Source organism: Acinetobacter brisouisimilis, from assembly GCF_000368265.1.
Lineage (GTDB): Bacteria > Pseudomonadota > Gammaproteobacteria > Pseudomonadales > Moraxellaceae > Acinetobacter.
On sequence record NZ_KB851219.1, the window covers coordinates 2,036,155 to 2,091,494 of the forward strand.

Sequence of the window (55,340 nt, forward strand, 5' to 3'; positions counted from 1 at the left end):
GCTCCCACGGCTGACCTTTGTTTTTCAGTTCTGTTTGCAAATCACGTAAAGTTAAATCCAAACCTAAAGTCACCGCACCAATCGCTTCAAGGGCTTTTACTGGATCAGTTTCCGCCTTTAAAGTCTGATCTATACGCAGAGTCAACTCACACTCATGATGACAACTACCAAGCGCCTCATTCCATGAAACTCCATCGTCCAAACCAATCAAACTACTGGCAGGTTTAATAAACAGTACTGGGCGATCTGGAACGGCATTACCCAATTCTTTAGCATGATCTGCGTAACTACGGCCGACACAAACGATTTTATTTGGACGATAACTCATACGACTTCCTTTGCTCTCTTAGTTCGTTTATTTTTTAAAGCTATGTTCAAAAAGACGCTGTTCATCAGATTGGGCAAAAGCACGTTTTGGTACAATCACCACATTACGGGTTTTAAGTTCCAGCATATACGTTAGTTTACCTTGAGCAAAATTTTGAACTTCACTATACGGATACTGCTGCTTACGCCCACCCGAATATAATTCAAAATAATGCTGATATAGATCAATACCCTGCTCACTTCTGGCAGCCTGATATTTGACGAACTGACGTTTAAACAAGGTTGGCAACAACCAATAACGCATCGCAATTTGTAAAACTAAAAAGAAAACACCCAGACCGACATAATAACGACCTACACCAGAAAAACCGATGTAAAAGCCATAGACAATAATTCCCAAACTAATGAGTGGTGTAAGAAAACGGGTAATTTGTTTTTTACCAAAAGTTGCAAGCCCAAAACCATCTTGTGATTCTTCTAAATTTAGGGCATAACGCAAAGATAAGGCAGGTTTCTGATCTGTCATAACATGCTGCAAATACTCAAGAAAGTATCACTATTAGACCACAATCCCCTCCGCTTTTAAAATCAATCTCTGTGCTATTTTGCAACAGCCTCCCGATCATTGCATAAATAGAACATTCAATTGTAAATATGTTATTTAACCATAAATGTAAAACTATACAATAAATCTCAAGCACCGCATATTTTAGGAATAACCGAATGTCTTTCTTTGCTAAACTTTTTGGTTTAAACAATAAACCTGTCGAATCTTCAACTGAAATCGCAGCTTTATCTTTTTTAGAAATCATGGAAAAACGCCGCTCAATTTATGCGATTGGTCGTAACCTTAACCAATCTCCTGCCGAAATTGAGCAGCTCATCCAGAATGCCATCAAAGCCAGCCCATCATCATTTAACTCACAGTCTTCACGTGCTGTGATTTTATTTGGTCAATCCCATGAAAATTTTTGGTCAATCGTATTGGAAACATTGCGTAAACTTGTGCCAAATGAGGCTTTTGCTGCCACTCAACAAAAAATTCAAAGCTTTTCTGCAGGCGCAGGCACTGTTTTATTTTATGAAGATCAAAATGTAGTGAAAGGCTTACAGGAACAATTTACCGCTTATGCTGATAATTTTCCTATTTGGTCAGAGCATTCAACTGCCATTGCCCAATTTGCAGTATGGTCAGCCCTAGCTGAACAAAATATTGGCGCATCATTACAACACTACAATCCAATTATTGATCAGGAAGTGGCACAAACATTTGCTGTACCTGAACACTGGAAATTACGTGCGCAATTGGTGTTTGGTTCAATTGAAGCTGAAGCAGGTGAAAAAGCATTTATGGATGATGCTGATCGTTTTAAAACATTTGCATAAACCACAAATAGCAGGCACAAAAAAACCGCAATCAATGCGGTTTTTTCAGTTTTTATCAAGTTGGTGCGCTCAGAGAGATTCGAACTCCCGACCCCTTAGTTCGTAGCCAAGTGCTCTATCCAGCTGAGCTATGAGCGCATTGTCTTGATGGATGGGCATTATACGCACTTTTTGCAAAAAACCTAGTCTTTTTTGACAGATTAATGATAAGTGCATAGTTATTAAGCAAAACGAGTGATTACTGGCTAAAAATACAACTCAATTAAAAACTTCCCACCACTGATAATTTTTTATCAGCCAGTGCCAACAGCATGGTCATTTGGACTATCTACATAAGCACAAACCAGATCAAAATCATTCAGACAATATTGCTGCTGCACTCGTCGGGCTTTTTCAGCATAACCACAATCGCCTTGTTGCAATTCGCCTAATACCCAGCCTGAACTTCGAGTGGGTACAGATCAGGCCTATCCCGACTACTGGCACCACTGCTGTAAATACACATCTAAAGAAGATCATCCACGACTACCTGATCACCTTGTTGTTGATGCAATGCGATTTGTTGCTGGACATGTAGCAAATTGGGTAAAACTGTTTGAAAAAATTGCTGTTCCTGCTGTTCTAGGCTCTAGTTTGTCGATTGGGTAATTTTTATAGGTAACTTATTTTTTATAAATTTCAGGCATAAAAAAACCGCTTTTAAAGCGGTAATTTATCAAGTTGGTGCGCTCAGAGAGATTCGAACTCCCGACCCCTTAGTTCGTAGCCAAGTGCTCTATCCAGCTGAGCTATGAGCGCGTAAGTAAATGGCGGTGAGAGAGGGATTCGAACCCTCGATACAGTTACCCGTATGCGTCCTTAGCAGGGACGTGGTTTCAGCCACTCACCCATCTCACCGTAACAGGACGCAATAATACAAACTAAAGCGCAGCTGTTCAAGTCAAGATTACTATTTTTTCTATTTTTTTAACTCAATCACCTATTTTTTAAGCGATTTCAAACAACACGCTGATTTTTTAGGCGACTTTCTTGTTAAAATTGTTTGTACTTAGCTCTGCACGCATAAAAACTGACATTTCAACACATTCTTGCAATGATTTACGTGCAGTCTATTTCTGCATGACTTATGCTAAACCTATCTGCTGATAAGAAGCTATATAATATGATGAAAAACTGGGTCGATCCTGAAGCCAAAGCGGAAGCGGAACGTTACGACAATCCGATTCCTAGCCGTACTTTAATTTTAACCAGCCTTGAACAATTACAAACAGCACAATCACATGCTGAACTGGTTGATCATTTTAATCTGCAAGATGAGAAAAGTATCGAAGCACTGAGTCACCGTTTAAGTGCAATGGTACGTGATGGTCAACTGGGCAAGGACGGCTTAAAGTTCCAACTGCTTAAAGATCAACCGAGTTACGAAGCCACCGTTTATATTAATAGTAAAGGTTTAGGCTCAGCCCATATTGACGGTCAAGATGACCTGCTTCTGCCTGAACGTGAGTTACGTTTGGTTTTTAATGGTGACCGTGTCAAGGTACGCCAAACCTCCGTAGATCGTAAAGGTAAAGCATGGGGGCATATTACTGAGGTTGTACAGCATCGGGTCAAACAGCTGATTGGTAAAGTTGCCGAGCACGAGGGGGAATATTTCATTCAACCTAACACGCCAAATAACCATCAACCGATTACTTTGGAAAAGCAACTCATCGAACATGCTCAAGCCAAAGTCGGTGATAGCTTACGTGTCGCAATCGACACTTATCCAACCCGCGAAGAATTTGCCACAGGGCATATTGTACAGTCGATGGCGGACAAAGCAGATACCGAAATTATTATTCCACAAACTATTCTAGAGTTTGGATTGCCATACGAATTCCCTGAAGATGTTCTTCAAGAAGCTGCGAGCTTTAAAGAACCTTCAGCCAAAGATGTTCAAGGGCGTGTTGATGTCCGCGATTTGGCTTTAGTGACAATTGACGGCGAAGACGCACGTGACTTCGATGATGCAGTCTATGCAGAAAAACGCCCAGGTGGTGGTTATCGTGTGGTGGTCGCGATTGCAGATGTCAGCCATTATGTGCGTTTAGAAAAACCTCTGGATCATGAAGCGCAGGAACGTGGCACATCCGTGTATTTCCCGCATTTTGTCTTGCCAATGCTGCCAGAAGCACTTTCCAATGGTTTATGTTCACTGAACCCACATGTTGACCGTTTATGTATGGTCTGTGACCTGAAACTTTCTCGTACAGGGCGCGTGACAGGTTATGAGTTCTACCCGGCAGTAATGCATTCTAAAGCGCGTTTAACCTACAACCAAGTCAACCAGTATTTAGAAGGTGATTCACAAGCGATTCCTGAAAGCCGTGAAATTCACAAATCAATTAATACTTTGTTTCAGCTTTATCAAATTTTAAAAGACTTGCGTGCAGATCGCCATGCGATGGAATTTGAAACTGTTGAAACTTATATGACTTTTGATGAGCTAGGTGGCATTAAAGAAATTTTGCCGCGTAGCCGTAATGACGCACATAAGTTAATCGAAGAATGTATGTTGCTTGCCAATGTCGCAGCAGCCGAGTATGCCTTGGAACATGACATTCCAATGTTGTACCGTGTACATGAAGCACCTGAATTCTCACGTATCAAAAAAGTTCGTGACTTTGTGAAATTGCTAAATTTAGGTATTCATTTCCCTGAACAGCCAACTCAAGCGGATTATCAGAAAGTCATTGAAGCGACCAAAGACCGCATTGATGCACCCAGCATTCATGCCGTGTTATTACGCTCGATGATGCAAGCCTTCTACGGCGCAAAAAATGCAGGACACTATGGTCTGGCATATGAAGCCTATACTCATTTTACTTCGCCAATTCGTCGCTACCCTGACTTGTTATTACACCGTGCGATCAAAGCACATTTGCATCAGAAAAAGTATGCCTTGTCTGGTGCTGCCCTTGATGATGCAGGTGAACATTTCTCACAAACTGAACGCCGTGCCGATGAAGCATCGCGTAGCGTCACTACATGGCTGAAATGTCATTATATGCAACAGCATCTAGGTGAAGAGTTTGTTGGCATCATCAGCGCAGTCACTGAGTTTGGTTTGTTTGTCACGCTTAAAGATCTATATGTCGATGGCATGATTCACATTAGCCAACTCGGTGATGATTTCTTTATTTATGACCCTGCTAGCCAAACTTTAATTGGACAAAACCGTGGTCAAATTTTTGGTTTAGGTGATGAACTCAATATTAAAGTTGCTGGCGTGAATCTTGCAGAACGTAAGATTGACTTTGAATTACTCAAGCAAATTAGTCACGCAGGCCGTGCCATTCGCAGCCGCGCGCCACGTGCCACAAAACCTGTTGTTCGAGAGGTACAGGAGCAAGTCTTTAATAATCAGGTGACTGCAATTACAACAGAGCAGCAAGATGGTGAGCAGCCTGTTCGTAAGAAAAAGGAAAAAAATAAACCGAGTTCTTACAACAAAAAATCGGACAAGAAATCCTCTGGTAAAGCTGAGACTAAAAGCAAAGACAAAACCAAGAAAAAAGATAAAGTGAAGAAGAAAAAAGCTAACGCTAAATCTCGGCAGGATTAACCCATCTAAGTAAAAGAGCTTCGGCTCTTTTACTTTTTTCACACTTCAACACTAAAAAGAACAAGCGATTTTGATGAAGAAGTAGATTTAAAAAATTCTATTTATTTTAGCGTTACTGTATTAAAGACAGCATTGCGTAATATTCAGATGAAGTAAATTCACATTATGGTGAAATCTGCTTCAAACAGATCTTGATTCAACTCAAATAAACTAAATTTATGGATATAAGTTCAGAACAGACAAAGTTTCCCTTGATTTCCTCTGCCCTAAACCTTAAATCTAGCAATATAGTTTATATTTTTTATGGCTCAGACAATGACATTACAACAAGCAACCCTTCCCGTTCCCCAGTTCGACAAAATCCACCTCGATACATTAAAAACACAGATTCAACAGCATATCCAAGATGGGTTAAAGTTTCTTGTTGAGCTAACTCAAGCCCCTGATGATTTTAATACCCAAACTCAAGTACTCCAGCAAATGGACTCGCTTGAAAATAATCTGAATGAATCATGGGGCATTTTGTCACATTTAAATGCAGTGATGAACAATGCGACAACTCGGGAAGTCTATCAATCACTCTTGCCTGCATTAAGCGAATACTATACACAGCTCGGTCAACACACAGCGCTATACCAAACTTATCAGCATTTAAATGACCGCAGCGAATTTTCTAGCTTAAGTGCCGCACAGCAAAGTGCCATTAAACTTGGCTTACGCGATTTCAAACTGTCAGGTGTTGCACTTGAAGGTGCCGCGAAACAGCGCTATGCAGAAATTTCAGCACGTTTGTCACAGCTTGCATCAGACTTTTCTAACCATGTATTAGATGCAACCCAAGCCTATTTTAAACCTCTAACCGAAGCACAACTTAAAGGCTTACCAGACAGCAGCATTGCCCTGCTTAAACAATACGGTCAGCAGCATGAACTCGACCAGCCTGTCGCTACGCTGGATTTTCCATCGTACTTGGCAATCATGACGTATGCTCAAGATCGTGCTTTACGCGAAGAGTTATATAAAGCCTACACTACACGTGCCTCTGAGCAATCTGAACATACCGAATTTGACAACTCTGAAATCATGCAAGAGATCTTGAGTCTACGTCAGGAAATGGCTCAACTGCTCGGATTTGAAAATTATGCAGCATATTCCCTTGCCAGCAAAATGGCGCCAAATGTTCAGATGGTTTTTGACTTCTTAAATGAGCTGGCTGAACATGCGCGCGCACCTGCCTTGCAAGAAATTGCGGAACTCAAAGCGATAGCCCAACAAGATGGGATTGAAGAACTGCAACCTTGGGACAGCAGTTTTTATTCAGAAAAACTTAAACAGCAGCAATTCAACCTATCCCAAGAAGCCTTAAAGTCTTATTTCCCTGCACCAAAAATCGTACAAGGCTTATTTGAAATCGTACAGCGCTTATATGGTATTCAGATTCAGGAGCGCGCTGCGCCAGTCTGGCAATCTGATGTGCGTTATTTTGAAATCGAAGACAAAGGGCAAGTCATAGGAGGTTTTTATTTAGACCTCTATGCACGCAGTGGTAAGCGTGGTGGTGCATGGATGAGCGATTTCCGTTCCCGCATGCAAACTGCAGCTGCATTACAAAAACCGATTTGCTATATGGTCTGCAACTTTACGCCACCTGTCGGCGAGCAGCCTGCATTACTCACTCATGATGAAGTCACCACGCTATTCCATGAGTTTGGGCATGGTTTACATCATCTGCTGACCGAAGTGGATAATATTTCTGTTGCTGGAACACATGGCGTAGCATGGGATGCCGTAGAATTGCCAAGCCAGTTTATGGAGTTTTGGACATGGGACAAAGCCAGTCTGGATCTGATCAGTGAACATGTTGAAACGAAACAAACGCTACCGCAGGATTTATTAAATGCATTGCTTGATGCGCGCTTCTTCCAATCAGGCATGCAAACTTTACGTCAACTTGAGTTTGCCCTGTTTGATTTAGAAATTCATCAACATACTCCTGCATTAAGCACACCGCAAATCCAAGAGACACTCAACCACATTCGCCAACGTGTTGCGGTTTTACCAACAACACCTTATAACCGTTTCCAGCATAGTTTTAGCCATATTTTTGCAGGTGGCTACGCTGCTGGCTACTATTCTTATAAATGGGCAGAGGTTTTAGCCAGTGATGCTTTTGACCGCTTTGAAAATGAAGGTATTTTTAATACCTCTACAGGAAATGATTTCCGCAAGGCCATTTTAGCTGTGGGTGGTCAAGATACAGCTTTGGATGCCTTCGTGCATTTTCGTGGTCGTGAGCCTAAAATTGATGCGTTATTACGCCATCAGGGTTGGACGAAAGCGCCTAAAAACGCTTAAACTATGCACTCAAAATTCATGACTCATGGTTTAAGGTAGCATTTTATGAAAAAACGATTCATTGCAGGTGCGAAATGTCCTAAATGTGAAGCGTTAGACCGCGTTGTCATGCTGACCGAAAATGAACATGAATGGATTGAATGCATCGAATGTGGTTACAGTGAAAATCGACCAACCCATATCGATCAACCAGAAACTCCAGCTGTCGCTGATGACGTGGGCGTAATTCAATTTCGCCCACGCCAATCCAACCCGTCAAATCATTAATTGACCTGATTATGAAAACAAATAAATCAAATTCTTTATTGCTTTGGATTCTTATTGGCGTCCTTTTTGCCATTTGTGCGGGTATATTTGTTTGGCAATCATGGTTTGTAAATCATCCCGCTCCACCAACCCAACAAGCAACCGTACACCCAAAAACTCAGGCACCACCTATGGCCCGACCTGTTTCAGAATCAGCGGTAACACCTGAAGTACAACAGCCAACACATACTGAACAACCTAAATCACTTGTGAATGATGCGACACTTAAACAGCCGATACCGAAAAACCCTGCTTTGGCTAAAGAAGAGGTCTCCAAACTTGAAGATATTCAACAACAGTTAAAAGAGCAAGAAGCAACGCTCAAAGCTCAACATACCGATGCTGATCGCATCATCGAACTCAAACAACAACAAATCAAACTACTTGAGCAGCAAATTGCAGGACAGCAAAAATCATCAAAATAAAAATTTATCTACATTCAGGCTCAGTCTGCCATTATAGGCGCACTAGCTCGATGCAGTTTTGCTAAAATTTTTAGTTGCTTCCATTTCTGTAAAGTCAGTTGATCCCTCCAAACAATACAAGGCTGTGGCTCTTCCTGCCAATACAACACAATATAAATCTCATGATCCAGTAATTTTTTTAAACTCAGATGGTCAATCTGAGATGTTCTTGTGTATTTAGCTGTCCATTCATTTTCTTTTAATTGTGCAAATGCAACGACCTGTCGTTGTTTCATAAAGACATACCATGCCAGTAATGCCAACAAACCAACGAGCACTACAAGATACCAAGCCAATGTCAAATAACAGAGCAACATGAGCAAGCTATATAGCCCAAATTGAAAAAACCAAGCAATTTTGCTTGGCTTTAACTGAAAACTTAAATTACTGGTGAACATAATGCTTAAGCTTGATAATTAATTCTTTTAATTCGGCACGTGGCGGTTCGCCAACGTCCATAAACCAGTCCAGCAAATCTGGATCTTCCTGATCAATCAACTCTGCAAATAAAGCTTTTTCTTCAGGGCTCGCATGCAAATAATATTGTCGAACATACGGGTCAAAATAAACATCAATTTCTTTCAATCCACGACGTGCACGGTAGATCACTTTGCGTTCTTCTAAACTGATATCGTCTGACATAATTATTTCCAGTCCCATTGTTATGCCAAGTAGTGTAACAAGAATTTGAAAAAACTAAATAGCCAGCATCATGATTTTATTTAGCGACCAAATTTTAATTTTTTATCCCGAAAACCTGCATATTTTAGTACCAGTTTATCTAGTAAATAATTATGTGAGATTCTCCATGGTAACCGTCGCCCCTGTTTCGGCATATGCTCAGCGGCGCGTTGCAAATAACCCGCAGAAAGCGCTCCCATAACCGTCCCAGACAGACGCTGAGTTACATCAGTTATAGGCATTACTTCTCGATAAGCATGCTTGTGCATATAGTTCAGTAGTCGGCAAATATAATCTGCTGCAATATCTACTTTAAGTGTCCACGATGCATTGCTATAACCAATCATCAAAGCAAAATTAGGCACATCACTTAACAAAGTCTCCTGATACAACATTTTTTCAGCAAGATCGACAGGTTGATGATCAACCGTTAACTTTAAACCTCCAAGCAACTGTATTTGTAAGCCTGTTGCTGCAACAATTAGATCAGCTTCCAAATGTTGCCCAGACTTTAATCGAATTCCTGAGGCAGTAAAATAATCAATCTGATCGGTACAAATTTGAGCCTGACCATTTCGCAACACCCGAAACAGATCACCATCAGGGACAGCACACAGACGTTGATCCCAAGGTGCATAACTTGGAGTGAAATGGCGCATATCCACCTGACCTTGCAGCTCCTGTGCAACTGCTTTTAACAATAATCGTTTGGTCAATTGTGGTGCTCGACGTGCAATAGAGTAAACTGCTCTTTGCAATACAATATTGCGTCCACGCACCCAGCGATATGCCCATTTAACAGGCAGGTGCTGACGTAAATACTGATAAGTTTTGTCGTATGCAGAGACTCTCGCCACATAGCTAGGAGAGCGTTGCAACATCGTCACCTGTTTTGCCCCGCCTTTTACCAAAGCAGGAACCAATGTTACGGCAGTTGCTCCACTGCCAATCACAATAATATTTTTACCTTGATATTCAGTGTCTGATGACCATTGTTGTGGATGGACAATAGAGCCCTGAAAGTCTTGTTGTTTGGGAAATTGGGGAAGATAACCTTGGTCATAATTATAATAACCAGTGCAACTGATAATAAATCGAGCTTTCCATACTTCACTCTGCTGCTGTGCATTTTGAGTTTTAAGCTGCCAGCATTTTTGTTGTGTGCTGTAATTTGCAGCAACGACTTGCTGCCCAAAAGAAATTTTATCGAGTAATTTATAATGTTCTACGACATCATATAAATATTTTTGAATAGACTGTCCGTCTGCTAACGTCTGATCTTTAAGCCAAGGATAAAACTGATAACTCAACGTAGACATATCAGAATCGGAACGAATCCCAGGATATCGAAATAAATCCCAAGTCCCCCCAATATTTTGTCGGCGTTCCAATATCTTAAAACTCAGTTGTGGGCAATGTTGTTGCAAATGTACTGCCGCACCTATCCCCGAAATTCCAGCTCCAATTATCAGTACATCAACTTCATATGTCATAAGCATCAGTTTTTTTGAAATTTAATTAATTATAGACCCAATTTTGCATAAAAAAAGGTCGGTAAAAACCGACCTTTTTCTGAACAACTACGTTCTTGTTGCGAAATTATTTAACTTCGCGATCTACAAGCTCAACGTAAGCCATCGGTGCAGCATCACCTGCACGGAAGCCCGCTTTAAGAACACGTAGATAACCGCCATTACGTTCTTTGTAACGAGGGCCAAGAACGGTAAATAATTTACCAACAGTTGCTGCATTACGAGTACGAGCAAACGCTAAACGGCGGTTTGCTACTGTATCGTTTTTAGCTAAAGTGATTAAAGGCTCAGCAACGCGGCGAAGTTCTTTCGCTTTAGGCAAAGTTGTTTTAATTAACTCGTGCTCAACTAAAGCATTCGTTAAATTTTGGAACAACGCCTTACGATGGCTGCTTGTACGGCCTAATTTCACACCACTATTACGATGACGCATGGTGATAGTCCTACTTAATTAACGGCTACGATAGGCGAAACGATCGTCCATACGCAAACTAGCTGGTGGCCAGTTTTCTAAGCGCATGCCGAGCTGCAAGCCTTTCGAAGCTAAAACATCTTTAATCTCAGTCAACGATTTTTTACCTAAGTTAGGAGTTTTTAACAACTCAACTTCAGTGCGTTGTACAAGATCACCAATGTAGTAAATATTTTCTGCTTTCAAACAGTTAGCAGAACGAACAGTAAGCTCGAGATCATCTACTGGACGAAGCAAAATTGGATCGACTTCTTCGCGAGGTTCTTGAGCAACAGGAGCTTGATCTTTCTGAAGATCAACAAAAATTGCAATTTGTTGTTGCAAGATTGTTGCCGCTTTGCGGATAGCTTCTTCAGGATCAACTGTACCGTTGGTTTCAAGATCAATGACCAGCTTATCAAGGTCTGTACGTTGTTCTACACGCGCATTTTCAACGGTATAAGACACACGCTTGATTGGGCTATAAGAAGCATCTAACTGCAAACGACCTACCGGACGTGTTTCACCTTCAGGGAAACGCGAGTCAGATGTTTCATAACCGCGACCTTGAGACACTTTCAAACGCATTTTTAATGCGCCTGTAGCACTTAACGTGCCGATCAAATGCTCAGGATTCACCAATTCAACATTATGAGGTAAACGAAGGTCAGCAGCTGTTACATCTCCTGGACCTTGTTTTTCTAATGTTAGGTAAGCTTCGTTTTGATCGAACAGCTTAATAGACAATCCTTTAAGGTTCAGCAAGAGCTCGACGATGTCCTGCTGCAAGCCTTCTAAAGTACTGTACTCGTGCTCGACACCTTCTATCTCTACTTCAACCACAGCAGCGCCAGGTAAAGAAGACAATAGAATGCGACGTAAAGCATTACCAAGAGTATGACCAAAGCCACGCTCTAAAGGTTCCAGAATCACTTTTGCCGAGGTCCCGCTTGCCGCTTCGACCTTGATCGCTTGCGGAGTTAGAAACTCGTTTGCAGTACGCGTCATTTATTGCTACCTCAAGGATTATTTAGAATACAATTCTACAATCAAGCTTTCATTGATTTCAGCAGGTAGATCTGAACGATCTGGTGCAGCTTTGAACGTACCTTCAAACTTAGAGTGATCAACTTCAATCCAAGCAGGAATACCACGTTGAGTCGCTAACTCAATTGCATTTTTAATACGCAATTGTTGTTTAGCACCTTCATGAACAGCAATTACATCACCCGCTTTAACTTGAATAGACGCGATGTTAACGCGACGACCATTCAATGTAATAGAACGGTGACTTACAAGCTGACGAGCTTCTGCACGTGTAGAACCGAAACCCATGCGATAAACTACGTTATCAAGGCGGCTTTCAAGCAGTTTCAACAAGTTTTCACCTGTTGCACCTCTAACACGAGCTGCTTCTTTATAGTAGTTACTAAATTGACGCTCTAACACGCCGTACATACGACGGACTTTTTGTTTTTCACGTAATTGTAGTGAATACTCAGATTGCTTTCCGCGAGCTTGGCCATGTTGACCAGGCGCTTTTGCATGCTTTTTAGTTTTGACGTCAAATGGTTTAACGCCAGATTTAAGTTGCAGGTCTGTCCCTTCGCGGCGAGAGAGTTTGCATTTTGGACCAATATAACGAGCCATGAATGTTTCTCCTTACACGCGACGTTTTTTAGGTGGACGGCAACCGTTGTGAGGGATAGGCGTCACATCGGTAATGCTGTTAATTTTATAACCCACTGCACCTAATGCACGAACCGCAGACTCACGACCAGGACCAGGACCTTTTACAAGGACGTCCAGATTTTTCAAACCGTAATCCAAAGCTGCTTTACCAGCAACTTCAGCAGCTACCTGAGCAGCAAACGGAGTTGATTTACGTGAACCACGGAAGCCTTGTCCACCAGAGGTAGCCCAAGCCAATGCATTACCTTGACGATCGGTAATCGTTACAATGGTGTTATTAAAAGACGCGTGAATGTGTGCAACACCTTCAGAGACGGTACGAGTGACCTTCTTGCGTGTGCGAGTATCTTTAGCCATCTTTTAGCTTCCAGAAATCTTACTTTTTAATCGGTTTGCGCGGACCTTTACGGGTACGTGCGTTAGTTTTGGTGCGTTGACCGCGGACAGGCAAGCTACGACGATGACGAAGACCACGATAGCAGCCTAAATCCATTAAACGTTTAATGTTCATGGAAATTTCGCGACGCAAGTCACCTTCGGTAGGAACCTTAGCAACTTCTGCACGAATCGCATCAAGCTGAGCATCATCCAATTCACGAACTTTAGTTGTTGTCGCAATACCAACAGCAGCCAAGATATTCTTAGCAGTGTGGCGACCAACACCAAAAATGTACGTGAGGGAGATAACAGCATGCTTGTTATCCGGAATGTTTACACCGGCAATACGAGCCATTCACTTTCTCCAAAAAGGCAGGTTGAGATAATCAACCGCCCCACAAAAATCTTGAGGGGCGGATAGTAACCCAATTCGCCTACTGAAATCAACAGGTCTTAATTACAAATTAACCTTGACGCTGCTTATGACGGGGTTCAGCGCTACAAATCACGCGAACTACCCCATTACGACGGATAACTTTACAGCTACCACAAATTTTCTTTACAGAAGCCTGTACTTTCATGATGAAACCTCTAAGTGCGCTTATCCCTTCGGATGAGCAGTCGTTTTTCTCATGAGCGTCTGATTATCATATTGGTGTGAAGTCAAATGGGCTTGTAACTGCGCCATAAAATCCATCACAACAACAACAACAATTAACAGCGATGTACCACCAATATTTACAGTCATACCAAAGGCACTTTGTAAAATCATTGGCATCAAACAGATCACCGTAATATATATTGCCCCAATAAAGGTCAAACGATTGAGAATATAATCTAAATAACGAGCAGTTTGCTCACCTGGGCGAATACCAGGCACATAAGCTCCGCTGCGTTTTAAGTTTTCCGCTACTTCTTTTGGACTAAATACAAGTGCCGTATAAAAATAACAGAAAAAGATAATTAACGCACCAAAGAGCACCAAATACAAAGTATGTCCAGGCGACAAAACAAGTGCCAAATCTTGCAGTGTACGCTTTATTACACCAGCATTCGGATCAGCGCTTCCAACCCATTGTCCCAAACTTGCTGGAAACAATAACAATGAGCTTGCAAAAATTGCAGGAATCACCCCTGCCATATTAATTTTTAATGGCAAATGTGTTTGCTGAGCCGTAAAAATACGACGACCTTGCTGTTTTTGTGCATAGTTTACCGAAATACGACGTTGTGCCTTTTCGATAAATACGATTGCAGCCAAGACAGCAAGCGCAATCAAAGCAAAAACAACCACGCCAATCATGCTTGTCTGACTATCAGCTGAGAAAAATTGCAAAACCATATTTGGTAAATTGGCAACAATTCCAGCAAAAATAATCATTGAGATACCATTACCAATTCCACGCTCGGTAATCTGCTCTCCAAGCCACATCAAGAACATTGTGCCTGCAACAAGCGAACTCACTGCAGGTACATAAAATGCCAGACCATTCGTCAAGGTAATCCCTTGACTAATCAGACCAGCACACATCCCCGTTGCTTGTACAACTGCAAGTAATAATGTGCCTTGACGTGTATACTGGTTAATTTTGCGCTTACCTTGCTCACCTTCTTTTTTCAAAGCTTCGAGCGAAGGAATCACTGTAGACATTAACTGCACAATAATTGATGCAGAGATGTATGGCATGATCCCTAGGGCAAGAATAGACATTCGTTGTAATGCACCACCTGAAAACATGTTAAACAAACCAAGGATAGTCCCTTGGTTTGCATTAAAAAGTCGTTCAAGTGCAGCATTATTAATGCCTGGTACTGGAATATGCGATCCTAGCCGAAAGACCAACAAGGCACAGATAAGAAAAACCATCCGCCGAATAATTTCACGATATTTCACGTGAAATGGTTGACCTTTCATCATGTTAACATGACCTGAGGAACTAGGAGACATAGACACTAGTGATTACTCCTCGACTTTACCGCCAGCAGCTTCAATTGCAGCCTGTGCGCCTTTAGTCAATGCAACACCTTTAACAGTAAATGCACGAGTTACTTCACCAGAAAGTACAATGCGAGCGCGAATTTGATCACGACGCACCACGTTTGCAGCTTTTAAAGTTTCAAGGCTAACAATGTCGCCTTCAACTTTAGTAAGTTCAGATAGACGTACTTCAGCAGTTTTTAAAGCGATTTGGCTAGTGAAACCAAATTTAGGTAAACGACGATAAATCGCTGTTTGACCACCTTCAAAACCTGGACGTACACCACCGCTCTTACGTGATTTCTGACCTTTAACACCACGACCACCAGTCTTACCAACACCTGAACCGATACCACGGCCAAGACGACGATGTTCGCGTTTAGCACCTTCTGCAGGCGCAAGTTCGTTTAAACGCAGAGTCATGGCTTATTCCTCTACACTAACCATATAGTAGACTTTATTGATCATACCACGGTTAGAAGGAGTGTCTTGCACTTCTACAGTATGACCGATGCGACGCAGACCTAGACCTTGAAGGCAAAGTTTATGATTTTTTAAACGATGCGAGCTAGATTTAGTCTGGGTAACTTTAATCGTTTTCATGATCGATTACCCTTGAATTTGTTCTACTGATTTACCACGTTTCGCAGCGACTTTCTCAGGAGAAGTCATGTCACGCAAACCTTTAAAAGTTGCGTTTACTACGTTTGCAGCATTGGTAGAACCATAACATTTAGCAAGTACGTTATGTACACCTGCAGCTTCAAGAACAGCACGCATAGCGCCACCAGCAATTACGCCAGTACCTTCTGAAGCAGGTTGCATATATACACGGCTTGCACCATGACGAGCATTCACAGGATGTTGTAGAGTCGTACCCGCAAGGTCAACTGTAATCATGTTACGACGAGCAGCTTCAAGTGCTTTAGAAATAGCAGCTGGAACTTCACGTGCTTTACCACGACCAAAACCTACACGACCATTACCATCACCAACCACAGTCAATGCTGTGAAAGAGAAGATACGACCACCTTTAACAACCTTGGCTACACGATCAACGGCAACCAGCTTCTCAACGAGACCTTCGTTTTGTTCAACTTTCGCCATGATTAGAACTCCAAGCCGCCTTCACGAGCAGCATCAGCCAAGGCTTTAATACGACCATGATATTTAAAACCAGAACGGTCAAATGCAACTTTAGTTACACCAGCTGCTTTCGCACGTTCTGCGATTAATGCACCAACTTTAGTCGCTGCTTCAATGTTACCAGTTGCACCAGCACGTAAAGATGCATCCAAAGTAGAAGCTTGCGCTAAAACTTTGCCACCATCTGCTGAGATAACTTGAGCATAGATGTGACGCGGAGTGCGGTTTACACACAAACGAGTCGCACCCAATGCACGAATGTGCAAGCGTGTGCTTTTCGCACGACGCAAACGGGATTGTTTCTTTTCGTTCATAAGAACCTCGCGCCTTATTTCTTCTTAGCTTCTTTACGAAGAACAACTTCATCCGAGTAACGAACACCTTTACCTTTATATGGCTCTGGTGAACGGTAAGAACGGATATTTGCAGCCACTTGACCCAACAATTGCTTATTCGCTGATTTCAAAACGATTTCAGTTGCTGTTGGAGTTTCTGCAGTTACACCTTCAGGCAATACGTAGTCGATTGGATGCGAGAAACCTAGGTTTAAATTAACCACATTTCCTTTGATCGCAGCTTTGTAACCGACACCGATAAGTTGCAACTTACGTTCAAAACCTTCGTTAACACCCTTAACAAGGTTGTTCAATACAGCGCGAGCAGTACCAGCTTGCATCCAAGCGTCTTTTGACTCTTTAACTGGAGCAATTTGAAGTTTACCTTCTTCCTGTTCTAGCTCGACCAGCGCATGCAGGTTGAAAGACAATGTACCTTTAGTGCCTTTCACTTCGACCTGCCGGCCGTTCTGAGTAACTGTTACACCGTTAGGTACAGTTACTGGGGCTTTAGCCACACGAGACATGAGGAATCACCTATTAAGAAACAAAAGCAATAACTTCACCACCAACACCTGCAGCACGTGCAGCGCGATCAGTCATGATGCCTTTGCTTGTAGAAACAATTGCAATACCCAAACCTTGCTTAACGCTAGGAAGTTTATCTTTACCGCGATATTGGCGAAGACCTGGACGGCTTACGCGTTTCACAGTTTCAATAACTGGCTTGCCTTCAAAATATTTTAAAGTAATAGTCAAAGTAGCTTTGCCTTCGTTGTCAGCAACGTCTACATTTGAAATATAACCTTCTTGCTCTAATACGTTTGCAATAGCAACTTTCAATTTAGAGCTTGGCATAGAAACAGTTGATTTCTTAGCCATTTGTGCGTTACGAACACGTGTTAGCATGTCGGCAACGGTATCTTGCATACTCATTTAGTCGCTCCTTACCAGCTTGCCTTAACAACGCCTGGCACATCACCTTGCATCACAGTATCACGTAATTTGTTACGGCTTAGACCGAACTTACGGAAATAACCATGAGGACGACCAGTTAAACCACAACGGTTGCGAAGACGTACAGGAGATGCATTACGTGGCAATGCTTGTAACTTCATCATCGCTTCAAAACGCTCTTCGTCGCTTGCATTTACATTTGCAATCGTAGCTTTTAATTCAGCACGTTTGGCAGCAAATTTAGCAACAGTTTTTTCGCGTTTTAATTCGCGATTAATCATACCTTTCTTAGCCATATCGACCTCTTATTTGAACGGGAAGCCGAATGCACGCATAAGCGCACGGCCTTCGTCATCGGTGCGAGCAGTAGTAGTGATAGTAATATCCATACCACGAATACGATCAATCTTGTCAAAATCGATTTCAGGGAAAACGATTTGCTCTTTCAAACCCATCGAGTAGTTACCACGACCGTCGAAAGATTTCGCTGAGAAACCACGGAAGTCACGGATACGAGGGATTGCGATTGCGATCAAACGGTCCAAGAATTCGTACATACGTTCGCCACGTAAAGTCACTTTACAACCGATTGGCCAACCATCACGGATTTTGAAACCAGCGATAGATTTACGTGCAAGTGTAAGCACTGGCTTTTGACCAGCAATTGCTTGCATGTCAGAAAGTGCGCCATCTAATAATTTTTTATCAGCTGATGCAGCACCCACACCCATGTTAAGAGTGATTTTTGTAATGCGAGGAATTTCCATCACATTCTTAACGCCCAATTGCTCTTGCAATTGAGCTTTAAGTTCTTCATTGTAACGTGTTTTAAGTCTGGCCATTGCCGTTTCAACCTATTACTTCGCTACCGCCACTGGTTCACCATTTGATTTATAAACGCGAGTTTTCACGCCTTCAATCACTTGGTAACCAATACGGTCAGCCTTTTGGGTTGTAGCATTTAAAATTGCCACGTTTGAGATATGAAGCGAAGCTTCCTGAGTAACAATACCGCCTTCAGCGCCAGTTACACGGTTCGGCTTTTGATGCTTCTTCACTAAGTTAAGGCCTTCAACCTTAACACGGTCTTCAGAAACAGACAAAACAGTACCCTGTTTGCCTTTTTCTTTACCTGCGATCACGAGAACCTGATCGCCTTTTTTAATCTTAGCCATGATCGCCTCTTATAGAACTTCAGGAGCCAATGAAATGATTTTCATGAACTGTTCAGTACGAAGTTCACGAGTCACTGGTCCGAAGATACGAGTTGCAATCGGAGCTTTGTTGTTGTTCAAAATAACAGCCGCGTTATCATCAAAACGGATAACAGAACCATCTGGACGACGGATGCCGAATTTTGTACGTACAACTACAGCATTCATCACGTCACCTTTTTTAACACGGCCACGTGGAATTGCTTCTTTTACAGTAACTTTAATAATGTCGCCAACAGATGCATAACGACGATGTGAACCACCAAGTACTTTGATACATTGTACGCGGCGAGCACCACTGTTGTCTGCTACGTCGAGCATACTTTCGGTTTGAATCATTGCCCTACTCCAAAACCGAGCATCACCGGTCACAATTTCGAAAGACGCATAGCGTACTCGAAATTAACCGATGATGCAACAAGAACGTCTAATTACTCAGCAGCTGCTTCAACTACTTCCACTAAAGTCCAAGCTTTAGTTTTAGAAATTGGGCGGCTTTCTTTGATGGTTACGATATCGCCAGTTTTAGCAGTATTGTTCTCATCATGAGCGTGTAATTTTGTTGAACGGCGGATTGATTTGCCATACAACGGGTGTTGAACTCGGCGTTCAATAAGAACAACAATAGACTTGTCCATTTTGTCGCTTACAACTTTGCCGGTTAACGTGCGGACTGTTTTTTCATTCATTGTCCGTTCCCCTGTTTTTCGGTAAGGAGTGTCTTAATACGAGCAATCGCTTTGCGAGCAACTTGTACTTCATGAGATTTACCCAATTGACCAGTTGCCTTTGCCATACGAAGACGGAATTGGTTAAGCTGTTGCTCATCAAGCAAAGCTTTCAACTCTTCTACCGATTTTTCACGTAGATCTTTAGTTTTCATTACATTACCGTCCGAGTCACGATAGTGGTTTTAAACGGAAGTTTCGCAGCAGCCAAAGCAAATGCTTCACGCGCTAATTCTTCGTTCACACCTTCAATTTCGTACAGGATCTTACCTGGTTTGATCTCGCAAACCCAGTATTCCACATTACCTTTACCGTTACCCATACGTACTTCTAATGGTTTTTCGGTAATTGGTTTGTCTGGAAATACGCGGATGAAGATTTTACCACCACGTTTAATACGACGGCTAATGGTACGACGCGCAGCTTCGATCTGACGAGCAGTCATACGACCACGTTCAGTAGCTTTAATCGCAATCGAACCAAATGATACTGTACTACCACGATGTGCTAGACCAGTGTTACGGCCTTTTTGCACTTTACGGAATTTGGTACGTTTTGGTTGCAACATGGATTATTCTCCCTTGTCTGCAGCACGGTCTGAACGACGACCACGACGCTCTTGACCTTCACCACGACCACGACCGCGCTTAGCTGGACGTTCCTCAGCTGGTGCTGGGTTCATGACTTGTTTCATGCCGCCCAAGATTTCACCACGGAAAATCCAAACTTTAACACCAATCGTACCGTAAGTAGTTTCTGCACGCATAGTCGCGTAGTCAATGTCAGCACGAAGTGTATGCAAAGGTACACGACCTTCACGATACCATTCAGTACGTGCGATTTCCGCACCACCTAAACGACCAGAAACTTCAACTTTGATACCTTTAGCACCAGCACGCATCGTATTTTGAACCGCACGCTTCATAGCACGACGGAACATTACACGTTTTTCCAATTGAGAAGCGATAGCTTCAGCAACTAGACGAGCGTCCAAGTCAGGGCGATCAATTTCGTTGATGCTTACTTGCGCTGGAACACCCATAATATTGGTAAGTTCACGCTGTAATTTTTCAATGTCTTCGCCTTTTTTACCGATTACGATACCAGGACGCGCAGTGCTAATTGTTACTTTAGCCGCGCCTGTAGGGCGTTCGATAAGAATATTGCTGATCATTGCATTCTTAAGTTTTTTAGTTAAAAACTCACGAACTTGCAAATCTTTAAGCAAGTATTCAGCGTATTGTTTCGGACTCGCATACCAGTTAGCGTTATGACGTTTCACAACACCTAGGCGGATACCGATTGGATGAACCTTCTGACCCATATCAAACCCCTACCTTAACGGTGATGTGACAAGTACGCTTAGTAATACGATCTGCACGGCCTTTAGCACGTGGCATAATACGTTTAAGGCTGATGCCTTCATCAACGTAGATCGTAGAAACTTTAAGATCGTCAACATCTAAACTGTTATTGTGTTCAGCGTTTGCAATTGCAGATTCCAACGCTTTTTTCACCAAAACTGCAGCTTTTTTGTTGCTGAAGTTTAAGATGTTTAAAGCGTGAGCAACAGATTTGCCACGAATTAGATCTGCAACCAAACGAGCTTTCTGTGCCGAGATAGCGGCACCGCGTAATTTAGCAGTTACTTCCATCATAGCACCTATTAACGTTTAGATTTCTTATCAACACCGTGACCACGATAGGTACGAGTTGGCGCGAATTCACCGAGTTTATGACCAACCATATGCTCAGAAATAATTACTGGAACATGGTTACGACCATTGTGAACAGAAATTGTTAGACCAACAAAATCTGGAAGGATCATCGAACGACGAGACCAAGTCTTGATCGGCTTACGGTTATTAGCCGCAACAGCCGCTTCAACCTTAGCGAACAAGTGCGCATCGACGAATGGACCTTTTTTCAGAGAACGAGGCATTAGTCAGATTCCTTTACTTGACGCGACGGTCGCGAATAATCATCTTAGTCGTACGCTTATTGGTACGTGTCTTGTACCCTTTAGCTTTTTGACCCCATGGGCTCACAGGTTGAATACCTTTGTTACGCCCTTCACCACCACCATGTGGGTGATCAACTGGGTTCATTGCCATACCACGTACGGTAGGACGAACACCACGCCAGCGCGCAGCACCAGCTTTACCCAATGAGCGAAGGTTGTTTTCTTGGTTAGAAACTTCACCAATTACAGCGCGACATTCAACATGAATTTTACGCATTTCGCCTGAACGTAGACGAACAATTGCGTAAGAACCATCACGACCTAACAATTGAACTGAAGTACCAGCAGAACGTGCTAACTGAGCACCTTTACCGATTTTAAGTTCAACGTTGTGTAGTGTAGAACCGATTGGCATGTTACGAAGTGGTAAGCAGTTACCTGGACGAATTGGAGCATCGTTACCAGATTGTACTTTATCACCAGCACGCAAGCCTTTAGGCGCAATGATATAGCGACGTTCACCGTCAGCATACAAAACTAATGCAATGTGTGCAGTACGGTTAGGATCGTATTCAATACGTTCTACAGTAGCAGGAATACCATCTTTGTTGCGTTTAAAGTCAACAAGACGATAATGCTGTTTATGACCACCACCTACATGGCGAGTCGTAATGTGACCATTGTTATTACGGCCACCAGTGCGTTTCTTAGCTTCAACCAACGGAGCATAAGGTGCGCCTTTGTGAAGATGGTTATGAACCACTTTTTCAACAAAGCGACGTCCTGGAGACGTTGGCTTACATTTTTGAATCGGCATAATTTTCGTCCTTATTCCGCTGCGCTTTCAGCGGTATCGCCCAAGTCAGCCATTTCAACATCTTGGCCAGCTTTCAGGGTGACGTATGCTTTTTTAACATCAGAACGACGTCCTAATGTTTTACCAAAGCGCTTAGTCTTACCTTTAGTGATTGTTGTGTTTACTTTCACAACTTGAACACCAAATAGTTGTTCAACTGCTTTTTTGATTTCAAGTTTGTTTGCATCAAGTGCAACTTTAAATACTTGAACACCAGCAGTTTCACCTAAAACTTGTGCTTTTTCTGAGAATACTGGTCCTTTTAGGACTTGATAGATACGTTCGTTGTTCATCCGAGTTCTACCTCAATTTTCTTAGCAGCAGCCACAGACATAACAACTTTATCGAACGCGATCAAGCTAACTGGATCGATTGCAGCTGCATCAACCACATCAACGTGTGGAAGGTTACGTGCTGCAAGATATAAATTCTCTTCTACAGCTTCTGTAACGATCAATGCACGAGGAGCGTTCAAGTCGTTAAGCTTTGCAAGTAATTCTTTAGTTTTTGGAGCTGCAACAGCAATCTCTTCAACTAATACAAGACGATCTTGGCGAACAAGTTCAGCTAAGATACATTGCATTGCACCGCGGTACATTTTACGGTTAACTTTTTGAGACCAGTCTTGTGGACGAGCAGCAAATGTTTTACCACCGCCAACCCAGATTGGGCTACGAATAGAACCTGCACGAGCACGGCCAGTACCTTTTTGGCGGAATGGTTTTTTACCACCACCAGAAACGTCTGCACGTGATTTTTGTGCACGAGAACCTTGACGACCACCTGCCAAATAAGCAGTTACAACTTGGTGTACAAGAGCTTCGTTAAATTCACGTCCGAAAGCAACTTCAGACAATTCAACAGCAGAGCCGGAAACAGTTTTTAAATTCACGTTATTTCCCCTCAGGCCTTGATCGTAGGACGAACGATAACGTCGCCGCCAGTAGCACCAGGAATCGCACCTTTAACAACAAGAACTGAACGTTCTGTGTCGATAGATACAACTTCAAGACCTTGTACTGTTACGCGTTCGTCACCTAAGTGACCAGCCATTTTTTTGCCTTTGAACACGCGACCAGGAGTCTGGTTTTGACCAGTAGAACCTAAAACACGGTGAGATACAGAGTTACCATGAGTTGCGTCTTGCGTACGGAAGTTCCAACGCTTAACACCACCTTGGAAGCCTTTACCTTTAGACTGGCCAGTTACGTCAACAATTTGACCAACTGTAAACAAGTCAACGCCGATAGTACTACCAACTTCACGACCTTCAAGCTCAGCTTCTGCAACGCGGAATTCTTTAACCAAACGACCAGCAGCAACACCAGCTTTCGCAAAGTGACCTTTCTGAGCGTTAGTTACGCGAGATTCGCGACGTTCACCAGTAGTGATTTGAATCGCTTGATAACCATCAGTTTCAAGCGTTTTGATTTGAGTGATGCGGTTTGGATCAACCTCAATCACTGTTACAGGCACAGAAACACCAGCATCTGTAAAGATACGGGTCATACCGCACTTGCGACCGACTAAACCAATAGCCATGTGCATAAACCTCTAAAAAAGCGGCCTAATTAACTTGAGAGTGTTAATTAACCGAAAGTCTTAACCCAATGCGATCTGAACATCAACACCAGCTGCAAGATCCAATTTCATCAACGCATCAACAGTTTTATCTGTAGGTTGAACGATATCGATCAAACGTTTATAAGTACGGATCTCGTATTGGTCACGCGCATCTTTGTTAACGTGTGGTGATGTTAAAACGTTAAAACGTTCGATGCGAGTTGGCATCGGGATTGGACCACACACTTGTGCGCCAGTACGTTTTGCAGTTTCTACGATTTCTTGAGCTGATTGATCAATTAAACGGTGATCAAAAGACTTAAGACGGATACGAATTCTCTGGTTAGACATACCAGTTAACTCCAAGCCAAATATATAAAGAATCACCCATGACGCATCTCACCTATAAGGGCAAGTGTCAAGGGCAGTGAAAATCACTAAGGTCATGATCGATGCCACGACTGTTACGATTTGGTTATATTTTTCAATAACCACTCTCTTTTTGAGAGGTCGCTTATTATAACCACTGTTCAATCATTACGCAAATGTCTTTTGCATATATTTTTCAGGTCTGACGACACTTCATAAACCAGTTGTAGAGCAAGCTAAAATAACGCAATCATGAAAATGTTTAATGAGTGAGTAAATTTAAGGCCCCACCAATAACACCAGCATTACGATCAACCTGTTCTTAACAATTCCAAGTATCAAAATACAGATTGATTTTTTTAAATTATGAGTTTTATTTACAGATTAACTCATCCCTGATAATAACAGTCATTATCGACCAATCCAGTCAATAATTATGCGTATATATGTAGGTTTACTTTTTCCTATTTAGGCTAATTATTCTGAGTTGCACTAAGCCGTTTTTAATACAAATTCAATGGCCCGATTGAGTAGATCATTCCCCTGTAAAAAATAGTGCAATGGAGATTTTTTTAAATGGTCAATATGCTGAATTTGCTCACCATCAAAAATGGCAATTTTGTCATCATCATCTAAGAATTTTTGTAAAACTTCTGGTGTCATCTCAGGATGAAATTGAAATCCTAAAATATTATGGCTAATCTGATACATCTGATTACGGCAAGCGGAATTTTCCGCTAAATGAATCGCACCTTTTGGAAGATCAAAAGTTTCACTGTGCCATTGTAAAACCTTAAATTCTTTAGGCAATTCAAAACAATGCTTGGGCACATTATCAATACGATAAACGGTTGTCCAACCTAATTCTTTATGCACATGGCGATTCACCACCGCCCCCAAAGCATTCGCAATGAGTTGCCCTCCCAAACACAAACCTATGGCAGGCTTACCTGTTGCCAAATAACGTCGAATCCAGCGCTTTTCTAGCCTTAGCCACGGGTAATTCACCTCATCATTGACACTCATTTCACCGCCCATAATGATCAGCAAATCCACATCTTCAATTTGAGGCAGCGCTTCAATTTCCAGCAAAGTGTCGCCAGGTAAGGCAAAAAATTCGGTCGCAGTGATTTTAGCTTGATGGGCTTTTAAAAAATCATAGCAGCTTCCAAATCCCTCTCCTGCAATATGTTGAAAGTAATGAACTTTTAAACCTGATTTCATGCATTATTATCCTATAATTGCAATGATTAAGCTTTAATTAGCAAAAATGACGCCAACTTTTAGAAAAAATCAGGTTTTTTGAATTTTTTTTATTTCTATTATTTTTTATACGTGAATCGCTTAAATTAATATCAGCCTTTTACTTTGCAGAGTATAAACTTTGAAAAAATCTCCACAAACCGAGCTGATCCACGCACCAAGATTAGCGCCACAATATATTAAAACCATTCAGCCTCCCCTTTATCGCGCATCAACCATTATTTTTGAAAACACCAGCAAGCTCTTTGATCGACACTGGAGTGATCGTTACGATTATAGTTACGGGACGCATGGCACACCAACGACCTATACGCTTGCAGATAAAATTGCACAACTAGAAAATGGCAATTATTGCTTATTAGCACCAAGCGGTTTATCTGCGATTAATTTGGTGAATTCTGCATTATTGCAATCGGGCGATGAGGTTTGGGTTCCTGATAATATTTATGGCCCAGGCATGGCGCATTTGCGTTATTTACAACAAAGTTTTGGTGTTATCGTCCAAGTATATGATCCACTTGACCATCACAGTTTTCAACCCTCGGCAAAAGCCAAACTAATCTGGTTAGAAGCAGCAGGTTCCGTCACTTTAGAGTTTCCAGACTTAATTAATCTGGTTAAAAAAGCCAAACAGCATCAAATTGTGACTGTGCTTGATAATACTTGGGGCGCAGGACTGGCGTTTAATGCTTTTGATTTTTCCGATGAGCATTTGGCTGTCGATATCACTGTACATGCTCTCACCAAATACCCAAGCGGTGGTGGGGATATTTTAATGGGCAGCGTAGTAACACAAGAACATAAGCTGCACTTAAAATTATTACATATGCATGCAACCCAAGGCATTGCTGTTTCTGGTGATGACTGCGCGCAAATCCAGCGTAGCCTTGCACATATGCAACTGCGTTATGAACAGCAATCACATAGTGCCAAAGAAATTCTACATTGGTTAAAGCAACAACCCCAGTTTCAGCAAGTCCTTCATCCAAGTGACGCTTTATCACCTGGACATCAATATTGGCAGCAAGTTTGTCCGAGTCAGCAAAGTGCAGGTTTAGTCAGTGTAATCTTTCAAGAAAATTACACGCTTGAATCCATACGACGCTTCTGTGATGCCCTTCAACTGTTTAAGCTCGGATTTAGCTGGGGTGGTCCCGTTAGCCTCGCGATGCTATACGACTTAACCGAAATGCGCAGCTTAAAATCAGCACATCTTGCACAGGGTGTCTTGGTTCGTTTTTGTATCGGGCTAGAATCTAGCGAAGACTTGATTAGAGATATTGAACAGGCTTTGCAAGCTCTATAAATTACGTATTCTGCTTGGTAAGCAAGACAAAAACCAAGCAGAAACTCATAAAATTTATTTATTTTTCACTATTATAAAGCTTTCATGACAACAACCATAAATTGGTTAAAAAAAAATCCATAAATAAATTCTGTATTTTTCTTCAATAGCTATTGTTTTTTAATTTTTTAAAATATATTTTAAAAGTATCTTTAATAGTAAAAACCATTATAAAGGTCTCAACATGACTCCAGAGCATATCGAACTTGTAAAATCTACTGTTCCTGTACTTCGTGAAAATGGGGTTGCACTGACCTCATATTTTTATAAACGTATGTTGGGCAACCATCCTGAATTAAAAAATGTCTTTAACCTTGATCACCAAAGCACTGGTCGTCAACCTCGCGCTCTTGCTGCAGCAGTTTTGGCCTATGCAGAGCATATTGAAAACCCAAGTATTCTTGCTAAAGCTGTAGACCATATTACCAACAAGCATGTCAGCCTCAATATTCAAGCTGATCAATACTCGATTGTTGGTGAAAATCTGCTGCACTCCATTAGCGAAGTGTTAAATGTTCCATTTGAATCTGAGTTGATCGAAGCATGGAAACAGGCGTATTTACAACTTGCCGATATTTTAATTAATGCTGAAAAACAAAAATATGAGCAACTGGCTACACAAACAGGTGGCTGGGCTGGCTGGCGCAGTTTTGAAATTACCGCGATTGATGCACTTGAATCAGGGAAACGCTTCGCCTTGAAACCAACCGATGGTCATGCCGTTGCTACAGGCAAAGAAGGCGCTTATATTTCGGTAAAAGTCAAAGTACCTGCTCAGGGGATTGAACAACCTCAACAATTCAAATTTTCAGCACAACAAGACAATACCGAATATCATATTGAAGTACTTCCTGAAGCAAATCATAGCGAATATGATGTTGCTAATATCTTGTTGGCAAACTATCAAATCGGTGATCAGGTTCAGGTATCTGCACCTTTAGCTGACTAATTCTGTCGTGATTTATGTGCAGTCATTAACAAAAGTTTCGTTTTTCTTGCTTTAGTATTAATATCTGCACATAAATATTACCAATTTCCACCTATGCAATTAAATAAGTTTACTGATTATGCATTACGCATTCTGATTACGATTGCGCAAACACGCCAAGCTCCCTATACCATTGCCGAGCTTGCAGACTGTCTGTATGTACCAGCCAATCATCTGGTTAAAATTGTGCATTTTATGGCAAAACAACACTGGATCATCACCACTCGCGGTAAAGGTGGCGGTATTCGTCTAAATCCAGATGCTCTCAGTGCTCGCCTTGGCGATTTAGTTAAAATTTTGCAAGGTGAAGTCAATATTGTGGAATGCAACAATCCACCTTGTGTACTGCGTTCCAAATGTGGTCTTAAAGGCATTCTCGATCAGGCAGTAGATCAATTTTATTTAAGCCTCAACGCCTATACGCTCGGGCAAGTTCTCGACACATCAACCCCCAATAGTGTGGCAGAGCACTCACCTATTTCATTGCTGAACTTATAAAAAATTGAAAATTCGCACCACAGTGCAGCTTGCTTTATACTATGCAGGACATTTTTTATCTCGCGTGAAATCTATCTATGCATCGTTATGCAAAATCTAAAGACACCAAAGCGAGACTCGCACCCAAACAAAAGATTAGCTATGAAAAACAGCCTGATCCTGCCATTACAGGTTATGCGGTGCAGTCTCTCAACTGGTTACGACAAGCCGAATTCTTAATGAGTGCACCTAAACTCGCACTTTGTGTCGAAGATACAGGTTATGAAATTGCATTTGCAGGTCGGTCTAACGCTGGAAAATCCAGTGCAATTAATGCCCTAACCAATCAAAAGCAACTGGCACGTGCGTCCAAAAGACCAGGACGTACCCAAATGATCAACTTTTTTAGCTTAGGCAATCCCAATCAGCGCCTCGTAGACTTACCGGGTTACGGTTACGCTGCTGTTCCTGAAGAAATGAAGCGTGTTTGGCAAAAAGAGCTAGAAAATTATTTGATTCACCGTGAAAGTCTGCAAGGCTTGGTGCTGTTGATGGATATTCGCCACCCATTACAACATTTTGACTTGATGATGCTAGAGTGGGCACATTCACGTAAACTGTTTGTGCATATTTTATTAACCAAAGCCGACAAGCTCAACCGAGGCCCAGCCAGTAAAGCACTGATTGAAGTCAAGCAAGCCCTCAAGAAAATGAAACTACAGTTTTCCATCCAACTGTTTTCTTCACTCAACAAACAAGGTCTTGAGGAACTGGCATCAGTTATGGCGGGACGCCTGCACTATATTCTAGATGATAAAAATCAAGTTATTGATATTAATAGTATTCCTGAAGCATCAGATGCAGATATAGATGATGCCGACGACGATAGCGAAGATGATGCTGAATCAGTAGCACCATAAATAAAAATAGGCATGTTCATGACATGCCTTTTTTTATTGAGCAAAATTCTGCGTTATTGGAATACCACTGTTTTGTTGCCATCGACAATCACACGATCTTCCAGATGCCATTTCACTGCACGGGCCAGTACATTACGCTCTACATCTTCGCCTAGTTCACGCAGTTGCTCAACGTTATACTGGTGACCAACACGCTCAACACCCTGCTCAATAATCGGCCCTTGATCCAGTTCAGCCGTCACGTAGTGTGCTGTTGCACCGATCAACTTCACGCCTTTTTCATACGCTTGTTTATAAGGGTTTGCTCCCACAAAAGCTGGCAGGAATGAATGGTGAATATTAATAATTTTCATCGGCCATTTTTTGACAAAATCTTCATTTAAGATCTGCATATAACGTGCAAGAACTAGCAAGTCATTCCCTTGCATCAATTCATCAATTTGCGCATATGCTTCGGCTTTATTGTCTTTGCTTACTTTTACTACCGTAAATGGAATACCGAAATTTTCGACAGCTTCACGAAGATCTTCATGATTGGAAATGACTTGGGTAATTTCGCATGACAGTGAGCCACGTGCATGACGCCATAACAGCTCAAGCAGTGCATGATCAACTTTTGAAACCAAAATACCGACTTTTTTCACATCGCTCACAAGTGCCAAACGCCACTGCATTTCGTAACGCTGCGCTACATTGCTACCAAACGTTTGCAGCAAGGTTTCTCGGCGGGTTTGCAAATGATCAAGCTCAAACTCAACACGCATGAAGTAACGCCCGCCCTGAGCTTCTGTAGCATATTGGTCAAGTGCGGTAATGTTCGCGCCTTGATGATACAAAAAACTCGATACAGCTTGCACGATTCCTGGCTTGTCTTCGCAAGTAATCAGCAAACGTGCAGTATTGGCAGTGGTCATGTTCATGTTGCTCTATATCACTTATTCATACAAAAAAGATAGCCGAGCATTATACTCTTTTTTTTGAATATTCACATATAGCTTTTTATTGCGATACCTTGAGCTTGAGTTGAGTAAACCAATCCGATGACTCAATGCTGGTCAGCAATTCCTCATAAGTTGCTCGACTTTCGCCCAGTAAATAAGGTCCTTCCAAAAACAACATCTGGCGTAGTGCCTGCCAGATCCATTTGTCTTCGAGCTGGTTCTGGTCATCCAAATGCCCTGTCATAAACAGGAAATTGGTCCAGTTGGTCAGTACAATCCAGATATTAACAATGAGCGCCTCAATTTCTACAGTCGTCATTTTCATCAGTCCAGCATCAACAAATGCCTGATAAATACACTGCCCTTGATGCATCACCTGTCGGGCAAACTGTGCATACTGCTGCTTAAAATTGTCATCATTTTCTGCCAGATGATACACATCCCGATGCAAAAACCGATAACGCCAGAGTTGCTCGCTCAGTACCTGAAAGTAATGAATCTTATCATCTGCATTGACTAGGCGGTTTTGCGGAAGTGCCAACATCTCTAAAGTTTCACGCTGATACTGATCCGTCAGTGCTTTTATAATTTCCTGTTTATTACGAAAATGATAATACAAGTTACCAGGGCTCATCTCGAGAGCCGAAGCAATATGATTGGTGGTCACGGCACGCTCACCACGCTCATTAAACAATTGCAGACTCAAATTTAAGATACGCTGTTTCGTTTTTACTGTTTTTGTTTGCGACATTCACTACAACCAAATTTTACCCAAAAACCGTTACAGCCTAGCACAATTCTACGCTTGACTGATTAGAGTTTTTACTCTAAAAATATCTTTCATCAACAATATGCAAAGGAGGCATCTCACATGCAAACCATGACCTCAAACTCTCCTGAGCTTATTGAGCAACAACTGATTCAAATTCTACAACAGCAAAAACAAGCCTATCAGCTTTATCCAATGCCATCGGCAAAAGATCGTATCGAACGTTTAAACCGACTCAAAGCAATTTTGGTTAAATATCAAGATCAATTTGCTGAAGCGATCAGTCAGGATTTTGGCAATCGTGCATTTGGCGAAACGCGTATCGGCGAAATTCTCACCTGTCTTGAACAGATTCGCTATTACCGTAAACATCTGACTGCATGGATGAAACCTGAAAAACGCCACATTAGCTGGTTACACCAACCTGCAAAAGGCTGGGTGCAATATCAGCCACTTGGGGTTGTCGGAATTATTGCACCGTGGAATTACCCATTACTATTGTCAATAGGTCCATTGATCTGCGCGCTTGCTGCAGGCAATCATGCCATGATCAAAATTTCGAGTGCATCTGCACATTTTGGCAAAATGCTTGATAAAGCCTTGTCAGAGGCTTTTCCTTGTGAATTGGTCGCTGTTGTTAATGGCGGCGGGGTGATTTCCGATGCATTTAGTCATTTGCCTTTTGACAAAATAATTTTTACTGGCTCAACCAATGTCGGTAAAACCGTCATGCAGGCAGCTGCAAAAAACCTAGTCCCTGTGATTTTGGAATTGGGGGGTAAGTCGCCTGTTTTAGTACATCACTCCATGCACATGAAAGATGTAGCGTTACGGGTAGCTGCAGGAAAATTGTGGAATGCAGGACAAACTTGCGTTGCACCTGATTATATTTTCTTGCCTAAAGGTAAAACTGCCGAATTTGTAGAGCATTTCAAGATTGCGGTACAACACATGTACCCCGATATTGCCAACAATCAAGACTACACCGCGATTATTAATGACAAGCAATATTTACGCTTGCACCGCTATTTGGAAGATGCCCAGCTTTCAGGTGCAAAAGTGATTGAAATTAATCCAAAAAATGAATTGCTCAGCACTCAGCGTAAAATTGCACCGACTTTGGTGGCAGGTGCCACCACCGAGATGCAACTCATGCAACATGAGATCTTTGGACCTATTCTTCCAATTATGGAATATGAAGATATTGAGCAAGTCATCGACTTTATTAATCGCAGACCGCGCCCACTTGCGTTATACTACTTCGACTTTGATCAGGCTCGTGCCGATTATGTCGCTGAACGAACCCACTCAGGACACTTTGGTCAAAACATGGTTCTCAGCCATGTTGCACAAGATGATTTGCCTTTCGGCGGCATCGGTGCATCAGGCATGGGAAAATATCATGGACCAGAAGGCTTTTTCAATTTGTCACATGAACGCTCGATGATGTCAAATCCTAAACTCTATAGTTTAAAATTTGTACTACCGCCGTTTAATAAACCGATTTACAAATTGATTTCCAAAGCTTTGCTGCGCTAAATGATCAAGGCATGAGCTATCGTTTCAAGTCATGTGGTGTTTTCAACAAAATTGCTTGTCTTTTAATCGCATTTTTGGTATAAAACGCCCCTTGAATAAATTCAATCTGTTTGTTTTATGACTGGCCACAGGCTTGCTGTTGGCTAAATCATCAATGGAGTTCCACCATGTCTAAGGTTTGCCAAGTTACCGGCAAGCGTCCAGTCGTTGGTAACAACGTCTCACACGCAAACAACAAAACCAAGCGCCGGTTCGAGCCGAACCTGCACCACCACCGTTTTTGGTTAGAAAGCGAAAAACGTTTTGTACGTATTCGTTTGTCTACTAAGGGTATGCGTATCATCGACAAATTGGGCATTGAAAAGGTTGTAGCTGATCTTCGTGCTCAAGGTCAAAAGATCTAAGGAGTCATCGTAATGCGTGACAAAATTCGCCTAGTTTCTTCAGCAGGTACAGGTTATTTCTATACGACTACGAAGAACAAACGTACTATGCCGGAAAAAATGGAAATCAAAAAATTTGATCCAAAAATCCGTCAACACGTTATTTTCAAAGAAGCTAAAATCAAATAATTTTAGTTTTCGAAAAAACGACTCCTACTGGAGTCGTTTTTTTTGCCTTTTTTTTAAGGTTATGGTTAATATCTATAAAATAGGTTTTTTCACAATAATTTACACCTTCTTTATTTTTCTCTCTGAGTAACATTGAAATCTGTTTCAATGCTGTACAGGAGCAATCAAATAGACGGACGAAACAAACCTCATCTTTAATTTTTATATTTTTCTTTTTCTCACACTTTTGAGGAGCCAGTTGTGCCGCATAATGTTGACCTGATTGTTTTACTCGCTGTGGGTTTTGGTCTAGCGTTATTGTGTGGCTATATCTCTGCACGACTACGACTCCCCCCACTCATCGGCTATTTAATCGCAGGGATTTTAATTAGCCCCAATACTCCAGGCATTGAAGCTGATTTAGGCCTTGCCAACCAACTGGCTGAACTAGGCGTCATGTTTTTGATGTTTGGCGTAGGTATGCATTTCTCGCTCAAGGACTTACTCCAAGTCAGACGCATTGCCTTACCTGGCGCCATCCTGCAAATTGCTGTTGCAACTTTACTCGGGCTAGCTGTTGCCATGTTTTGGGGATGGTCTTTGGGCTCGGCGTTGGTATTTGGTCTAAGTTTGTCATGCGCAAGTACTGTTGTCCTGCTTAAATCACTCGGTGATCGAGGATTACTCGAATCTGTGAATGGTAAGATCGCTGTAGGCTGGCTCTTGGTCGAAGATTTGGTCATGGTCTTGGTTCTGGTGATTTTGCCCGCAACTGCCGTTTTGCTGGGAGGTAAAGCGTTAGATCATGGTCATGCAGCATCAACCAGCATTTGGCTAACACTGGGGCTAACATTACTCAAAGTTGCTGGCTTTATTGCCTTTATGCTGATTATTGGTAAGCGCCTTGTGCCGATGATCATGCAGTTTGTTGTCCGCTTAGGCTCTCGTGAGTTATTTACCCTGACTGTGGTTGCCTGTGCTGTGTCAATTGCCTACGGTTCTTACGCCATTTTTGGGGTATCCATGGCTTTGGGTGCATTCTTTGCAGGAATGGTGGTCAAGGAGTCTGATTTTAGCCACCGTGCCGAAGAAGAAACACTCCCCCTGCGTGAAGTTTTTTCTATTTTATTTTTTGTGTCGGTTGGCATGCTGTTTGACCCGCATATTATCGTCGAGCAGCCCTTACATATTTTGGCTGTTGTTGCGATTATCATGTTGGGGAAAACCCTCGCAGCGATGGGGCTTGTGCTGTTTTTCCGCTATCCGATCAATACCGCACTCACTGTTGGAGCGAGTCTGGCACAAATTGGCGAATTTTCATTTATTCTTGCAACGCTCGGGATTTCCTTAGGGTTATTAACCACCTCAGCGCAAAACCTGATTTTGGCAGGTGCTTTGTTCTCGATTACCTTAAATTCATTTGTATTTTCAGCAATTGAGCCAGCACAACGCTGGATCCGAGCACGTTCGCATCTGGCTCGGTTACTGGAACGCAGCAGTGACCCTCTTGCAATGTTGCCCGATGAAATGGATCAATCTTATTTGCGTGATCAAGTCGTAATTGTGGGCTATGGTGAAGTTGGGCGGCGTGTTACCAAAACATTAATGGAACAAAATATTAAAGTGGTCATTGCCGAAGAAAATCGTGAAATTGTAGAAAAACTGCGAGGAAAAGAAATTGCGGCAGTAAGTGGTGCCGCGACTGAGCCGAGCGTTCTAATCCAAGCCCATATCATGCATGCACGTATGTTGATTATATCGCCTATGGATATTCTCGACATTCATCGTATTGTCGATATTGCCAAGCAGCTTAATCCTCAAATTCAGGTTTTGGTTTGCGCTGAAAATAAAGAAGAAGCTGAAGTGATTCGGGCGGATGCGATTGGCGAGGTGTTTTATGCTAAGGAAGAAATGGCCATCAATATGAGCAAGCATATTTTGCATCAGATTGAACTGGCGCATCAGCATTAGATATTAAAACTCAATACCGTGATATAAAAAAACGTACAGTGTTGACTGTACGTTTTTTATATGGATTTGAAATTAACTGAAGAGTTTCGGGGGTTCATCCATGACTTCAGCCTGCCATTGGTTAGCCTGTTTTTCAATCAGCCCCAAAAGTGCTGCCTGAATCATGTGCTGTGCAACCATAGCCGTGTTCTCACCAAGCAATGCACGAACTTCATCATTAAACTGAATCGTAACTAGAGGTGCATTTTCGGAGCCCGCATTACGTAGTGCCAACTCACCATTTTCTAGCTGTACAAGCTCAAGAACCGCGTCTTGATTACCAAATAACTCTTTCAATTGCTGTATAGACATACGACCTCCATACGCACCAGAAATGCAAAGATTTACACTAACTTATATCGGTGCAAAAATGCAAAATTCAAGGTGTTAAAATTCGACCATTTCATTACGAAAACCATCGATCAGGCGGCTTAACTCCCGATGCCATTCACGCAAAATTTCAATGTCTGGCAACCATGACTGAGGACCTTGAGTGACTTTGATAATTAAATTGGATGATGTTTCTTGCTCAGGTGCTGGAGCAGTCGGTTCAGGCGCGTACTGGCACATACGGTAAGCGTGTTTTAGCTCTGCAATAAAACCATCTCGGGCTAATTGTTGCATGACAGTCACTTCAGGTGATACCTGTCCTTTTTCCGCCATGTGATCTTCGATCGACTTTAAGGTTGGCTGCATATCACTCAAACGATAATAACGAACCAGTTCCTGTAAAAATGCCAAAATCGCACCATGTAAATGAAACACCGCAGCTTCACGATATGCCTGAACTTGTTGAACATGATCAGTTTGTTCTGCTTGCAAACATGCTAAACGCGCAAAATATAATTTTTGATTGGTACGATCGGCATGGTAGCGAGCAACACGAGACATAATGATTCCCTTTCAATAATCTAAGATAACCTATTCATAGATTAGCGCCAGTACTGTACTTTGAATATAGTTTTTTCATGTTTTTATATAAAAAAAGAAGGTTTAAATACCTTCCTTTTTCAACACTGGCTTATTCTTCCGCAGCTTTCACACGAATACCAACACCTTTAAGTTTCAAGGTATTTAAACCTTTAATGGCTTTGATGGCATCTCGGGCATGTGGCATTTCCACAAAGCCAAAACCTTTGGATTTGCCTGTAGCCTGATCCATTACAATTACACAAGAATCAATCTGACCATAAGCCTGAAATAATTCCGACAGCTCAGCTTCAGTAATCGAGCGCTCTAAGTTACGAACTAAAATTTTCATGTATAAACCTTTTGATTGTGAATTTAAATAACTGCCTGAGTGTATTTGACGCTTAGTCAAAATCCAGGCCAAATGTAATACGGGTTGGTGGTTTTTTCTGGGAGAATCCCGTCTGGGCAGCAGGTATACGCTTATGCGCTTCAACATTCACCAGCGATGAGGGCAAATCATTCAAAAAATAACTGCTAATTTTACGCCCAAGCTCATCGGTTTGATCGTATGCCCAATGATTTAAATCCTGCTTGGTTAAAATTAATTCATTTTTTGCCCGTGTTAATGCGACATATAATACACGTCGCTCTTCTTCAACAGCATCGAAATCACCCTGAGCGCGTGCATGCGGATACTGATTGACTGTTAAATGTGGCACATAACACACCTGTTGCTCGGTACCTTTTGCCGAATGTACCGTAATCAGGGTCACGATATCCTGATCACTCGCCCGCTCCACTTCTGAAACAGAAATCGGTTCAAGCACATATTCTTCAAGAAATTCGCCCAAAGCCCCATGTTTTTGTGCCAGTTGCTTCACCAAATCAAAATCTTTGACACGGCGTGTCCAGTCCTGATTTTGATAATTCTGTGCCAACTGTTCAGTCAAGGCATCCACTGCCAAGCCAATACACTGTTGTACTTCATGCTGTAATATCGAGAGCTGTTTTAAAATTAAAATCGCAGCTTGTGACACTTTACCATGTCGTTCCAAACGTGCACATCGTGCCTCTAAGCTCCCCAAAGCAATCAGCTCGCTTGTCAGTCGGCTGGCACCAACATCGCCTACACCATTCCATAAGGTTAAAAACCGCATCCATGCAATATCATCTTGCGGGTTGGCAGCAACTCGTAGCAAGCTCAACAAGTCTTTGACATGCGCAGCTTCCAGCAGTTTGGTTCCACCAATGAAACGATAAGGAATCGCCATTTTAATAAATGCACTTTCAAGATACCGTGCAGCGTAGGAGGAGCGCACCAAAACCATGTGCTGATTCCATGCAGTATCTTGCTGATAGCGCTGTTTTAAATCCTGAGCAATCCAGTTCGCTTCTTCAAACTCATTCGGGAAAATATGTAAATGTGGTTTTTGCCCTGCGCCCCGATGTGCACTGAGCTGCTTGTTATATTCAATCGGGCTATTTTTTAACAACCAGTTAGATAAATCCAGAATTTCCTGTGTAGAGCGGTAATTCTGCTCTAAAGTCAGCACTTGAGCATCGGGAACCCGCGTTTTGAAATGATGAATATTTTCAAAGTCTGCCCCACGAAAGCCATAAATCGACTGGGCATCATCACCGACACAAAACAATTGCGCTCGTCCGATCAAAGGTTCTAACAACGACCATTGCAATGGGTTGGTATCCTGCATTTCATCGACCAGCATCACAGAACACAGTCGGCTGACCCAATCCACCAGTGCAGGCGACTGCTGCAAATGCCCTGCCACAATCGCTAAAATATCATCATAGTCGAGGTAATTACGCTCCTGCTTGCGCTGTTCATACTGGCGCATTACCTCTGCAATTTCCGCCTGATAAGGCAATGCTTCTGGCAATTTTTGCACTAAAGCCTCAGAAAGCTTGACCTGTGTATTTCGTGCAAATGAATACAGATCACATAATTGAGCTGCTTTGGGTAAAATATTATCGCGCCCCTTACCTCGCAGTAACCGAAACATCATCAACTGATCATCTCGGTCAATAATACTAAACTGGGTCAATCCAAATACTTGCGGATTACGCCGTAGCAGATACATGCAAAAAGTATGAAAAGTTGAGGCACGTAAACCTTGCGCGGCTGCGCCCAGATATTGCTCGACTCGGGTCACAATTTCACTGGCTGCGCGGCGAGTAAAGGTCAAAATCTGCATTTGGTTGGCAGGTATGCCCTGCGCAATCAGATAAGCCGCTCGCGCAACAATGGTTTTGGTTTTGCCACAGCCTGCCCCTGCCAAAACCAGACAGTTTACTGCGGTTGTGGTCGCAGCCTGTTTTTGTTGGGGATTTAACTCTGCGATCAGGGTATCAAGGCTCATGCAAACATCATAGGTTCAATCAGGGATTTGCTATAGTTTAACAAACTCGCCTCTATTGCTGTGAGGAACTTATACCAATACGCCAAAGACCATAGCCAACATTTCTTATGCCTAAGATGCAAGCACATCTGTTCCCGATTGACCACTTGCCTTTCTTTGTTGTACATTCATGTAAAAACAAGTAGTTAACAACCATCAACCTTTCTGATTTTTGTGGCTAAAGTACTTACCAGAAGACCTTGGCATATTGTAGTCGCTGTAAAGCTGAAGCAGATTCTAGCCGTAACTGTTCACGATGGGCTGCCAACCAGCCTAAAGCAAACCAAGCTTGTGGATGATGTTGTACTTGTTGTTTAAACAATGCTTCGGCAATCAGGACATCATTGTATTGCCCTAAAATATCCTGAACAGGACTTAGGGCACTCAGATATTGCCGAACCAGTTTTTTATCATATAAAGAAGATACAAATTCAACACAATAACGCAAACGTTTCAATCGCTTACGCATACGATGCCACATCATATCGTTTAAATCCAAACAGCTTTCAGCATCTTTTAACAACTGCCGATGCATGTGTTTAATCTCTGCACTGGTCATTTCGGTCAAATTATCATCAGTGTTCTGCTGATGCTGACTATCTGATGGAGTTTGAATAAATTGAATCAACGCCAGCCATAATCTCGTATAAGAAGAATCTTTGAAAGTGTGTATTTCCTGTTGATGCGGTTGAATCTGAACAGGCAACTTGACATAAGGCGCACCTGCTGCACGTAACTTAGGCAGCAGTTCTTCTTCCAAAGCATCGCGATCGCGAATAGTACCCAATTGATTAAACAACGTCTTTAAAGTCACCTCCCAAGTCTGATCAGTTTGTTTAGACCAATGACCAAAAACACGTAAGGCACTACGTAAGCGACGAATCCCCACACGCGCCTGATGTACATGTTCAGCTTCATTGGTTTCAGTCATCATTTCAGCAATATTTGGTAAAATCTGCTGTAGGCAACTTGCAATCATTTCACGTAAGGCAATTTCGGCGGGTAATTTTTTTACAAGTACAGGATTACGAGCCTGTATAGCTGGCAAAGCTTTGAGCCCTTGTCGTAACTGATCACCACGCGCAGCCCTGCAACGAATATCTAGCCATAATTCATAACGCTGTACCCAATCAGCCACCAATGAAAATAATCGATCAGCTGAACCCATTTTGAGTTCAAATTTAAGTTCATAGATGGGAAGATGATCTTTTTCAGTACGAATTTCGCCCACATCGAGCGCAACCTCGATCTGACTACCTTGATCCCCAATAGTGTGCACGGTACGAACAATATCCGTTTCAAATTGTAGGGTTAGTGCCTGTGTTTCATCAGCTAAAACTTCCAACAGAATCGCACCTGCTGGCGTCCCCTGATGCAATGTAACATCTACATGTGGAGCATCGGTTTCACCCAAACTCACTTGATGTTCTAGATAACCGAGATGCTTAGCATCTTCACAGATCAAAGCCTGCACCCAGTGATTCGCTTGTAAAACCAACTGTAACTGCAATTTTGCAGCAGTCAATTTGCGCTCAGCAGTATCGTAATATTGGTTTTTTACATGTATCAGCTGAGCATTTTTGTTATGAAATACCGGAGAAACATCAACACGGTGAATCATGGGTACTTGAAACTTGAGTTCGATTTCAACCATACCTATGCTCCTAACGAACACCAGAATTAAGAATCCGCGATCAAAATTTTTAAACCATCATCAATCTAAAAGTGAATCAGTATATTGTCTACATAATAAACAAAAAAATACACCGCATACCGATGAAATGAATCGCTAGGCATTCATTTCAACGCAAATGCAAAGATTTTAGAAGACTCTCGATGTGTTGTAAAAATTTGGCTGAAGCTCACTTACAGTTTCGCGGGCTTCATCACAAAGCGAGATCAGGACGGCCTGTTTTTTATTTTAAATGAATCCCAAATAATCAATCGACAATTAGATGTCGGCAGAACTTGGAGGAATACGCTGAATCACCGCGGCCAAACTTAAATAATTGATGCCCTGAAACAACAAATCCAAAGCAAGGCATAACCCCAAGAGCCAAAATGCAGCATTAGGGCTGAGTAAAATCAAAACCCCTGTCAATAAAGTGAGACAACCTGAAAATAAAATCCAGCCCCAGCCTTGAAACGCACGAAATAAAAGCGCTTTAAAAACACGGAGTACCCCCGCCACAACCAAGACAACCCCAACAACCTGTGTTAAAAAAATGGCTGTTCCCCACGGATGGCGAAATGCCAAAAAGCCTGCGATAAAATACACTATGGCAAACAGCAACCACATCCAACGCACACCACCATCAAAAAACTTGAATGCTGCCAATACATGAAGCAGCGCTGCCAGCATCATCAATCCACCAAACAGTACAACCACCGTTAAAGTGGCAAAAGGCAGGCTCAACAGCAAGACACCCGCAAACAACACCAGTAACCAGCCGAACAACAAATACCATTTACGTTGCTGATGCAGCTGATGGCGAATCAAATCATTTCCGACTGTAAGCATAATTTTATTCTCTTATTTATTTTGTCCACCCCACTTCAATGGCAGTGGGTTTATTCAGTATGACTTGAGTTAGACTTTCAGGCATTTTGCTGGTAGTTGCTGAAAGTGCAATGTACCCACCCATAATTTCAGCCTGATGTTGTGGATAGCGTGGCTGCTGCTCTGGGTTGGCATAACCTGAAGGGTAAATCGGCTGTCCAGAAGCAAGCTCGTATTTATCTGTTGCACCAAACGCATGAAGCAGTTCATGGGTCAATACAATATTATTCTGCGCTGCCTGTTGCCCCGATGCAAACAGATTCACCATTGCAACTCTGCCTTTCTCCAGAGCAGTCGAATGTTTTAAGGCCGTGGTTTGCTCTGGATCATAATAATTTAGATATAAGGTGACGGTCGGGCGACCATCTTGCGATGTATGCTGCTGCCATGCGTAATAACGGAATTTGAGGCTCCACAGCATCACTTGTAGCACACTGGCATTTTCAGGGATTTTTGGAGGAATCTGCTTTAACTCACGCCCTAACTGATAAATAAAATAGACTTTTTTTCCACGATATAAAGTACTGGAATCTTGCAAAAATTGCTGGGAACTGGCAAATGCCTCTGTCGTTAAATGTTGAATATATTGCTCGGTTGTGGCTTGACCATCTGCATTGACAGGGTGCAGCAACACCACAATCGGACGATCCCAGTTTTGATTTTGATCACGCCAAGCGTTGACTGCTACAACAAGTAAAACCAACAATAAAAATGTGACACGAATTTTTTTCCACATAAAAACCTTAACTTAAAACTAAGGCATAGCCTTAGCAATTTTAATCATTTTATTATTCTCTGAGAATTCAATCCAACTATCATGAATAGATCTTATTGCCTCTTCATTATTTCGGATAGAAAAATCAGACTTTTCTAGAGCTTGAATAATACTAAATAAACTTGCCCAACCATTACTATCAGCATTTTGATTTATTGCTTTTTGTACAAATTTAACAAAGGTACCAAAACTTCGCTTTCTTAAATACATTTGGCTACCTTTCATTTTTATTTCAAATAAATCCAATGCCTTAACTAAACCTGATAATTTATCATACCCATAGTTTCGCGTATCAAAATCAGGCTTTACTGTAGTTAAATATGCTCCAACACTACCTAAGTATGCCCAACCACTATCATCAGCATTATCTTTGACAGCTTTATAAATTAAATTCAGGGAGTATTTATCTAACATAAATTGTGAATTTAATTCTTTACTCTCCTTATCGTTATTATCTTTTAATATGTTTTGCTTATTTTCTGCCTCAAGATTCTCAACATAAATAAATTTATCACAAGCTTTCACAAATGCTTCAGGTGTTTTATTACGTCCAAAACCATAAACCGTTAAACCACTTTCTCTGATTCTCGAAGCAAGGGGAGTAAAATCACTATCACTAGACACAATACAAAAGCCATCAAGTGCATTGCTATATAGCAAATCCATCGCATCGATGATCAAAATCATATCTGTAGCATCTTTACCTTTAGTATATGCAAACTGCTGAACAGGTGTAATTGCATACGGCAGTAAAATATCACGCCAATTTTTTAGAGTATCAGTACTCCAATCGCCGTAAACACGTTTAACACTTGCAATTCCATACTTTGCAACTTCTTCTAGTACGAACTGAATTGAATTTAGAGAAGAATTATCAGCATCAATTAAGACTGCTAATTTTTTTGATTTTATTTCCATGTATGTTCCATTTTTTATAAATATTAGAAAAAGATAAGGGCAAATTAATTTGCCCTTATCTTTAAATTTTAAAAAAACTTTTAGCCTTCAATCCATTTTCCATCTTGATACACAAGACTCCATTTGGTTGGCTTGCCTTCTGGCGTTTCCGAGCCAATATACTGAGCCTGATTTTTACGGCTAAATTTCACAATCGTGGTATTGCCTTCAGGATCTGTATCTGGAGCTTTTAACAAATACTGATATTTTGGATCAAGCTGTTCAGCAACGGTACGCAACTCAGCAATTTTCGGCGCACGAGTTTCACGGACTTTTGGAAACTTGCTGGCTGCGAGGAAAAGACCTGCCGCACCATCACGCAAGACAAAGAAATCATCGTGTTTGGCTGAACGTAAATGTTCCATCTTGATCGGATCAACACGCGGTGGCGCAGGTTGACCATTTTTCAAGACTTTACGGGTATTGTCACAACTGGTACAGGCAAAGTAAGGGCCAAAACGTCCAGTCTTTAACTGCATTTCGCCATCACATTTATCACATGGAATGGTCGGCCCATCATAACCCTTGATCTTGAACTCGCCTTCTTCGAGTTCATAACCACCACAGTCTGGATTATTACCACAAACATGCAGCTTGCGCCCGCCGTCAATCACATAGCTGTCCATGGCGGTGCCACATTTTGGACAACGGCGTTTTGACATCAGATCAGCAGTTTCGGCACCATCGTCATCCGACAAAATCGCCAAAGATTCAACAGGCGTTAAATTCAGTGTGCCTTTACAGCGCTCTTTCGGTGGCAAGTTATAGCCCGAGCAACCCAAGAACACACCTGTTGTTCCTGTCCGAATCTGCATTGGACGACTGCATTCAGGACAATGCACATCTGCAACTTCCACAGGCTGATTGCGGCGCATGCCCTGTTCGCCCTGTGCCACATTCAGACGCTTTTTAAAGTCACCATAGAATGTATCAAGTAACTCTTTCCAGCCACGTTCGCCTATGGCTACTTTATCAAGCTGACCTTCGAGATCTGCTGTAAAGGCGTAGTTCATCAGGTTATTAAAGCTTTCGTCCAAGCGGTCGGTGACAATTTCACCCATTTTTTCCGCGAATAAACGGCGGTTTTCCAGTTTGACGTAACCACGTTCCTGAATGGTAGAAATAATCGCAGCATACGTCGAAGGTCGACCAATACCGCGTTTTTCCAGTTCTTTCACCAAAGAGGCTTCGGTAAAGCGCGCAGGCGGTTTGGTAAAATGCTGACTCGGGTCAAGTTTGATGAGTTGTAACACATCACCCACTTTGACCGCAGGCAACAATACGTCATCATCAGATTTATTGACACCGCGAACTTTGGTAAAGCCATCAAATACCAAAGTTCGACCTTTGGCTTTAAGTTCAATATCGGCAGCTGAAACCAGTAATGTCGAAGACAGATATTCGGCTGGCGTCATCTGACATGCAACAAACTGGCGCCAGATCAAATCATATAAACGCTGCGCATCACGTTCGACACCAACGAGCTGATCACCTGCCAAAGCCACATTGGATGGTCGAATCGCTTCATGTGCTTCTTGTGCACCCGCTTTATTACCATAACGGTTTGGCTGTTCAGGCAAATATTTAGCGCCATACTGACTAGCAATATGTTCACGTACCATATTGACTGCATCATTACTCAAGAATGTCGAGTCAGTACGCATATAGGTAATAAAACCTGCCTCATACAAACGCTGTGCCAGCATCATAGTTTTCTTGACTGAGAAACCTAAACGCGTACTGGCTGCCTGTTGCAAGGTCGAGGTGATATACGGTGCACTTGGATTGACCTTGGTCGGTTTATCTTCGCGTTGTGCTACTTGGTACTGTGCACCTTGCAAAGTTGCAAGCAACTGATCCGTATCAGCTTTATTTCTTAATTTGAGGGTTTTTCCTGCCAGTTTGACGGCTTCTAAACGAATATCATCTTTTTTCGACTGGGTATCTGCAAAGACCTGCCAGTATTCTTCAGGAATAAATGCACGAATTTCCCGCTCACGCTCTACGACAAGCTTCACAGCTACCGACTGCACACGCCCTGCCGATAACCCTCGGGCAATTTTTTCCCACAGCAGTGGTGAAATCATAAAGCCAACTACGCGATCAAGAAAACGGCGGGCTTGCTGTGCATTGACGCGATCAATATCTAGGCGGGTTGGGTGCTTAAACGCTTCTTGAATGGCATTTTTGGTAATTTCGTTAAACACGACACGGCGATAACGTGAATCATCACCACCAATCACTTCACGCAAATGCCAGGCAATTGCTTCCCCTTCACGGTCCAAATCCGTTGCGAGATAGATTTCATCGACTTGTGAAGCCAGTTTTTTTAATTCAGCAACGACATGCTCTTTGCCTGGCAAAACTTCATAGTGCGCAGACCAACCATGTTCAGGGTCAACACCCATACGGTTAATCAGAGATTGCTGAGCTTTTTGCTGTTTTTCTACATCGGTCAGCTTGGTGCGGGTTGTGGTTTTTTTCTCACCTGTTTTGGCTGAACCGCCTGTCGGTAGGTCACGGACATGCCCTACCGAAGACTTGACGATATATTCATTCCCCAAATACTTGTTAATGGTTTTCGCTTTGGCTGGCGACTCCACAATCACCAGTGCACGCTTATTGGTCGCACTCGCGGATTGTTCTGTAGTCGTTTTAGCGCTAGACCGAGGAGCATTCGCCATAATGGTATTCGTTTCCTATTTCTAAAATTTTAAAGTTCAGCCAAAGCTGTAAGGTAGGCTTTCATTGCTTCCAGTTGGGTTGCATGTAAGTCTGCATGTTCATCCCAATATGCACCAATACAGTTCGCCTGCATATCAATAGCATAAATCCCCTTTAATGCAATGGGATAATCTTTAAATTTGTCATCACCATAGACCAGTTCAAACTTGTCGTCCTGAATTCGGGCACGCATTAATGGCAATTTTGCTTCAGGCAGTAGCACACTGTAATACGCCACCATACTGGCTCGGGTTTCAGTGGCTTTGGGTATTTTTGTCCATTCTGGTGCAGCAATTAAGCGTGGATGCAACCCCATCTTGCGCGCTTTATCACGCATCATGCCAAGGGCTTTTTCACGTGGATTGACTCTTAAACCCAAGACCGAACCCAATACAAACAGCACAATAATAATGGTAATCCAAAGACCCATACCTGACGTTCTTCATTTATTCATCTTGTATTAGAGTTACATAAGCTGAATAGAAAAGGCAAGTTTTCCTGATCAAGTGCAAGTCAGCTTGCGTATCTTTGCAGCCATATTTGCAATTTTTGTGGATTAAAACCAATTTGCTTTAACCAAGCTACCGCATTTTTATGGCTATGAAGATATATGTGGGTTCAATAAAAGTAGGCTTTCAAAGCACCATCAATGCCCTGCTCAAGAGCATCCATCACTTTTTTTGTGCTCAGGTTTAAACTGATTAGGACATTCTGCCCATAAAAAATAAATGCGCTTTTTTCACTTCATGCTGTTTCAATTACACCATTGAGGCTTAGTAATGTGGCGGCTTATTGGTTAAAGGATCAAACGGTGCAATCCCTTCTGATAAATCTGCTGCTTCGACACGCTGATACAAAAACTGCAATTGTTTTTGCAAATCCGCAATTTCCAAGCTTTGTCGAGCCAATTGTTCATTCAATTGTTCAACTAAATCATCTAAAAATGCAATTCGGACTTGCAAATCTTCAATGGGTGCGGAAAATGACGCTTGATCATCATATGGTGGTTTAGTCATTTAACACTCCTCAATTTGGAATTTTAGGAAACTCTATGGCCTATATTACTTTAAGGGATGTCCAACTTGCATTTGGTGGACCCGCCCTTCTCGACGGCGCGAACTTTACTTTGGAACGTGGCGAACGAGTGTGTTTGATTGGGCGCAACGGTGAGGGTAAGTCTACTTTACTTAAACTGATTGAGGGAAGCTTATTGCCCGATCATGGTGAAGTTTTGGTGCAAAATGGCTTAACCATTTCCATGCTTGCGCAAGATGTACCAATGGATTCGGGTAAAGTTGCCGATATCGTTGCCGATGGTGCAGGTGAAGCTGCCGAAGTTTTAAAACAATATCATACTGCAAGCGATGCCTGCGTTTTGGGTGATATGGCTGCCTGCGAACGCATGGGCGACCTGCAACACAAACTGGATCAGCTTGATGGTTGGACTTTAGAAAACAAGGTCAACACCATTTTGGGCAAAATGGGCTTAGACCCAGATGCTGATTTAGCAGATTTGTCAGGTGGTCGTAAGCGTCGCGTTTTGTTAGCTCGCGCACTTCTTACTCAACCTGATGTCCTCTTACTCGATGAACCGACCAACCATCTGGATGTCGAAAGTATTGAATGGTTAGAAAAATTCTTACTCGAACAAAATAACTTAACCCTGCTGTTTATTTCGCATGACCGTTCTTTTGTAGATCGCCTAGCGACGCGCATTGTCGAACTGGATCGTGGAACACTGCGTAGTTTTGAAGGTAACTATTCCCGTTACATTGAACTCAAAGCCCAACAGCTTGAAGCTGAAGAAAAGCAAAATGCGTTGTTTGACAAGAAACTAGCGGAAGAAGAAACCTGGATTCGTCAAGGCATTAAAGCCCGCCGTACCCGTAACGAAGGTCGTGTGCGTGCCTTAAAAGCCTTGCGTGAAGAATCCAAAGCACGTCGCTTCCAGCAAGGCAAGGTTAACATGGGCGTTCAGGAAGCACAGCGCTCAGGCAAACTGGTATTCGATATTGAGCATTTAAGTGTGCAGTATGGTGATCAACCACTGATTAAAGACTTCTCTGCGCTGGTGATGCGCGGCGACCGTATTGGTCTTGTTGGTGATAACGGTGTCGGTAAAACTACACTTATCAAAGCCATTTTGGGCGATATTGAACATACAGGTACTGTAAAAACAGGAACACAGCTTGAAGTCGCTTACTTCGACCAGTTGCGTAATCAGCTTGAACTTGAAAAATCAGTAGCTGCTAACGTGTCGGAAGGTTCTGACTTTGTCGATGTGAATGGTCAACGCCGTCATATTTACAGTTATTTGCAAGATTTCCTGTTCTCACCTGAACGTGCCCGTACTCCAGTCAAAGCCTTGTCAGGTGGTGAGCGTAACCGTATCTTACTGGCAAAACTATTGCTCAAGCCATCCAACCTGATTGTCATGGACGAACCGACCAATGACCTCGATATGGTGACGCTAGAGTTGCTTGAAGATATGCTGGCAGAGTACAAAGGCACATTGCTGTTGATTAGCCATGACCGTGCCTTTATGGACAATGTCGTGACTTCAACTTGGGTCTTTGATGGTAAAGGCGGTATTGCCGAATATATCGGTGGCTATCAGGATTATCTGTTACAGCGCCCTGACGAGAAAGTGGTCGATCAAAAAGCTGATGTGAAAAAAGCGCAAGCCAAAGCAGAAGCCGATAAACTGGCAGCCGAAGCTGCGCCTAAAAAAGTTAAACTCAGCTACAAAGATCAGCGCGAACTTGAGCAATTGCCTGCCGAGATTGAAAGTCTGGAAACAGAACAATCTGAACTCTCTGCTAAACTTGCTGATGGCTCATGGTTCTTAAAAGATGCTGATGCAGCAACTCAAGCCAGTCAACGCCTCGCAGAAATTGATGAACTTCTGCTAGAAAAATTAGAGCGTTGGGATGAGCTGGAAAATATGAGCAAAGGCTAAATTTATCCGTCATTCTTTTTATTAGATATTTTAAGTGCCATAATTGATTATGGCACTTGATTTATCCTAAAGATAATATATAAAAACAAATAATTTTTATCAGAATTAATCATCCAAAAAATAATTTTTTAAAATAGGAAATTTAAAGCATGCTTATTTTAATTCCGATTTTTATATTATTAGTTATTGCTTCACTAATATTTCGGGGAGTATCCGACTTTATACAACTCAATTTTTTTAAACGACTAATATGGAGTCATCTTACAACAAGCCCTCTATGGTGTATATTTTTCTTACATGAGATTGGACAATATAGCGGACAAATGGAGGGAACTGAATGGTTTAGTGTAGTACTTTTTTCTTTATTCATCTTACCTTTTATATTAGCTATTAGCCTGACAATTTATTTAATTATTAGTCTTATTTTAACAGCTCTAATCAATCATATTTTTATTTCATATCATCAAGAATGGAAATTAATATACAATCTATATATTATAAGCATTCTACTTCATTCTATCTTTGAATTACTGTGGTGGATATGTTATTACAACTCCAATTTATCAATTCGTAATATTATTTTCTCCAATATTTTTCTCTGTATTTCAGTTTGGCTACCTATATTCATTACAGTTTTTCTAGAACATCGAGATAAAAGAAAAACATCTTCTTAATCACAACAGAATAGAGAAACAACCCAGCATATTGCTTCTCTAACTTAGTATTCACAATTAACGAAATTTCTGATGATTAGCTTTTCTCATATTATCAATCGCAGGAATTGCCTGCTCATGCACCTGTTGCAAATTTCCAGCTTTAACCAAAGCCAAAGTTTGAGTTAGTTCCGTATTCAAACCATCTAGTGCTTTACGATATCCTAGAACCTCAGGGCTGTTATCAGGCTGACCAATCAATTTCATCGGAATAGACTGCTTAGCATCCAATACCGCCTTCTGCATGGCAGTTAATGCGGTCAGCGCTTGCTGGGTATTTTGTGTCTCTTGAAATAACTCGTAATTATTTTCTAGAGTTTCCATATCCTGCCCCAAATCGGCAGCAAAAACTGACTGCACCGCGAGGCTCAAGGTAATAGCACCGATCATCTGCCCTATTCTTTTCACACAATATCTCCTTACTTGTTACTGAGGTCTTCAATCCGCAGATCTCATGATAATGCGGTTGCTATGCTGATTTTTACACAATAAGCTTATCTGTTTTTTAAATTCGGATTAAAAACCCGCTGAGTCGATGCAGGATATTTTTGCAGCTTATTCTCTGGGCGAATCGGGCGTATTACCAATTCACCACCACAATTTGGACAGATAAAATTAAAAATCTGTTCACTACACAGCAAACAAAAGGTACATTCAAAAGAACAAATCAATACCTCTTTCGAATCCACGGCTAAATCAGCATTACAACACTCACAGTTTGGTCGTAGCTCCAGCATGATTATTTTCCCTTGGACTTAGAGCAAACGTAAATCGCTCTGCTGCTTGGCATGATTTAAACTTTCCTGCTGATAAAGCTGGTAATTTTCCTGATCAAAGCACACAAAAATGACCTCAGTCACCTGAGTTGAAGTTTTCAAAAAATCAATCACCGTGGCTAGGGCAATATTGACCGCACGCGCTTTGGGAAAGCCATACACACCTGTTGAAATATTGGGAAAAGCCACGCTATGTAGCTGCTTGGACTCTGCCAACTCCAGACTATGACGATAGGCATTTGCAAGAAACTGATCTTCATCATACATGCCATTTTCCCAAATCGGTCCAACCGTATGAATCACGTATTGTGCAGGCAATAATCCTGCATGGGTAATCACGGCTTCACCCACTGCACAGCCGCCTTGGCGTGCTCGAATCTGCTGACATTCCGTCAAAATTTCAGCCCCACCTTTGCGATGAATAGCACCATCAACCCCGCCACCACCAAGCAGCGAGCTATTGGCAGCATTCACAATTGCATCAACCTTCAGCTCTGTAATATCGCCCTGTATAATTCGGATTGTTTTCATTGTGCCCTCCGCTTGATGCGCATTGATTCGATTTTAGCTCAAATTTTGCACTACACTCGCTATAATGACATCAATCACTATAGATGAATCATCCTCTCTATGCTCAGTTTTAACCAAATTCTTGCCTTTGCGCTCGTGTCCTTGCTGATGGTACTGACTCCAGGCCCAAATATGATTTACCTGATTTCACGTTCAATTTCGCAAGGTCGGCTGGCGGGACTGATTTCACTGGCAGGTGTGGCGCTGGGCTTTGTGTTTTATATGCTCTGTGCATCGTTTGGCATTACCTCTTTTGTGGTTGCCATTCCTTATGCCTACGATGCCATTCGGATTGCAGGGGCAGCTTATCTACTGTATCTGGCTTACCATGCCTTTCGCTCCAAAACCACCATTTTCGCAGTCAAATCACTAGACCATAATTCACCAAGTAAATTATTTCTGATGGGTTTTCTGACCAATCTCCTGAATCCCAAAATTGCGATTATGTACCTGTCGTTATTGCCTCAGTTCTTGCATCCTGAGCAAGGGCATATTTTGACGCAATCGGTTGCACTCGGTTTGATTCAAATTGTGATTAGCCTGTCGGTAAATGCCTTGATTGTATTTTCTGCAGCGCATATTGCCCATTTTTTACAATTGCACACATCTTGGGCGCAGTTACAAAAATGGCTGATGGGCAGCGTACTTTCAGCACTTGTCGTACGCATTTTATTGGAACAACGTCGTTAACCAGTCACCATGTATTTATATCCATTGCGATAACTGTTGAATTTCGAAAATCAGTTCATGATACACTGCACCCAGTTTTTTATTCAGTTTTTATCGCCATATGAGTAAACAGCAAGATTACATTCCTGGTCAATTTCAATGGTCTTTTCTACTGCCCAAATACTGGGGGGTGTGGATTGCGATTGTCTTTCTTATGCTTCTTGCGATTTTACCGTGGGCCGTTCAGCGCCGTCTGGCACATGCGCTTGCCAATCTGGCATGGAAATACCTCAAGTCTCGCCGCAAAACCACGATGCGCAATCTGGAAGTGTGTTTTCCTGAATGGTCACGGAATGAAGTTGAGCAACATGCCAAGCAAGTTTTTGTGGACATGATGCTGGGGACTTTTGAAACCTTAAATGCGTGGTATAAGCCACAATGGTTTAAAGATCGCGTGACCATTGAAGGTCTGGAACATATTACCCATGCGCAACAACAAGGTCAGGGAGTACTACTACTCGGAACGCACAGCACCCTGCTCGATGCAGGCGGGTACATCTGTGCGCAGTACTTTGAACCCGATGTAGTCTATCGCCCGCAAAACAACCCGTTACTGGACATGCTGATTTACCGCAGGCGTGCCACGATTTATAAAAATCAAATTGACCATGACGATATGCGCGGTCTGATTCGCCATCTAAAAAATGGACGTGCCATCTGGTATAGCCCCGATCAGGATTTTGGTCTAAAACAAGGCGTTATGGCACCTTTCTTTGGCACGCCTGCAGCAACGGTTACGGCGCACCGCCGCTTGTTAAAAATTTCCAAGGCTGCAGCAATTCCGCTGTATTTTTATCGTTATGGTGATGAAGCCGACCCTCGTTATCATATTTTGATTGAGCCGCCTGTTGAAAACCTACCTTCTGACGATGAAGTCGATGATGCAACCCGTGTTAATAAAATTATTGAAAATCAGCTACGTATTGCTCCAACGCAATACATGTGGTTTCATCGCCGCTTTAAAACTCGCCCTGAAGGCTACGACAAAATTTATTAAAATCAGGAATTCAGCATGAAAGTGATGCAGCTTCTTCCAGAACTGAACAGTGGTGGTGTAGAACGTGGGACATTAGAAATTGCACGTGCTTTGGTTCAGCAAGGGCACACTTCTTTAGTGGTTTCCAATGGCGGTCGCTTAGTGCCTGAGCTTGAAGCCGAAGGTTCAACCCATATTCAGTTGCCAATTCACAAAAAAGCCTTGTCGAGTCTGTGGCAAATTCGCCCACTCAGAAAAATTATTGAGCAGCATCAGCCTGATATTGTCCATGTACGCTCACGTGTGCCTGCTTGGCTGACCCATTTTGCTCTAAAAGGCATTCCTGCTTCACGCCGCCCGCATTTGGTGAGCACGGTACATGGTTTTTATTCGGTCAACCGTTACAGCGCCATTATGACGCATGCTGAAAAAGTGATTGCGGTATCTGACAGTGTCGTTGAATACATTCGGCAAAATTATCCAGCGTGCCCACCACAGGATATTGTGCGGATTTATCGTGGGATTGACCCCAAAGCATTTCCTCACGGCTATCAACCAACTGCGCAATGGCTGAATCAGGTTTACAACGATTATCCTCAACTCGAAAACAAATTTCTGCTGTGTCTACCTGGGCGGATTACCCGTTTGAAAGGACATGAAACCCTGATTCAACTCATGACACAGCTAAAGCAGCAATACCCACAGGTTCATGCATTGGTCGTGGGCGGTGCAGATGAGAAGAAACAAACCTATTTGGATGAACTGCAAAATAGCGTGCAACAACACGGTTTAACCGAACACATCACCTTTGTCGGGCATCGTTCTGATATTCGTGAATGGCTAGCACTCAGTGATGTAGTACTGTCACTGTCCAATCAGGCAGAAACCTTTGGGCGTACGGCACTTGAAGCATTATCTGTCGGTACGCCAGTGATTGGCTGGAACCGTGGTGGTGTCGCAGAAATCCTGTCGCAGATTTATCCGCAAGGACTGATCAAGGTCGATGATCAGGTAAGTTTACTCCGCAATATCCAGCAACATATTGAAAAACCCGTGACGGTTGCCCCTGTGACGCAGTTTAGTTTGCAGGATATGTGTCAAAATACGCTTGCCTTGTATCAGCAATTGCTACAACGCCAATAAATCAAAACCCGAACTAGATGGAACATCCAGTTCGGGTTAATTGAGGTTGTGTTTTCAGATCTTATTATTGTTTTTATTGTGTCTATCCATGTTGCCATCATGCCATTGATGTTATCCACTCAGCACGTCTTCCCTACGGGATACTCCATTCCCATACTTCCTTGTGCCGATAAACCTAGAATAAAATGAAATCCTAAAGCTGCATAGCAGATATCTGCTGTACAGAATGTACGCATATGCTTACATCAGCCAAGTAAGTGTTATACTTTTTTCAAATTAAGGTGATATTTATTTGATCTAAAATTATGACTGCTTTTTATTGCGTACCCCGCACAGAACCAAGGTGAGATTTGCTTAATTATTCAACATTTTTTTCGCTTAAAAACTCAACATCCGAGCAAAAACAACACCTTGAAAAACCCCCATTAAATTTAAGCTATGTTTTTAATTTTTATAATATAAGTAGCTAAGACCATCTTTATTAGTTTTGTATGTATCATAAACAAGTTATTTCACTCAAAAATCTTTCTGTTTGACTTATGTAGCGCTTGCAGTTGGGGAGACTTTTGATACACTCAAAACCCTTTTATTTTTTTATGACAATACCGAGGCACAATGACATGAAAGTAGGTCTGGTCGGTTGGCGTGGGATGGTTGGTTCTGTCCTTATGCAACGTATGGTTGAAGAGAATGACTTTGCACATTTTGAGCCATTCTATTTTTCTACCAGTAATGCAGGTGGTGAAGCCCCTGCTTTTGGTGGTAAGACTGCCCCAGCACTTATGGATGCATCAGATATTAAGAGTCTGAAGCAAATGGATGTCATTATTACCTGCCAAGGTGGTGACTATACTTCTGAGATTTTCCCAAAAATTAAAGCGGAAGGCTGGAACGGTTACTGGATTGATGCGGCATCGACTTTACGTATGGATGACCAAGCCATTATTGTGCTTGATCCAGTCAACCTGAACGTGATTAAAGATGGTTTAGTCAAAGGCACCAAAACTTTCGTAGGCGGTAACTGTACCGTTTCTCTGATGTTGATGGGCTTAGGTGGTCTCTTCCAAAATAACTTGGTGGAATGGGCAACTTCCATGACCTATCAGGCAGCATCAGGTGCTGGCGCGCAAAACATGCGTGAACTGATCACAGGCATGGGTTATTTGTATAACAACACCAAAGATTTGTTAGATGATCCTAAATCTGCGATTTTAGACATCGACTCTAAAATTGCTGAATTGCAACGCGGTGAAGGCTTCCCTTCTGCAAACTTCGGCGTACCTTTAGCAGGCTCGTTAATTCCTTACATCGACAAGCAACTGGAAAGTGGCCAGTCTAAGGAAGAGTGGAAAGGTCAGGTTGAAACCAATAAAATCTTGGGTAACCAGCAAATCGTACCAATCGATGGGCACTGTGTGCGTATCGGTGCAATGCGTTGCCATTCTCAGGCGTTGACGTTGAAATTGAAAAAAGATGTGCCTCTCAATGAAATCGAGGACATGATTCGCCAGTCAAACCAGTGGGCAAAAGTGATTCCAAATACCCGCGAAGCGTCTATGACTGACCTGACACCTGTTGCTGTTACTGGCACATTAAGTGTTCCTGTAGGTCGTCTACGTAAACTCAATATGGGTAAAGAGTATCTTGGTGCATTCACTGTGGGTGATCAGTTACTTTGGGGTGCTGCAGAACCACTACGCCGCATGCTCCGCATCTTGATTGACTATAAAAATGCATAATTTTGAATTTTAAATTGAAAAGCCGGTCTGAAAAGATCGGCTTTTTAGCATCTTTAAAATTTACAATTCATTTACATACAGCTACATTATAGTTAAAACAATCAACAGTTCCATTTTGTGGATGAAAATGACTGCATATAACAAACTCGCTTCAGCACTGATTTTATGTTTCGCTGCACACAGTAGCTATGCATTAACTTTTAACGCCGCCCAAATTGAATCAACTCAAGGGCAATTGTTATATGTCGAAATTCCTTATACAAATGCCAGCAATAATGCTGCAATTCAAGCAGGTTTAG

At 42.1% G+C, this 55,340-nt stretch carries 71 protein-coding genes and 3 tRNA genes (2 of these 74 only partly in view); 20 read left to right on the forward strand and 54 right to left on the reverse strand.

Annotated elements, in window-relative coordinates:
* Positions 1–328: the 5' portion of a fumarylacetoacetate hydrolase family protein gene (locus F975_RS13290; protein WP_004754190.1), read on the reverse strand. It extends 314 nt beyond the left edge of the window; only the first 328 of its 642 coding nucleotides appear in the window; its start codon is at positions 326–328; its stop codon lies beyond the left edge, outside the window.
* Between the two features lie 27 nt (positions 329–355).
* On the reverse strand, positions 356–853 hold the full coding sequence (locus F975_RS13295) for a YcxB family protein (protein ID WP_004754193.1): 498 nt from the start codon (positions 851–853) through the stop codon (positions 356–358).
* Between the two features lie 284 nt (positions 854–1,137).
* Between F975_RS13295 and F975_RS13300 the strand changes: the two genes are divergently transcribed.
* Positions 1,138–1,713 carry a nitroreductase family protein gene (locus tag F975_RS13300; RefSeq protein WP_034426362.1) on the forward strand — a complete coding sequence of 192 codons (576 nt, stop codon included), beginning with the start codon at positions 1,138–1,140 and terminating at the stop codon, positions 1,711–1,713.
* Positions 1,714–1,774: 61 nt separating this feature from the next.
* Here F975_RS13300 and F975_RS13305 read toward each other — a convergent pair.
* Positions 1,775–1,851: transfer RNA gene (locus F975_RS13305), tRNA-Arg, on the reverse strand.
* 155 nt (positions 1,852–2,006) lie between these two features.
* Entirely contained in the window at positions 2,007–2,135 is a 129-nt protein-coding gene (locus F975_RS16095; RefSeq protein ID WP_265596617.1) for a hypothetical protein, read from the reverse strand.
* 28 nt (positions 2,136–2,163) lie between these two features.
* Between F975_RS16095 and F975_RS13310 the strand changes: the two genes are divergently transcribed.
* The gene (locus F975_RS13310) at positions 2,164–2,361 is read left to right on the forward strand and encodes a hypothetical protein (protein ID WP_034426063.1); all 198 of its coding nucleotides are present in this window, start codon (positions 2,164–2,166) and stop codon (positions 2,359–2,361) included.
* 73 nt (positions 2,362–2,434) lie between these two features.
* Here F975_RS13310 and F975_RS13315 read toward each other — a convergent pair.
* Positions 2,435–2,511, reverse strand: a tRNA-Arg gene (locus F975_RS13315).
* 9 nt (positions 2,512–2,520) lie between these two features.
* Positions 2,521–2,610: transfer RNA gene (locus tag F975_RS13320), tRNA-Ser, on the reverse strand.
* A 265-nt stretch (positions 2,611–2,875) separates the two neighbouring features.
* On the opposite strand from F975_RS13320, the gene rnr reads away from it, so the two are divergent.
* From rnr to F975_RS15880, 4 genes are all read left to right on the forward strand, one after another.
* On the forward strand, positions 2,876–5,320 hold the full coding sequence (rnr, locus tag F975_RS13325; protein ID WP_004754196.1) for a ribonuclease R: 2,445 nt from the start codon (positions 2,876–2,878) through the stop codon (positions 5,318–5,320).
* A 315-nt stretch (positions 5,321–5,635) separates the two neighbouring features.
* Complete coding sequence (locus F975_RS13330; protein WP_171063153.1) at positions 5,636–7,675, forward strand: M3 family metallopeptidase; 2,040 nt, start codon at positions 5,636–5,638, stop codon at positions 7,673–7,675.
* A 45-nt stretch (positions 7,676–7,720) separates the two neighbouring features.
* Positions 7,721–7,942, forward strand: a complete 222-nt coding sequence (locus F975_RS13335; protein WP_004754199.1) for a YheV family putative zinc ribbon protein — start codon at positions 7,721–7,723, stop codon at positions 7,940–7,942.
* A gap of 11 nt (positions 7,943–7,953) precedes the next feature.
* A complete protein-coding gene (locus F975_RS15880; RefSeq protein WP_034426065.1) occupies positions 7,954–8,406 on the forward strand; it encodes a hypothetical protein in 453 nt (150 codons plus the stop codon).
* A 20-nt stretch (positions 8,407–8,426) separates the two neighbouring features.
* Here the strand turns inward: F975_RS15880 and F975_RS13345 are convergent, their stop codons facing one another.
* The 32 genes from F975_RS13345 to F975_RS13495 all read right to left on the reverse strand — a co-directional run bounded on the left by F975_RS13345 (position 8,427) and on the right by F975_RS13495 (position 25,512).
* Positions 8,427–8,843: a protein YgfX gene (locus F975_RS13345; protein ID WP_004754205.1), complete on the reverse strand. Its 417-nt coding sequence runs from the start codon at positions 8,841–8,843 to the stop codon at positions 8,427–8,429.
* Positions 8,830–9,087, reverse strand: a complete 258-nt coding sequence (locus F975_RS13350) for an FAD assembly factor SdhE (RefSeq protein WP_004754208.1) — start codon at positions 9,085–9,087, stop codon at positions 8,830–8,832. The genes F975_RS13345 and F975_RS13350 overlap by 14 nt, the downstream gene beginning before the upstream one ends.
* Positions 9,088–9,167: 80 nt before the next feature.
* Complete coding sequence (locus F975_RS13355) at positions 9,168–10,619, reverse strand: flavin-containing monooxygenase (protein ID WP_004754209.1); 1,452 nt, start codon at positions 10,617–10,619, stop codon at positions 9,168–9,170.
* 106 nt (positions 10,620–10,725) lie between these two features.
* Complete coding sequence (gene rplQ / locus F975_RS13360; protein ID WP_004754212.1) at positions 10,726–11,091, reverse strand: 50S ribosomal protein L17; 366 nt, start codon at positions 11,089–11,091, stop codon at positions 10,726–10,728.
* Positions 11,092–11,109: 18 nt separating this feature from the next.
* Positions 11,110–12,117, reverse strand: a complete 1,008-nt coding sequence (locus F975_RS13365) for a DNA-directed RNA polymerase subunit alpha (protein ID WP_004754213.1) — start codon at positions 12,115–12,117, stop codon at positions 11,110–11,112.
* An 18-nt stretch (positions 12,118–12,135) separates the two neighbouring features.
* Positions 12,136–12,759, reverse strand: coding sequence for a 30S ribosomal protein S4 (gene rpsD, locus F975_RS13370; RefSeq protein ID WP_004754216.1), 624 nt, complete (start codon positions 12,757–12,759; stop codon positions 12,136–12,138).
* Positions 12,760–12,771: 12 nt separating this feature from the next.
* Entirely contained in the window at positions 12,772–13,158 is a 387-nt protein-coding gene (rpsK, locus tag F975_RS13375) for a 30S ribosomal protein S11 (protein WP_001040166.1), read from the reverse strand.
* A gap of 19 nt (positions 13,159–13,177) precedes the next feature.
* The gene (rpsM, locus tag F975_RS13380) at positions 13,178–13,534 is read right to left on the reverse strand and encodes a 30S ribosomal protein S13 (RefSeq protein WP_004754218.1); all 357 of its coding nucleotides are present in this window, start codon (positions 13,532–13,534) and stop codon (positions 13,178–13,180) included.
* 109 nt (positions 13,535–13,643) lie between these two features.
* Positions 13,644–13,760, reverse strand: coding sequence for a 50S ribosomal protein L36 (rpmJ, locus tag F975_RS15590; protein ID WP_004754219.1), 117 nt, complete (start codon positions 13,758–13,760; stop codon positions 13,644–13,646).
* A 20-nt stretch (positions 13,761–13,780) separates the two neighbouring features.
* Complete coding sequence (gene secY, locus F975_RS13385; RefSeq protein ID WP_171063188.1) at positions 13,781–15,094, reverse strand: preprotein translocase subunit SecY; 1,314 nt, start codon at positions 15,092–15,094, stop codon at positions 13,781–13,783.
* Between the two features lie 45 nt (positions 15,095–15,139).
* The gene (gene rplO / locus F975_RS13390) at positions 15,140–15,580 is read right to left on the reverse strand and encodes a 50S ribosomal protein L15 (protein ID WP_004754224.1); all 441 of its coding nucleotides are present in this window, start codon (positions 15,578–15,580) and stop codon (positions 15,140–15,142) included.
* 3 nt (positions 15,581–15,583) lie between these two features.
* Positions 15,584–15,760 carry a 50S ribosomal protein L30 gene (gene rpmD, locus F975_RS13395; RefSeq protein WP_000849088.1) on the reverse strand — a complete coding sequence of 59 codons (177 nt, stop codon included), beginning with the start codon at positions 15,758–15,760 and terminating at the stop codon, positions 15,584–15,586.
* Positions 15,761–15,766: 6 nt separating this feature from the next.
* Positions 15,767–16,264, reverse strand: coding sequence for a 30S ribosomal protein S5 (rpsE, locus tag F975_RS13400; protein ID WP_004754225.1), 498 nt, complete (start codon positions 16,262–16,264; stop codon positions 15,767–15,769).
* A gap of 2 nt (positions 16,265–16,266) precedes the next feature.
* Positions 16,267–16,617, reverse strand: a complete 351-nt coding sequence (gene rplR, locus F975_RS13405; RefSeq protein ID WP_004754227.1) for a 50S ribosomal protein L18 — start codon at positions 16,615–16,617, stop codon at positions 16,267–16,269.
* 14 nt (positions 16,618–16,631) lie between these two features.
* A complete protein-coding gene (gene rplF, locus F975_RS13410; protein WP_004754229.1) occupies positions 16,632–17,165 on the reverse strand; it encodes a 50S ribosomal protein L6 in 534 nt (177 codons plus the stop codon).
* A 13-nt stretch (positions 17,166–17,178) separates the two neighbouring features.
* Positions 17,179–17,574 carry a 30S ribosomal protein S8 gene (gene rpsH / locus F975_RS13415; RefSeq protein ID WP_004754231.1) on the reverse strand — a complete coding sequence of 132 codons (396 nt, stop codon included), beginning with the start codon at positions 17,572–17,574 and terminating at the stop codon, positions 17,179–17,181.
* Between the two features lie 11 nt (positions 17,575–17,585).
* Entirely contained in the window at positions 17,586–17,891 is a 306-nt protein-coding gene (rpsN, locus tag F975_RS13420) for a 30S ribosomal protein S14 (protein WP_004754234.1), read from the reverse strand.
* Positions 17,892–17,900: 9 nt separating this feature from the next.
* A complete protein-coding gene (gene rplE / locus F975_RS13425; protein ID WP_004754236.1) occupies positions 17,901–18,437 on the reverse strand; it encodes a 50S ribosomal protein L5 in 537 nt (178 codons plus the stop codon).
* 15 nt (positions 18,438–18,452) lie between these two features.
* Entirely contained in the window at positions 18,453–18,770 is a 318-nt protein-coding gene (gene rplX / locus F975_RS13430; RefSeq protein WP_004754237.1) for a 50S ribosomal protein L24, read from the reverse strand.
* A 9-nt stretch (positions 18,771–18,779) separates the two neighbouring features.
* Positions 18,780–19,148, reverse strand: coding sequence for a 50S ribosomal protein L14 (gene rplN, locus F975_RS13435; protein WP_004725701.1), 369 nt, complete (start codon positions 19,146–19,148; stop codon positions 18,780–18,782).
* Between the two features lie 92 nt (positions 19,149–19,240).
* Positions 19,241–19,498, reverse strand: a complete 258-nt coding sequence (gene rpsQ, locus F975_RS13440; protein WP_004754240.1) for a 30S ribosomal protein S17 — start codon at positions 19,496–19,498, stop codon at positions 19,241–19,243.
* A complete protein-coding gene (gene rpmC / locus F975_RS13445) occupies positions 19,495–19,692 on the reverse strand; it encodes a 50S ribosomal protein L29 (protein WP_004754241.1) in 198 nt (65 codons plus the stop codon). The genes rpsQ and rpmC overlap by 4 nt, the downstream gene beginning before the upstream one ends.
* Positions 19,692–20,105, reverse strand: coding sequence for a 50S ribosomal protein L16 (gene rplP, locus F975_RS13450; protein WP_004754244.1), 414 nt, complete (start codon positions 20,103–20,105; stop codon positions 19,692–19,694). Before rplP ends, rpmC begins: the two co-directional genes overlap by 1 nt.
* A 3-nt stretch (positions 20,106–20,108) precedes the next feature.
* Positions 20,109–20,861 carry a 30S ribosomal protein S3 gene (gene rpsC / locus F975_RS13455; protein WP_004754245.1) on the reverse strand — a complete coding sequence of 251 codons (753 nt, stop codon included), beginning with the start codon at positions 20,859–20,861 and terminating at the stop codon, positions 20,109–20,111.
* Between the two features lies 1 nt (position 20,862).
* Positions 20,863–21,192, reverse strand: a complete 330-nt coding sequence (gene rplV / locus F975_RS13460; protein ID WP_004754247.1) for a 50S ribosomal protein L22 — start codon at positions 21,190–21,192, stop codon at positions 20,863–20,865.
* An 11-nt stretch (positions 21,193–21,203) separates the two neighbouring features.
* Positions 21,204–21,479 carry a 30S ribosomal protein S19 gene (gene rpsS, locus F975_RS13465; RefSeq protein WP_004754249.1) on the reverse strand — a complete coding sequence of 92 codons (276 nt, stop codon included), beginning with the start codon at positions 21,477–21,479 and terminating at the stop codon, positions 21,204–21,206.
* A gap of 13 nt (positions 21,480–21,492) precedes the next feature.
* Positions 21,493–22,317: a 50S ribosomal protein L2 gene (gene rplB / locus F975_RS13470; RefSeq protein ID WP_004754250.1), complete on the reverse strand. Its 825-nt coding sequence runs from the start codon at positions 22,315–22,317 to the stop codon at positions 21,493–21,495.
* Positions 22,318–22,328: 11 nt separating this feature from the next.
* On the reverse strand, positions 22,329–22,649 hold the full coding sequence (gene rplW / locus F975_RS13475; protein WP_004754252.1) for a 50S ribosomal protein L23: 321 nt from the start codon (positions 22,647–22,649) through the stop codon (positions 22,329–22,331).
* Positions 22,646–23,248: a 50S ribosomal protein L4 gene (gene rplD / locus F975_RS13480; protein WP_004754254.1), complete on the reverse strand. Its 603-nt coding sequence runs from the start codon at positions 23,246–23,248 to the stop codon at positions 22,646–22,648. Before rplD ends, rplW begins: the two co-directional genes overlap by 4 nt.
* 11 nt (positions 23,249–23,259) lie before the next feature.
* Positions 23,260–23,898 carry a 50S ribosomal protein L3 gene (gene rplC / locus F975_RS13485; RefSeq protein WP_004754255.1) on the reverse strand — a complete coding sequence of 213 codons (639 nt, stop codon included), beginning with the start codon at positions 23,896–23,898 and terminating at the stop codon, positions 23,260–23,262.
* A 60-nt stretch (positions 23,899–23,958) separates the two neighbouring features.
* Positions 23,959–24,270, reverse strand: a complete 312-nt coding sequence (gene rpsJ / locus F975_RS13490) for a 30S ribosomal protein S10 (protein ID WP_000070912.1) — start codon at positions 24,268–24,270, stop codon at positions 23,959–23,961.
* A 510-nt stretch (positions 24,271–24,780) separates the two neighbouring features.
* Positions 24,781–25,512, reverse strand: a complete 732-nt coding sequence (locus F975_RS13495; protein WP_004754258.1) for a type 1 glutamine amidotransferase — start codon at positions 25,510–25,512, stop codon at positions 24,781–24,783.
* 160 nt (positions 25,513–25,672) lie between these two features.
* Between F975_RS13495 and F975_RS13500 the strand changes: the two genes are divergently transcribed.
* The 4 genes from F975_RS13500 to yihA all read left to right on the forward strand — a co-directional run bounded on the left by F975_RS13500 (position 25,673) and on the right by yihA (position 29,281).
* Positions 25,673–26,857: a PLP-dependent transferase gene (locus tag F975_RS13500; RefSeq protein ID WP_004754260.1), complete on the forward strand. Its 1,185-nt coding sequence runs from the start codon at positions 25,673–25,675 to the stop codon at positions 26,855–26,857.
* A 223-nt stretch (positions 26,858–27,080) separates the two neighbouring features.
* Positions 27,081–27,845 (forward strand): globin domain-containing protein, encoded by a 765-nt coding sequence (locus F975_RS13505; protein WP_004754262.1) that lies wholly within the window; start codon positions 27,081–27,083, stop codon positions 27,843–27,845.
* A gap of 93 nt (positions 27,846–27,938) precedes the next feature.
* The gene (locus tag F975_RS13510) at positions 27,939–28,382 is read left to right on the forward strand and encodes an RrF2 family transcriptional regulator (RefSeq protein WP_004754264.1); all 444 of its coding nucleotides are present in this window, start codon (positions 27,939–27,941) and stop codon (positions 28,380–28,382) included.
* A 77-nt stretch (positions 28,383–28,459) separates the two neighbouring features.
* Complete coding sequence (gene yihA / locus F975_RS13515; RefSeq protein WP_004754266.1) at positions 28,460–29,281, forward strand: ribosome biogenesis GTP-binding protein YihA/YsxC; 822 nt, start codon at positions 28,460–28,462, stop codon at positions 29,279–29,281.
* Positions 29,282–29,334: 53 nt separating this feature from the next.
* On the opposite strand, the gene purU is transcribed toward yihA, so the two are convergent.
* On the reverse strand, positions 29,335–30,201 hold the full coding sequence (purU, locus tag F975_RS13520; RefSeq protein ID WP_034426076.1) for a formyltetrahydrofolate deformylase: 867 nt from the start codon (positions 30,199–30,201) through the stop codon (positions 29,335–29,337).
* 79 nt (positions 30,202–30,280) lie between these two features.
* On the reverse strand, positions 30,281–30,973 hold the full coding sequence (locus F975_RS13525; protein ID WP_004754270.1) for a TetR/AcrR family transcriptional regulator: 693 nt from the start codon (positions 30,971–30,973) through the stop codon (positions 30,281–30,283).
* Positions 30,974–31,093: 120 nt separating this feature from the next.
* Here F975_RS13525 and F975_RS13530 point away from each other — a divergent pair, with 120 nt between their 5' ends.
* The 4 genes from F975_RS13530 to F975_RS13545 all read left to right on the forward strand — a co-directional run bounded on the left by F975_RS13530 (position 31,094) and on the right by F975_RS13545 (position 35,052).
* Positions 31,094–32,530: a coniferyl aldehyde dehydrogenase gene (locus F975_RS13530; protein WP_004754271.1), complete on the forward strand. Its 1,437-nt coding sequence runs from the start codon at positions 31,094–31,096 to the stop codon at positions 32,528–32,530.
* Positions 32,531–32,697: 167 nt separating this feature from the next.
* On the forward strand, positions 32,698–32,934 hold the full coding sequence (gene rpmB, locus F975_RS13535; RefSeq protein ID WP_004754274.1) for a 50S ribosomal protein L28: 237 nt from the start codon (positions 32,698–32,700) through the stop codon (positions 32,932–32,934).
* A gap of 12 nt (positions 32,935–32,946) precedes the next feature.
* Positions 32,947–33,102, forward strand: a complete 156-nt coding sequence (gene rpmG / locus F975_RS13540; RefSeq protein WP_001205031.1) for a 50S ribosomal protein L33 — start codon at positions 32,947–32,949, stop codon at positions 33,100–33,102.
* Positions 33,103–33,342: 240 nt separating this feature from the next.
* Complete coding sequence (locus F975_RS13545) at positions 33,343–35,052, forward strand: cation:proton antiporter (RefSeq protein WP_004754275.1); 1,710 nt, start codon at positions 33,343–33,345, stop codon at positions 35,050–35,052.
* Between the two features lie 72 nt (positions 35,053–35,124).
* On the opposite strand, the gene F975_RS13550 is transcribed toward F975_RS13545, so the two are convergent.
* From F975_RS13550 to F975_RS13600, 11 genes are all read right to left on the reverse strand, one after another.
* The gene (locus F975_RS13550; protein WP_004754278.1) at positions 35,125–35,403 is read right to left on the reverse strand and encodes a hypothetical protein; all 279 of its coding nucleotides are present in this window, start codon (positions 35,401–35,403) and stop codon (positions 35,125–35,127) included.
* Between the two features lie 75 nt (positions 35,404–35,478).
* Positions 35,479–35,982, reverse strand: a complete 504-nt coding sequence (locus F975_RS13555; RefSeq protein WP_004754279.1) for a DUF6586 family protein — start codon at positions 35,980–35,982, stop codon at positions 35,479–35,481.
* A gap of 130 nt (positions 35,983–36,112) precedes the next feature.
* Positions 36,113–36,352 (reverse strand): RNA recognition motif domain-containing protein, encoded by a 240-nt coding sequence (locus tag F975_RS13560; protein ID WP_004754281.1) that lies wholly within the window; start codon positions 36,350–36,352, stop codon positions 36,113–36,115.
* Between the two features lie 52 nt (positions 36,353–36,404).
* On the reverse strand, positions 36,405–38,381 hold the full coding sequence (locus F975_RS13565; protein ID WP_004754282.1) for an ATP-dependent helicase: 1,977 nt from the start codon (positions 38,379–38,381) through the stop codon (positions 36,405–36,407).
* A gap of 226 nt (positions 38,382–38,607) precedes the next feature.
* The gene (locus tag F975_RS13570) at positions 38,608–40,074 is read right to left on the reverse strand and encodes a CYTH and CHAD domain-containing protein (protein ID WP_004754284.1); all 1,467 of its coding nucleotides are present in this window, start codon (positions 40,072–40,074) and stop codon (positions 38,608–38,610) included.
* A 297-nt stretch (positions 40,075–40,371) separates the two neighbouring features.
* Positions 40,372–40,941 (reverse strand): HdeD family acid-resistance protein, encoded by a 570-nt coding sequence (locus F975_RS13575; protein WP_004754287.1) that lies wholly within the window; start codon positions 40,939–40,941, stop codon positions 40,372–40,374.
* Between the two features lie 16 nt (positions 40,942–40,957).
* Positions 40,958–41,716: a hypothetical protein gene (locus tag F975_RS13580; protein ID WP_004754288.1), complete on the reverse strand. Its 759-nt coding sequence runs from the start codon at positions 41,714–41,716 to the stop codon at positions 40,958–40,960.
* A gap of 18 nt (positions 41,717–41,734) precedes the next feature.
* Complete coding sequence (locus F975_RS13585) at positions 41,735–42,673, reverse strand: NYN domain-containing protein (protein WP_004754290.1); 939 nt, start codon at positions 42,671–42,673, stop codon at positions 41,735–41,737.
* A gap of 80 nt (positions 42,674–42,753) precedes the next feature.
* Positions 42,754–45,396: a type I DNA topoisomerase gene (gene topA, locus F975_RS13590; protein ID WP_004754292.1), complete on the reverse strand. Its 2,643-nt coding sequence runs from the start codon at positions 45,394–45,396 to the stop codon at positions 42,754–42,756.
* Positions 45,397–45,425: 29 nt separating this feature from the next.
* The gene (locus F975_RS13595) at positions 45,426–45,866 is read right to left on the reverse strand and encodes a hypothetical protein (protein ID WP_004754293.1); all 441 of its coding nucleotides are present in this window, start codon (positions 45,864–45,866) and stop codon (positions 45,426–45,428) included.
* A gap of 343 nt (positions 45,867–46,209) precedes the next feature.
* A complete protein-coding gene (locus F975_RS13600; protein WP_004754295.1) occupies positions 46,210–46,452 on the reverse strand; it encodes a SlyX family protein in 243 nt (80 codons plus the stop codon).
* A gap of 35 nt (positions 46,453–46,487) precedes the next feature.
* Between F975_RS13600 and F975_RS13605 the strand changes: the two genes are divergently transcribed.
* Entirely contained in the window at positions 46,488–48,395 is a 1,908-nt protein-coding gene (locus tag F975_RS13605; protein WP_004754297.1) for an ATP-binding cassette domain-containing protein, read from the forward strand.
* Between the two features lie 731 nt (positions 48,396–49,126).
* Here F975_RS13605 and F975_RS13615 read toward each other — a convergent pair.
* The 3 genes from F975_RS13615 to F975_RS13620 form a co-directional block, all read right to left on the reverse strand.
* A complete protein-coding gene (locus F975_RS13615) occupies positions 49,127–49,516 on the reverse strand; it encodes a cytochrome b562 (protein WP_004754300.1) in 390 nt (129 codons plus the stop codon).
* Positions 49,517–49,602: 86 nt separating this feature from the next.
* Positions 49,603–49,845 carry a DUF1272 domain-containing protein gene (locus F975_RS15595; RefSeq protein ID WP_004754301.1) on the reverse strand — a complete coding sequence of 81 codons (243 nt, stop codon included), beginning with the start codon at positions 49,843–49,845 and terminating at the stop codon, positions 49,603–49,605.
* Positions 49,846–49,863: 18 nt separating this feature from the next.
* Complete coding sequence (locus tag F975_RS13620) at positions 49,864–50,415, reverse strand: O-acetyl-ADP-ribose deacetylase (RefSeq protein ID WP_004754304.1); 552 nt, start codon at positions 50,413–50,415, stop codon at positions 49,864–49,866.
* Between the two features lie 99 nt (positions 50,416–50,514).
* On the opposite strand from F975_RS13620, the gene F975_RS13625 reads away from it, so the two are divergent.
* The 5 genes from F975_RS13625 to F975_RS13645 form a co-directional block, all read left to right on the forward strand.
* Entirely contained in the window at positions 50,515–51,144 is a 630-nt protein-coding gene (locus tag F975_RS13625) for a LysE family translocator (RefSeq protein ID WP_004754305.1), read from the forward strand.
* Between the two features lie 100 nt (positions 51,145–51,244).
* Positions 51,245–52,180, forward strand: a complete 936-nt coding sequence (gene lpxL, locus F975_RS13630) for an LpxL/LpxP family Kdo(2)-lipid IV(A) lauroyl/palmitoleoyl acyltransferase (RefSeq protein ID WP_004754308.1) — start codon at positions 51,245–51,247, stop codon at positions 52,178–52,180.
* Between the two features lie 15 nt (positions 52,181–52,195).
* Entirely contained in the window at positions 52,196–53,302 is a 1,107-nt protein-coding gene (locus F975_RS13635; RefSeq protein WP_004754309.1) for a glycosyltransferase family 4 protein, read from the forward strand.
* Between the two features lie 620 nt (positions 53,303–53,922).
* Entirely contained in the window at positions 53,923–55,041 is a 1,119-nt protein-coding gene (gene asd / locus F975_RS13640; RefSeq protein WP_004754312.1) for an aspartate-semialdehyde dehydrogenase, read from the forward strand.
* Positions 55,042–55,168: 127 nt separating this feature from the next.
* Positions 55,169–55,340 carry the 5' portion of a FimV/HubP-related protein gene (locus F975_RS13645; RefSeq protein ID WP_004754313.1) on the forward strand. It continues 1,214 nt past the right edge of the window, so only the first 172 of its 1,386 coding nucleotides appear in the window; the start codon lies at positions 55,169–55,171; the stop codon falls past the right edge of the window.

What these genes read in the sequence shown, in the direction of transcription:
- F975_RS13355 (WP_004754209.1), bottom strand. Translation starts at nt 10,619, where the DNA reads ATGACATATGAAGTTGATGTACTGATAATTGGAGCTGGAATTTCGGGG.
- F975_RS13585 (WP_004754290.1), bottom strand. Translation starts at nt 42,673, where the DNA reads ATGGAAATAAAATCAAAAAAATTAGCAGTCTTAATTGATGCTGATAAT.
- F975_RS13595 (WP_004754293.1), bottom strand. Translation starts at nt 45,866, where the DNA reads ATGGGTCTTTGGATTACCATTATTATTGTGCTGTTTGTATTGGGTTCG.
- F975_RS13365 (WP_004754213.1), bottom strand. Translation starts at nt 12,117, where the DNA reads ATGACGCGTACTGCAAACGAGTTTCTAACTCCGCAAGCGATCAAGGTC.
- rpmG (WP_001205031.1), top strand. Translation starts at nt 32,947, where the DNA reads ATGCGTGACAAAATTCGCCTAGTTTCTTCAGCAGGTACAGGTTATTTC.
- rpmD (WP_000849088.1), bottom strand. Translation starts at nt 15,760, where the DNA reads ATGAAAACGATTAAAGTTACCCAGACTAAATCTAGCTCGCATCGTTTA.
- F975_RS13565 (WP_004754282.1), bottom strand. Translation starts at nt 38,381, where the DNA reads ATGAGCCTTGATACCCTGATCGCAGAGTTAAATCCCCAACAAAAACAG.
- rplP (WP_004754244.1), bottom strand. Translation starts at nt 20,105, where the DNA reads ATGTTGCAACCAAAACGTACCAAATTCCGTAAAGTGCAAAAAGGCCGT.
- F975_RS13560 (WP_004754281.1), bottom strand. Translation starts at nt 36,352, where the DNA reads ATGAAAATTTTAGTTCGTAACTTAGAGCGCTCGATTACTGAAGCTGAG.
- F975_RS13625 (WP_004754305.1), top strand. Translation starts at nt 50,515, where the DNA reads ATGCTCAGTTTTAACCAAATTCTTGCCTTTGCGCTCGTGTCCTTGCTG.
- yihA (WP_004754266.1), top strand. Translation starts at nt 28,460, where the DNA reads ATGCATCGTTATGCAAAATCTAAAGACACCAAAGCGAGACTCGCACCC.
- rpsN (WP_004754234.1), bottom strand. Translation starts at nt 17,891, where the DNA reads ATGGCTAAGAAAGGTATGATTAATCGCGAATTAAAACGCGAAAAAACT.
- asd (WP_004754312.1), top strand. Translation starts at nt 53,923, where the DNA reads ATGAAAGTAGGTCTGGTCGGTTGGCGTGGGATGGTTGGTTCTGTCCTT.
- rpmJ (WP_004754219.1), bottom strand. Translation starts at nt 13,760, where the DNA reads ATGAAAGTACAGGCTTCTGTAAAGAAAATTTGTGGTAGCTGTAAAGTT.
- F975_RS15880 (WP_034426065.1), top strand. Translation starts at nt 7,954, where the DNA reads ATGAAAACAAATAAATCAAATTCTTTATTGCTTTGGATTCTTATTGGC.
- F975_RS13575 (WP_004754287.1), bottom strand. Translation starts at nt 40,941, where the DNA reads ATGCTTACAGTCGGAAATGATTTGATTCGCCATCAGCTGCATCAGCAA.
- rpmC (WP_004754241.1), bottom strand. Translation starts at nt 19,692, where the DNA reads ATGAAAACTAAAGATCTACGTGAAAAATCGGTAGAAGAGTTGAAAGCT.
- F975_RS13350 (WP_004754208.1), bottom strand. Translation starts at nt 9,087, where the DNA reads ATGTCAGACGATATCAGTTTAGAAGAACGCAAAGTGATCTACCGTGCA.
- rplQ (WP_004754212.1), bottom strand. Translation starts at nt 11,091, where the DNA reads ATGCGTCATCGTAATAGTGGTGTGAAATTAGGCCGTACAAGCAGCCAT.
- rplC (WP_004754255.1), bottom strand. Translation starts at nt 23,898, where the DNA reads ATGGCTATTGGTTTAGTCGGTCGCAAGTGCGGTATGACCCGTATCTTT.
- rpsQ (WP_004754240.1), bottom strand. Translation starts at nt 19,498, where the DNA reads ATGAATGAAAAAACAGTCCGCACGTTAACCGGCAAAGTTGTAAGCGAC.
- F975_RS13605 (WP_004754297.1), top strand. Translation starts at nt 46,488, where the DNA reads ATGGCCTATATTACTTTAAGGGATGTCCAACTTGCATTTGGTGGACCC.
- F975_RS13635 (WP_004754309.1), top strand. Translation starts at nt 52,196, where the DNA reads ATGAAAGTGATGCAGCTTCTTCCAGAACTGAACAGTGGTGGTGTAGAA.
- rpsH (WP_004754231.1), bottom strand. Translation starts at nt 17,574, where the DNA reads ATGAGTATGCAAGATACCGTTGCCGACATGCTAACACGTGTTCGTAAC.
- rplO (WP_004754224.1), bottom strand. Translation starts at nt 15,580, where the DNA reads ATGACTCTGCGTTTAAACGAACTTGCGCCTGCAGAAGGTGCTAAACGC.
- secY (WP_171063188.1), bottom strand. Translation starts at nt 15,094, where the DNA reads ATGAAAGGTCAACCATTTCACGTGAAATATCGTGAAATTATTCGGCGG.
- rplV (WP_004754247.1), bottom strand. Translation starts at nt 21,192, where the DNA reads ATGGAAGTAACTGCTAAATTACGCGGTGCCGCTATCTCGGCACAGAAA.
- purU (WP_034426076.1), bottom strand. Translation starts at nt 30,201, where the DNA reads ATGAACATGACCACTGCCAATACTGCACGTTTGCTGATTACTTGCGAA.
- rpsE (WP_004754225.1), bottom strand. Translation starts at nt 16,264, where the DNA reads ATGGCGAAAGTTGAACAAAACGAAGGTCTCGTTGAGAAGCTGGTTGCC.
- rplR (WP_004754227.1), bottom strand. Translation starts at nt 16,617, where the DNA reads ATGAACGAAAAGAAACAATCCCGTTTGCGTCGTGCGAAAAGCACACGC.
- rplF (WP_004754229.1), bottom strand. Translation starts at nt 17,165, where the DNA reads ATGTCTCGTGTGGCTAAAGCCCCAGTAACTGTACCTAACGGTGTAACA.
- F975_RS13620 (WP_004754304.1), bottom strand. Translation starts at nt 50,415, where the DNA reads ATGAAAACAATCCGAATTATACAGGGCGATATTACAGAGCTGAAGGTT.
- F975_RS13510 (WP_004754264.1), top strand. Translation starts at nt 27,939, where the DNA reads ATGCAATTAAATAAGTTTACTGATTATGCATTACGCATTCTGATTACG.
- F975_RS13330 (WP_171063153.1), top strand. Translation starts at nt 5,636, where the DNA reads ATGACATTACAACAAGCAACCCTTCCCGTTCCCCAGTTCGACAAAATC.
- lpxL (WP_004754308.1), top strand. Translation starts at nt 51,245, where the DNA reads ATGAGTAAACAGCAAGATTACATTCCTGGTCAATTTCAATGGTCTTTT.
- rpsJ (WP_000070912.1), bottom strand. Translation starts at nt 24,270, where the DNA reads ATGTCTAACCAGAGAATTCGTATCCGTCTTAAGTCTTTTGATCACCGT.
- rplN (WP_004725701.1), bottom strand. Translation starts at nt 19,148, where the DNA reads ATGATTCAAACCGAAAGTATGCTCGACGTAGCAGACAACAGTGGTGCT.
- F975_RS13525 (WP_004754270.1), bottom strand. Translation starts at nt 30,973, where the DNA reads ATGTCGCAAACAAAAACAGTAAAAACGAAACAGCGTATCTTAAATTTG.
- rpsS (WP_004754249.1), bottom strand. Translation starts at nt 21,479, where the DNA reads ATGCCTCGTTCTCTGAAAAAAGGTCCATTCGTCGATGCGCACTTGTTC.
- rplE (WP_004754236.1), bottom strand. Translation starts at nt 18,437, where the DNA reads ATGGCCAGACTTAAAACACGTTACAATGAAGAACTTAAAGCTCAATTG.
- rpsK (WP_001040166.1), bottom strand. Translation starts at nt 13,158, where the DNA reads ATGGCTAAAGATACTCGCACACGCAAGAAGGTCACTCGTACCGTCTCT.
- F975_RS13345 (WP_004754205.1), bottom strand. Translation starts at nt 8,843, where the DNA reads ATGTTCACCAGTAATTTAAGTTTTCAGTTAAAGCCAAGCAAAATTGCT.
- F975_RS13530 (WP_004754271.1), top strand. Translation starts at nt 31,094, where the DNA reads ATGCAAACCATGACCTCAAACTCTCCTGAGCTTATTGAGCAACAACTG.
- F975_RS13505 (WP_004754262.1), top strand. Translation starts at nt 27,081, where the DNA reads ATGACTCCAGAGCATATCGAACTTGTAAAATCTACTGTTCCTGTACTT.
- F975_RS13295 (WP_004754193.1), bottom strand. Translation starts at nt 853, where the DNA reads ATGACAGATCAGAAACCTGCCTTATCTTTGCGTTATGCCCTAAATTTA.
- F975_RS13600 (WP_004754295.1), bottom strand. Translation starts at nt 46,452, where the DNA reads ATGACTAAACCACCATATGATGATCAAGCGTCATTTTCCGCACCCATT.
- rplX (WP_004754237.1), bottom strand. Translation starts at nt 18,770, where the DNA reads ATGGCTAAGATTAAAAAAGGCGATCAGGTTCTCGTGATCGCAGGTAAA.
- rpsM (WP_004754218.1), bottom strand. Translation starts at nt 13,534, where the DNA reads ATGGCTCGTATTGCCGGTGTAAACATTCCGGATAACAAGCATGCTGTT.
- rpmB (WP_004754274.1), top strand. Translation starts at nt 32,698, where the DNA reads ATGTCTAAGGTTTGCCAAGTTACCGGCAAGCGTCCAGTCGTTGGTAAC.
- F975_RS13550 (WP_004754278.1), bottom strand. Translation starts at nt 35,403, where the DNA reads ATGTCTATACAGCAATTGAAAGAGTTATTTGGTAATCAAGACGCGGTT.
- F975_RS15595 (WP_004754301.1), bottom strand. Translation starts at nt 49,845, where the DNA reads ATGCTGGAGCTACGACCAAACTGTGAGTGTTGTAATGCTGATTTAGCC.
- F975_RS13580 (WP_004754288.1), bottom strand. Translation starts at nt 41,716, where the DNA reads ATGTGGAAAAAAATTCGTGTCACATTTTTATTGTTGGTTTTACTTGTT.
- topA (WP_004754292.1), bottom strand. Translation starts at nt 45,396, where the DNA reads ATGGCGAATGCTCCTCGGTCTAGCGCTAAAACGACTACAGAACAATCC.
- F975_RS13570 (WP_004754284.1), bottom strand. Translation starts at nt 40,074, where the DNA reads ATGGTTGAAATCGAACTCAAGTTTCAAGTACCCATGATTCACCGTGTT.
- F975_RS13555 (WP_004754279.1), bottom strand. Translation starts at nt 35,982, where the DNA reads ATGTCTCGTGTTGCTCGCTACCATGCCGATCGTACCAATCAAAAATTA.
- F975_RS13495 (WP_004754258.1), bottom strand. Translation starts at nt 25,512, where the DNA reads ATGAAATCAGGTTTAAAAGTTCATTACTTTCAACATATTGCAGGAGAG.
- rnr (WP_004754196.1), top strand. Translation starts at nt 2,876, where the DNA reads ATGATGAAAAACTGGGTCGATCCTGAAGCCAAAGCGGAAGCGGAACGT.
- rplB (WP_004754250.1), bottom strand. Translation starts at nt 22,317, where the DNA reads ATGCCGATTCAAAAATGTAAGCCAACGTCTCCAGGACGTCGCTTTGTT.
- rpsD (WP_004754216.1), bottom strand. Translation starts at nt 12,759, where the DNA reads ATGGCTCGTTATATTGGTCCAAAATGCAAACTCTCTCGCCGCGAAGGG.
- rplW (WP_004754252.1), bottom strand. Translation starts at nt 22,649, where the DNA reads ATGAACAACGAACGTATCTATCAAGTCCTAAAAGGACCAGTATTCTCA.
- rpsC (WP_004754245.1), bottom strand. Translation starts at nt 20,861, where the DNA reads ATGGGTCAGAAGGTTCATCCAATCGGTATCCGCCTAGGTGTTGTGAAA.
- F975_RS13300 (WP_034426362.1), top strand. Translation starts at nt 1,138, where the DNA reads ATGGAAAAACGCCGCTCAATTTATGCGATTGGTCGTAACCTTAACCAA.
- F975_RS13335 (WP_004754199.1), top strand. Translation starts at nt 7,721, where the DNA reads ATGAAAAAACGATTCATTGCAGGTGCGAAATGTCCTAAATGTGAAGCG.